The 55,977-nt window shown below is 67.6% G+C and carries 54 protein-coding genes and 1 tRNA gene (2 of these 55 running past the window's edge); 35 read left to right on the top strand and 20 right to left on the bottom strand.

Annotated features, from left to right (window positions below):
* The 8 genes from ACFX59_RS01815 to guaA form a co-directional block, all read left to right on the top strand.
* On the top strand, window positions 1-929 hold the 3' portion of the coding sequence (locus tag ACFX59_RS01815; RefSeq protein ID WP_387429051.1) for a sensor histidine kinase. Its footprint begins 427 nt before the window's first position; only the last 929 of its 1,356 coding nucleotides appear in the window; the start codon falls outside the window, past its left edge; it ends in the stop codon at window positions 927-929.
* A gap of 30 nt (window positions 930-959) precedes the next feature.
* Window positions 960-1,238 carry a hypothetical protein gene (locus ACFX59_RS01810; protein ID WP_387429049.1) on the top strand — a complete coding sequence of 93 codons (279 nt, stop codon included), beginning with the start codon at window positions 960-962 and terminating at the stop codon, window positions 1,236-1,238.
* A gap of 158 nt (window positions 1,239-1,396) precedes the next feature.
* The gene (gene rpsM / locus ACFX59_RS01805) at window positions 1,397-1,765 is read left to right on the top strand and encodes a 30S ribosomal protein S13 (RefSeq protein WP_307100371.1); all 369 of its coding nucleotides are present in this window, start codon (window positions 1,397-1,399) and stop codon (window positions 1,763-1,765) included.
* 106 nt (window positions 1,766-1,871) lie between these two features.
* Window positions 1,872-2,261 carry a 30S ribosomal protein S11 gene (gene rpsK, locus ACFX59_RS01800; RefSeq protein WP_007405180.1) on the top strand — a complete coding sequence of 130 codons (390 nt, stop codon included), beginning with the start codon at window positions 1,872-1,874 and terminating at the stop codon, window positions 2,259-2,261.
* 88 nt (window positions 2,262-2,349) lie between these two features.
* Window positions 2,350-3,414, top strand: coding sequence for a DNA-directed RNA polymerase subunit alpha (locus ACFX59_RS01795; RefSeq protein WP_307100369.1), 1,065 nt, complete (start codon window positions 2,350-2,352; stop codon window positions 3,412-3,414).
* Between the two features lie 246 nt (window positions 3,415-3,660).
* Window positions 3,661-4,083, top strand: a complete 423-nt coding sequence (rplQ, locus tag ACFX59_RS01790; protein ID WP_307100367.1) for a 50S ribosomal protein L17 — start codon at window positions 3,661-3,663, stop codon at window positions 4,081-4,083.
* 146 nt (window positions 4,084-4,229) lie between these two features.
* Entirely contained in the window at window positions 4,230-4,814 is a 585-nt protein-coding gene (locus ACFX59_RS01785) for a hypothetical protein (protein WP_387429044.1), read from the top strand.
* 32 nt (window positions 4,815-4,846) lie between these two features.
* Complete coding sequence (gene guaA, locus ACFX59_RS01780) at window positions 4,847-6,400, top strand: glutamine-hydrolyzing GMP synthase (protein WP_387429041.1); 1,554 nt, start codon at window positions 4,847-4,849, stop codon at window positions 6,398-6,400.
* A 284-nt stretch (window positions 6,401-6,684) separates the two neighbouring features.
* Here guaA and ACFX59_RS01775 read toward each other — a convergent pair whose 3' ends face one another.
* Both ACFX59_RS01775 and ACFX59_RS01770 read right to left on the bottom strand, forming a co-directional pair.
* Complete coding sequence (locus tag ACFX59_RS01775; protein WP_387429038.1) at window positions 6,685-7,593, bottom strand: hypothetical protein; 909 nt, start codon at window positions 7,591-7,593, stop codon at window positions 6,685-6,687.
* Window positions 7,594-7,842: 249 nt separating this feature from the next.
* Window positions 7,843-7,919: transfer RNA gene (locus tag ACFX59_RS01770), tRNA-Arg, on the bottom strand.
* Between the two features lie 83 nt (window positions 7,920-8,002).
* Here ACFX59_RS01770 and ACFX59_RS01765 point away from each other — a divergent pair.
* Entirely contained in the window at window positions 8,003-8,737 is a 735-nt protein-coding gene (locus ACFX59_RS01765) for a queuosine precursor transporter (protein ID WP_387429035.1), read from the top strand.
* 268 nt (window positions 8,738-9,005) lie between these two features.
* Here ACFX59_RS01765 and purQ read toward each other — a convergent pair whose 3' ends face one another.
* The 3 genes from purQ to purC are packed head-to-tail and all read right to left on the bottom strand — an operon-like array spanning window position 9,006 to window position 10,683.
* Entirely contained in the window at window positions 9,006-9,674 is a 669-nt protein-coding gene (purQ, locus tag ACFX59_RS01760) for a phosphoribosylformylglycinamidine synthase subunit PurQ (RefSeq protein ID WP_307100359.1), read from the bottom strand.
* A complete protein-coding gene (gene purS / locus ACFX59_RS01755; protein ID WP_042486357.1) occupies window positions 9,674-9,904 on the bottom strand; it encodes a phosphoribosylformylglycinamidine synthase subunit PurS in 231 nt (76 codons plus the stop codon). The genes purQ and purS overlap by 1 nt, the downstream gene beginning before the upstream one ends.
* A complete protein-coding gene (gene purC, locus ACFX59_RS01750) occupies window positions 9,904-10,683 on the bottom strand; it encodes a phosphoribosylaminoimidazolesuccinocarboxamide synthase (RefSeq protein ID WP_007405170.1) in 780 nt (259 codons plus the stop codon). Before purC ends, purS begins: the two co-directional genes overlap by 1 nt.
* A gap of 299 nt (window positions 10,684-10,982) precedes the next feature.
* Between purC and ACFX59_RS01745 the strand changes: the two genes are divergently transcribed.
* The 3 genes from ACFX59_RS01745 to ACFX59_RS01735 all read left to right on the top strand — a co-directional run bounded on the left by ACFX59_RS01745 (window position 10,983) and on the right by ACFX59_RS01735 (window position 15,554).
* On the top strand, window positions 10,983-11,372 hold the full coding sequence (locus ACFX59_RS01745) for a hypothetical protein (protein ID WP_307100356.1): 390 nt from the start codon (window positions 10,983-10,985) through the stop codon (window positions 11,370-11,372).
* A gap of 141 nt (window positions 11,373-11,513) precedes the next feature.
* Entirely contained in the window at window positions 11,514-13,766 is a 2,253-nt protein-coding gene (gene parC, locus ACFX59_RS01740) for a DNA topoisomerase IV subunit A (RefSeq protein WP_309701336.1), read from the top strand.
* A 189-nt stretch (window positions 13,767-13,955) separates the two neighbouring features.
* Window positions 13,956-15,554 (top strand): putative bifunctional diguanylate cyclase/phosphodiesterase, encoded by a 1,599-nt coding sequence (locus ACFX59_RS01735; protein WP_387429028.1) that lies wholly within the window; start codon window positions 13,956-13,958, stop codon window positions 15,552-15,554.
* On the opposite strand, the gene ACFX59_RS01730 is transcribed toward ACFX59_RS01735, so the two are convergent.
* From ACFX59_RS01730 to ACFX59_RS01715, 4 genes are read right to left on the bottom strand one after another with little or no spacing between them, the layout of a single operon-like run.
* Window positions 15,545-16,705 carry a CCA tRNA nucleotidyltransferase gene (locus tag ACFX59_RS01730; RefSeq protein WP_387429619.1) on the bottom strand — a complete coding sequence of 387 codons (1,161 nt, stop codon included), beginning with the start codon at window positions 16,703-16,705 and terminating at the stop codon, window positions 15,545-15,547. The genes ACFX59_RS01735 and ACFX59_RS01730 overlap by 10 nt on opposite strands.
* Complete coding sequence (locus tag ACFX59_RS01725; RefSeq protein WP_387429025.1) at window positions 16,693-17,286, bottom strand: CoA pyrophosphatase; 594 nt, start codon at window positions 17,284-17,286, stop codon at window positions 16,693-16,695. Before ACFX59_RS01725 ends, ACFX59_RS01730 begins: the two co-directional genes overlap by 13 nt.
* On the bottom strand, window positions 17,283-17,855 hold the full coding sequence (locus ACFX59_RS01720; RefSeq protein WP_387429022.1) for a DUF1285 domain-containing protein: 573 nt from the start codon (window positions 17,853-17,855) through the stop codon (window positions 17,283-17,285). The genes ACFX59_RS01725 and ACFX59_RS01720 overlap by 4 nt, the downstream gene beginning before the upstream one ends.
* A 46-nt stretch (window positions 17,856-17,901) precedes the next feature.
* The gene (locus ACFX59_RS01715) at window positions 17,902-18,414 is read right to left on the bottom strand and encodes a GNAT family N-acetyltransferase (RefSeq protein WP_387429019.1); all 513 of its coding nucleotides are present in this window, start codon (window positions 18,412-18,414) and stop codon (window positions 17,902-17,904) included.
* Window positions 18,415-18,548: 134 nt separating this feature from the next.
* On the opposite strand from ACFX59_RS01715, the gene ACFX59_RS01710 reads away from it, so the two are divergent.
* Together ACFX59_RS01710 and ACFX59_RS01705 are read left to right on the top strand one after the other, a co-directional pair.
* Window positions 18,549-18,917 carry a dihydroneopterin aldolase gene (locus ACFX59_RS01710; RefSeq protein WP_307100345.1) on the top strand — a complete coding sequence of 123 codons (369 nt, stop codon included), beginning with the start codon at window positions 18,549-18,551 and terminating at the stop codon, window positions 18,915-18,917.
* Window positions 18,918-18,924: 7 nt separating this feature from the next.
* Window positions 18,925-19,212, top strand: coding sequence for a Rossmann fold domain-containing protein (locus ACFX59_RS01705; RefSeq protein ID WP_387429016.1), 288 nt, complete (start codon window positions 18,925-18,927; stop codon window positions 19,210-19,212).
* Here ACFX59_RS01705 and ACFX59_RS01700 read toward each other — a convergent pair.
* The gene (locus ACFX59_RS01700; protein WP_387429014.1) at window positions 19,188-20,081 is read right to left on the bottom strand and encodes a hypothetical protein; all 894 of its coding nucleotides are present in this window, start codon (window positions 20,079-20,081) and stop codon (window positions 19,188-19,190) included. The genes ACFX59_RS01705 and ACFX59_RS01700 overlap by 25 nt on opposite strands.
* Window positions 20,082-20,295: 214 nt before the next feature.
* On the opposite strand from ACFX59_RS01700, the gene ACFX59_RS01695 reads away from it, so the two are divergent.
* The 7 genes from ACFX59_RS01695 (at window position 20,296) to ACFX59_RS01665 (ending at window position 26,063) form a co-directional block, all read left to right on the top strand.
* The gene (locus tag ACFX59_RS01695; protein WP_307100339.1) at window positions 20,296-20,976 is read left to right on the top strand and encodes an energy transducer TonB; all 681 of its coding nucleotides are present in this window, start codon (window positions 20,296-20,298) and stop codon (window positions 20,974-20,976) included.
* Window positions 20,977-21,027: 51 nt separating this feature from the next.
* Window positions 21,028-21,819 carry a MotA/TolQ/ExbB proton channel family protein gene (locus tag ACFX59_RS01690; protein ID WP_307100337.1) on the top strand — a complete coding sequence of 264 codons (792 nt, stop codon included), beginning with the start codon at window positions 21,028-21,030 and terminating at the stop codon, window positions 21,817-21,819.
* 102 nt (window positions 21,820-21,921) lie between these two features.
* Window positions 21,922-22,395: a biopolymer transporter ExbD gene (locus ACFX59_RS01685; RefSeq protein WP_307100335.1), complete on the top strand. Its 474-nt coding sequence runs from the start codon at window positions 21,922-21,924 to the stop codon at window positions 22,393-22,395.
* Window positions 22,396-22,429: 34 nt separating this feature from the next.
* Window positions 22,430-22,855, top strand: coding sequence for a biopolymer transporter ExbD (locus ACFX59_RS01680; RefSeq protein ID WP_307100333.1), 426 nt, complete (start codon window positions 22,430-22,432; stop codon window positions 22,853-22,855).
* A 354-nt stretch (window positions 22,856-23,209) separates the two neighbouring features.
* Window positions 23,210-23,560, top strand: a complete 351-nt coding sequence (locus ACFX59_RS01675; RefSeq protein WP_387429010.1) for a tetratricopeptide repeat protein — start codon at window positions 23,210-23,212, stop codon at window positions 23,558-23,560.
* A gap of 872 nt (window positions 23,561-24,432) precedes the next feature.
* Window positions 24,433-25,059 carry an SOS response-associated peptidase gene (locus ACFX59_RS01670; RefSeq protein ID WP_387429008.1) on the top strand — a complete coding sequence of 209 codons (627 nt, stop codon included), beginning with the start codon at window positions 24,433-24,435 and terminating at the stop codon, window positions 25,057-25,059.
* 2 nt (window positions 25,060-25,061) lie between these two features.
* On the top strand, window positions 25,062-26,063 hold the full coding sequence (locus tag ACFX59_RS01665) for an MBL fold metallo-hydrolase (protein ID WP_387429006.1): 1,002 nt from the start codon (window positions 25,062-25,064) through the stop codon (window positions 26,061-26,063).
* A gap of 43 nt (window positions 26,064-26,106) precedes the next feature.
* Here the strand turns inward: ACFX59_RS01665 and ACFX59_RS01660 are convergent, their stop codons facing one another.
* Together ACFX59_RS01660 and ACFX59_RS01655 are read right to left on the bottom strand one after the other, a co-directional pair.
* Window positions 26,107-26,658 (bottom strand): phosphoribosyltransferase, encoded by a 552-nt coding sequence (locus ACFX59_RS01660; RefSeq protein WP_307100324.1) that lies wholly within the window; start codon window positions 26,656-26,658, stop codon window positions 26,107-26,109.
* A 99-nt stretch (window positions 26,659-26,757) separates the two neighbouring features.
* Window positions 26,758-27,771, bottom strand: a complete 1,014-nt coding sequence (locus ACFX59_RS01655) for an adenosine deaminase (protein ID WP_387429003.1) — start codon at window positions 27,769-27,771, stop codon at window positions 26,758-26,760.
* 278 nt (window positions 27,772-28,049) lie between these two features.
* Here ACFX59_RS01655 and ACFX59_RS01650 point away from each other — a divergent pair, with 278 nt between their 5' ends.
* Window positions 28,050-29,414, top strand: coding sequence for a nucleobase:cation symporter-2 family protein (locus tag ACFX59_RS01650; protein ID WP_309696906.1), 1,365 nt, complete (start codon window positions 28,050-28,052; stop codon window positions 29,412-29,414).
* A gap of 26 nt (window positions 29,415-29,440) precedes the next feature.
* Here the strand turns inward: ACFX59_RS01650 and ACFX59_RS01645 are convergent, their stop codons facing one another.
* Together ACFX59_RS01645 and ACFX59_RS01640 are read right to left on the bottom strand one after the other, a co-directional pair.
* Window positions 29,441-30,532, bottom strand: a complete 1,092-nt coding sequence (locus ACFX59_RS01645; protein ID WP_387429000.1) for a purine nucleoside permease — start codon at window positions 30,530-30,532, stop codon at window positions 29,441-29,443.
* 59 nt (window positions 30,533-30,591) lie between these two features.
* A complete protein-coding gene (locus ACFX59_RS01640; protein ID WP_387428997.1) occupies window positions 30,592-33,009 on the bottom strand; it encodes a TonB-dependent siderophore receptor in 2,418 nt (805 codons plus the stop codon).
* A 306-nt stretch (window positions 33,010-33,315) separates the two neighbouring features.
* Here ACFX59_RS01640 and ACFX59_RS01635 point away from each other — a divergent pair, with 306 nt between their 5' ends.
* Window positions 33,316-34,236 carry a LysR family transcriptional regulator gene (locus ACFX59_RS01635; protein ID WP_387428995.1) on the top strand — a complete coding sequence of 307 codons (921 nt, stop codon included), beginning with the start codon at window positions 33,316-33,318 and terminating at the stop codon, window positions 34,234-34,236.
* On the opposite strand, the gene ACFX59_RS01630 is transcribed toward ACFX59_RS01635, so the two are convergent.
* The 6 genes from ACFX59_RS01630 to ACFX59_RS01605 are packed head-to-tail and all read right to left on the bottom strand — an operon-like array spanning window position 34,218 to window position 42,659.
* Window positions 34,218-35,306, bottom strand: a complete 1,089-nt coding sequence (locus ACFX59_RS01630) for a nucleoside hydrolase (protein ID WP_387428992.1) — start codon at window positions 35,304-35,306, stop codon at window positions 34,218-34,220. The two genes, ACFX59_RS01635 and ACFX59_RS01630, sit on opposite strands and share 19 nt — an antisense overlap.
* A 35-nt stretch (window positions 35,307-35,341) precedes the next feature.
* Window positions 35,342-36,631, bottom strand: a complete 1,290-nt coding sequence (gene guaD, locus ACFX59_RS01625) for a guanine deaminase (protein WP_387428990.1) — start codon at window positions 36,629-36,631, stop codon at window positions 35,342-35,344.
* A 2-nt stretch (window positions 36,632-36,633) separates the two neighbouring features.
* Window positions 36,634-37,569, bottom strand: coding sequence for a xanthine dehydrogenase accessory protein XdhC (xdhC, locus tag ACFX59_RS01620; RefSeq protein ID WP_387428987.1), 936 nt, complete (start codon window positions 37,567-37,569; stop codon window positions 36,634-36,636).
* Between the two features lie 11 nt (window positions 37,570-37,580).
* Window positions 37,581-39,893 (bottom strand): xanthine dehydrogenase molybdopterin binding subunit, encoded by a 2,313-nt coding sequence (gene xdhB, locus ACFX59_RS01615; protein ID WP_387428985.1) that lies wholly within the window; start codon window positions 39,891-39,893, stop codon window positions 37,581-37,583.
* A complete protein-coding gene (gene xdhA, locus ACFX59_RS01610) occupies window positions 39,893-41,296 on the bottom strand; it encodes a xanthine dehydrogenase small subunit (RefSeq protein ID WP_387428982.1) in 1,404 nt (467 codons plus the stop codon). The genes xdhB and xdhA overlap by 1 nt, the downstream gene beginning before the upstream one ends.
* A gap of 4 nt (window positions 41,297-41,300) precedes the next feature.
* The gene (locus ACFX59_RS01605; RefSeq protein WP_387428980.1) at window positions 41,301-42,659 is read right to left on the bottom strand and encodes an NCS2 family permease; all 1,359 of its coding nucleotides are present in this window, start codon (window positions 42,657-42,659) and stop codon (window positions 41,301-41,303) included.
* 208 nt (window positions 42,660-42,867) lie between these two features.
* Between ACFX59_RS01605 and ACFX59_RS01600 the strand changes: the two genes are divergently transcribed.
* The 12 genes from ACFX59_RS01600 to uraH all read left to right on the top strand — a co-directional run.
* The gene (locus ACFX59_RS01600) at window positions 42,868-44,415 is read left to right on the top strand and encodes an adenosine deaminase (RefSeq protein ID WP_387428977.1); all 1,548 of its coding nucleotides are present in this window, start codon (window positions 42,868-42,870) and stop codon (window positions 44,413-44,415) included.
* Window positions 44,416-44,589: 174 nt separating this feature from the next.
* Window positions 44,590-46,914 (top strand): TonB-dependent receptor, encoded by a 2,325-nt coding sequence (locus ACFX59_RS01595; RefSeq protein WP_387428974.1) that lies wholly within the window; start codon window positions 44,590-44,592, stop codon window positions 46,912-46,914.
* A 30-nt stretch (window positions 46,915-46,944) separates the two neighbouring features.
* Complete coding sequence (locus ACFX59_RS01590) at window positions 46,945-47,109, top strand: hypothetical protein (RefSeq protein ID WP_261270511.1); 165 nt, start codon at window positions 46,945-46,947, stop codon at window positions 47,107-47,109.
* Window positions 47,106-48,464 carry an AtzE family amidohydrolase gene (locus ACFX59_RS01585; RefSeq protein WP_387428970.1) on the top strand — a complete coding sequence of 453 codons (1,359 nt, stop codon included), beginning with the start codon at window positions 47,106-47,108 and terminating at the stop codon, window positions 48,462-48,464. Before ACFX59_RS01590 ends, ACFX59_RS01585 begins: the two co-directional genes overlap by 4 nt.
* Window positions 48,464-50,044 (top strand): gamma-glutamyltransferase family protein, encoded by a 1,581-nt coding sequence (locus tag ACFX59_RS01580; protein ID WP_387429617.1) that lies wholly within the window; start codon window positions 48,464-48,466, stop codon window positions 50,042-50,044. Before ACFX59_RS01585 ends, ACFX59_RS01580 begins: the two co-directional genes overlap by 1 nt.
* Window positions 50,038-51,294 carry an allantoate amidohydrolase gene (locus ACFX59_RS01575; RefSeq protein WP_387428967.1) on the top strand — a complete coding sequence of 419 codons (1,257 nt, stop codon included), beginning with the start codon at window positions 50,038-50,040 and terminating at the stop codon, window positions 51,292-51,294. Before ACFX59_RS01580 ends, ACFX59_RS01575 begins: the two co-directional genes overlap by 7 nt.
* A 37-nt stretch (window positions 51,295-51,331) precedes the next feature.
* Window positions 51,332-52,513 (top strand): pyridoxal-phosphate-dependent aminotransferase family protein, encoded by a 1,182-nt coding sequence (locus tag ACFX59_RS01570; protein WP_387429614.1) that lies wholly within the window; start codon window positions 51,332-51,334, stop codon window positions 52,511-52,513.
* Window positions 52,510-53,412 (top strand): allantoinase PuuE, encoded by a 903-nt coding sequence (gene puuE / locus ACFX59_RS01565; protein ID WP_387428964.1) that lies wholly within the window; start codon window positions 52,510-52,512, stop codon window positions 53,410-53,412. Before ACFX59_RS01570 ends, puuE begins: the two co-directional genes overlap by 4 nt.
* 8 nt (window positions 53,413-53,420) lie before the next feature.
* Window positions 53,421-53,801, top strand: a complete 381-nt coding sequence (gene hpxZ / locus ACFX59_RS01560) for an oxalurate catabolism protein HpxZ (protein WP_309698226.1) — start codon at window positions 53,421-53,423, stop codon at window positions 53,799-53,801.
* On the top strand, window positions 53,798-54,289 hold the full coding sequence (gene uraD, locus ACFX59_RS01555) for a 2-oxo-4-hydroxy-4-carboxy-5-ureidoimidazoline decarboxylase (protein WP_387428960.1): 492 nt from the start codon (window positions 53,798-53,800) through the stop codon (window positions 54,287-54,289). The genes hpxZ and uraD overlap by 4 nt, the downstream gene beginning before the upstream one ends.
* The gene (locus ACFX59_RS01550; protein WP_387428958.1) at window positions 54,286-55,707 is read left to right on the top strand and encodes an FAD/NAD(P)-binding protein; all 1,422 of its coding nucleotides are present in this window, start codon (window positions 54,286-54,288) and stop codon (window positions 55,705-55,707) included. Before uraD ends, ACFX59_RS01550 begins: the two co-directional genes overlap by 4 nt.
* Window positions 55,704-55,977: the 5' portion of a hydroxyisourate hydrolase gene (gene uraH / locus ACFX59_RS01545; RefSeq protein WP_387428956.1), read on the top strand. 68 nt of this gene lie beyond the right edge of the window; only the first 274 of its 342 coding nucleotides appear in the window; it begins with the start codon at window positions 55,704-55,706; its stop codon lies off the right edge, out of view. The genes ACFX59_RS01550 and uraH overlap by 4 nt, the downstream gene beginning before the upstream one ends.

Raw genomic sequence — 55,977 nt, 5'->3', positions numbered from 1 at the left:
TCGACCTGATCGAGGCGCAGCAGATCGCGATCGAGCGGGCGCTGGCGCTGGCGGTCTTCCTGTCGCTGATGCTGGGGGTCGGCACCGGGCTGGTGCTGGCGCATTATGTCGCGGGGCGGCTCAACACCATCGTCGCGGTGATCGACGCGGCGGGCGAGGGTGACCTTACCCGGCGCGTGTCGCTGGTCCGCGCCGACAGCGACGAGGGCGACGCCTTCGACCGGCTGGCCGAGCGGCTGAACGCGATGCTGGGCAAGATCGAGCAGCTGATGGCCGAGCTGCGCGTCGTCACCGACAGCCTGGCGCATGATCTCCGCTCGCCGCTCGCCCGGTTGCGGACCAAGACCGAGCAGGCGGTGCTGATCGCCGATCCGCACCAGCGCGAGGCGGCGCTGGGTGGGCTGCTGGTCGAAACCGATCTCATCATGCGCATGCTGACCATGGTGATCGAGATCAGCCGGTCCGAATCGGTGACGCGCGACCGGTTCACGCTGGTCGCCCCCGCCGATCTGGTCGAGGAGATTGGCGAGCTGTATGCGCCGGTCGCCGAGGATGCCGGACTGCGTTTCCTGATCGAGGTCGAGGATCGCCCCGCGCCGCTGCCGCTCCACCGCGAGCTGATGAGCCAGGCCCTGTCCAACCTGATCGACAATGCGCTGAAGCATGGCGCATCGGGGGCGCAGGTCACGCTGCGCCTGTCGCGCGGGGTGGAGGGGATCGTGTTTCAGGTCGAGGATCGCGGGCCGGGCATCGCCGCGGCGGACCGGGCGCAGGCGCTCAAGCGGTTCGGGCGACTCGACACCGCGCGCACCACGCCGGGGGCGGGGCTGGGCATGGCGCTGATCGAGGCGGTCGCCCGGCTGCATGGCGGGCGGTTCGAGCTGGCGGACAATGTGCCGGGGCTGATCGCGCGGCTGGTGATTCCGTAACGATGCTTTCCTCCCCTTGCAGGGGAGGCATTGCAGGCACTTGCCCGCTCGCCTCAGCGCTTTACACCCCGCAGCATGGACTTCCTTTCCTTGTTCGGCCTTGCCGCCGTCTCCTTCACCCTGGTCTGCTATGCGAAGGAATCGGGCGCGCATTGGTGGACGCTGGGCTTCGTGTTGGGATGCCTGGCGGGGTCGGCCTATGGCTTTTTGCAAGGGGCCTGGCCGTTCGGCGTGGTCGAGCTGGTCTGGGCCGTCGTGTCCTTTCGTCGATGGTTGGAATTGCGACGGATTCGGGAACCGATCGCTTGACAGTGGGTTTCGCGGGCCCTAACTGACCATCCTTCCACCACCCCCGGTTTCACGACGCGCGATCTGCGTGCGTCGCGCTTCCGCGTGGCGGAACCATCGCGATGAGATGGAGCATGTGCGGCCATGCCATGCTTCGTGGAGCTAGGAGAATAAATTTCATGGCACGTATTGCGGGTGTCAACCTCCCGACCAACAAGCGCGTATTGATCGCGCTGACCTATATCCATGGCATCGGTCCGGCCAAGGCGAAGGAAATCACCGCCAAGCTGAACATCGCCGCCGACCGTCGCGTCCAGGACCTTTCGGACCAGGAAGTGCTCCAGATCCGTGAGACGATCGACTCCGATCACACGGTGGAAGGCGATCTGCGTCGCGAGACCGCGATGAACATCAAGCGCCTGATGGACCTGGCCTGCTATCGCGGCCTGCGTCACCGCAAGGGCCTGCCGGTCCGCGGCCAGCGTACGCACACCAATGCGCGCACCCGCAAGGGCAAGGCGAAGCCGATCGCGGGCAAGAAGAAGTAAGAATTTCGCCCGGGGGGCGAAATTTACTTCTTCTCCGCCGGAGGGCGGCGCGAGGCAGACTGCTTCCCGCTCTCCGCATCTGAGATACAGGTCAGGATAGAATTCAATGGCACGTGAACCGCAGCGCATTCGCCGTCGCGAGCGCAAGAACATCACCGCCGGCGTCGCGCACGTGAACGCCAGCTTTAACAACACCATGATCACCATCACCGACGCGCAGGGCAATGCCATCTCGTGGTCGTCGGCGGGCATGATGGGCTTCAAGGGCTCGCGCAAGTCGACCCCGTATGCGGCGCAGGTCGCGGCGGAAGACGCGGGCAAGAAGGCCGCCGAGCATGGCGTGCGCACCCTGGAAGTCGAAGTGAAGGGCCCGGGTTCGGGCCGCGAGTCGGCGCTGCGCGCGCTGCAGGCGGTCGGTTTCCAGATCACCTCGATCCGCGACGTCACCTCGATCCCGCACAACGGCGTGCGGCCTTCCAAGCGTCGCCGCGTCTGATGCTTCCCATGGCCGGCTGACGAGTCGGCCATGCCTCTCTCCACGGCTGGAACCGTCCCCGTTCCGGCCCATAACTCAGGGGAACCACGTGTCTGTCAACGCAAAGAACTGGCAGGAACTCAAGAAGCCCAACGCGCTCGAGAAAAAGGGTGGCGATGGCAAGCGGAAGGCGACGTTCGTTGCCGAACCGCTGGAGCGTGGCTTCGGCCTGACGCTGGGCAACGCGCTGCGCCGCGTGCTCCTGTCGTCGCTCCAGGGCGCGGCGGTCACCTCGATCAAGATCGAAAACGTGCTGCACGAGTTCTCGTCGCTGGCCGGTGTGCGTGAAGACGTCACCGACATCGTCCTGAACGTGAAGCAGCTCGCGATCCGCATGCAGGGCGAAGGCCCCAAGCGGCTCCAGCTGTCCGCGACCGGCCCCGCCACCGTCAAGGCCGGCGACATCGCCGTGTCGGGCGACATCGAGGTCATGAACAAGGACCTGGTGATCTGCCATCTCGACGAAGGTGCGACGCTCAACATGGAGCTGACCGCCGATATCGGGAAGGGCTATGTCCCCGCCGCGTCCAACCGTCCGGCCGATGCGCCGATCGGTCTGATCCCGGTCGATGCGCTCTACTCGCCGGTTCGCCAGGTGTCGTACAAGGTCGACCCGACCCGCGTCGGTCAGGACCTGGACTATGACAAGCTGACGCTCTCGGTCGAGACCGACGGCACCGTGACCCCGGAAGACGCCGTGGCCTATGCCGCGCGCATCCTTCAGGACCAGCTGGCGCTGTTCGTGCACTTCGACGACTCGGCGCTCACCCGCGCGGCCCCCGTGGGCCAGGCGGCGCTCCCGGTCGCCGGTGGCGAGCCGCAGAGCGACGCGCAGCAGATAAACCGTTACCTTCTCAAGAAGGTCGACGAGCTGGAACTGTCGGTGCGTTCGGCCAACTGCCTCAAGAACGACAACATCATCTATATCGGCGATCTGGTCGGCAAGACCGAGGCCGAGATGCTGCGCACTCCGAATTTCGGCCGCAAGTCGCTGAACGAGATCAAGGAAGTGCTGTCGTCCATGGGTCTGCGCCTGGGCATGGAAATCCCCGGCTGGCCGCCCGAGAATATCGAGGAAATGGCCAAGAAGCTGGAACAGGAGATCATGGGCTGATTTCGCACCGGCGCAAGAAATTGCGCCGGAGACGAAAACAGCCCGGCCGGCGGGTCGCCCACAGGCGACCCGTTCGACGTCAGGATCGCGGCTTCGCCGTGATCCGGTCGGGCCGCTCCACCAGCTTCGCTGGTTCCCTCCCCAAACAAGCTTGGGGAGGATTGGAATAGGCGAAGGTGACGGCCTCAACGGTCACCAGGTCTGGGGTACCGTGACACGGCCCCTTAACGAACGAAGGAACTACCCATGCGTCATCGCGTCGGCGGCCGTAAGCTGCAGCGTACCTCGGCTCATCGTACCGCGCTCTTCCGCAACATGTCGGCCGCGCTCATCAAGCACGAGCAGATCACCACCACCGTCGCCAAGGCGAAGGAACTGCGTCCCTATGTCGAAAAGCTGGTGACGCTGGCCAAGAAGGGCGGTCTCTCGAACCGTCGTCTGGCCCATGCCCGCCTGCTCGACGATGCGCAGCTGGTGAAGCTGTTCGACGTTCTGGCGTCGCGCTATGCCGACCGCAACGGTGGCTATACCCGCATCATCAAGGCCGGCATCCGCGCGTCGGACGCCTCGCCGATGGCGATCATCGAGTTCGTCGACCGCGACGTCTCGGCGAAGGGCCAGGATTCGGGTCCGGTCATGACCGAGGAAGATTTCGACGAAGCCGCGTAATTTCCGCGCGTCTTTCGAGACACCTTCGAGAGAGGGCCGTGCCAGCGATGGCGCGGCCCTTTTTCGTATCCGCCATTTCACGCATATTCAGCCTAGCGAAAGCCGGGACGTATAACGTTACGGGTACGAATCGAGGGAGGCTGGAAATGCGTCGCATGGCGATCGGGTGGATTCTGGCGGGTCTGGCGCTTCCCCTGCCGCTCGCGGCGCAGAACGGGGCGCCTTCGCCCACCACGTCGACGCAGGTCGTGCCGGTCGCGCCGTTCATTCCCAGCGACCGCGAACGGCAATGGCAGACCCCGCAACAGCGCAAGCAGGCAGACGCCGTCGCCGGGGGCTTCGTCGCGGGCGCGCTGCTCACGACGGCGGTGGCGCTGACCGCGGGCAAGAATCTGACGCCCCATAGCGATTCGGGTGCGATCGATGTCTCCCGTCCGGTTCGTGCCGCCGAGGCGCCATCGCCCTATCGCGCGGAAACCGACGACGAGGCGGCGGTCCATGCCTGCGCCAAGGCGGCGGAAGGCGAGGGGCGGCGCAGCTTCGCGCTGGCGCAGGTCGGCCAGGTTCGCTCGGCCCATCCGCTGGGCAATGGCTATGACGTGCAGGGCGATGTGTTGCTGCGCACCAGTTACCGCGAGGCGGGCGAGAGCCGCGCCTTCCGCTGCCGCGTCGATGCGCAGGCGGTGCGGATGATCGCGATCGACGGGATTCAAACCCTCCCGACCCGGTAGCATTTTCCAAAAGACATCGCTATCGGACCGCCATGGAGCACCCCGACAGCATCCTCATCGTCGATTTCGGCAGCCAGGTCACCCAGCTTATCGCGCGCCGCGTGCGTGAGGCGGGGGTCTACAGCGAGATCGTTCCCTTCCAATCGGCCGAAGCGGCGTTCGCGCGGATCAAGCCCGCCGCGGTCATCCTGTCCGGCGGCCCGGCCTCCGTGGTGGACGAGAACTCCCCGCGCATCCCGCAGGCGATCCTCGACAGCGGCCTGCCGATGCTCGGCATCTGCTATGGCCAGCAGGCGCTGACCCAGCAGCTGGGCGGCAAGGTCGAGAAGGGCGACAGCGGCGAGTTCGGCGAGGCGTTCATCACCGTCGAGGGCGATTGCGCGCTGTTCGACGGTGTGTGGAACATGGGCGAGCGGCACCAGGTGTGGATGAGCCATGGCGACAAGGTCACGGCGCTGGCGCCGGGCTTCCGCGTCGTCGCGACCAGCCCCGGCGCGCCCTATGCGATCATCGCCAATGACGAACGCCGCATCTTCGCGATGCAGTTCCACCCCGAAGTCGTCCACACCCCCGACGGCGCCAAGCTGATCGGCAATTTCGTCCGTCACGTCGCCGGGCTTTCGGGCGACTGGACGATGGCCGAGTTCCGCGCCTCCAAGATCGCCGAGATCCGCGAGCAGGTGGGCAGCGGCCGGGTGATCTGCGGCCTGTCGGGCGGGGTCGACTCGTCGGTCGCCGCGCTGCTGATCCACGAGGCGATCGGCGACCAGCTGACCTGCGTCTTCGTCGATGGCGGCATCCTGCGCCAGGGCGAGGCCGAGCAGGTCGTCAGCCTGTTCCGGGGCCATTACAACATCCCGCTCGTCCATGTGGATGCGCAGGACCTGTTCATGAACGGCCTGGCGGGTGTCACCGACCCCGAGGCCAAGCGCAAGTTCATCGGCAAGACCTTCATCGACGTGTTCGAGGCGGAGGCCAAGAAAATCGGCGGCGCCGAATTCCTCGCGCAGGGCACGCTCTACCCCGACGTGATCGAGAGCGTCAGCTTCACCGGCGGCCCGTCGGTCACGATCAAGAGCCACCACAATGTCGGCGGCCTGCCCGAGCGGATGAACATGAAGCTGGTCGAGCCGCTTCGCGAACTGTTCAAGGACGAGGTCCGCGTGCTGGGCCGCGAATTGGGGCTGCCCGACGTGTTCGTCGGCCGCCACCCATTCCCCGGACCGGGCCTCGCCATCCGCATCCCCGGCGAGGTGACGCGCGAGCGTTGCGACATCCTGCGCAAGGCGGATGCGATCTATCTCGAGGAAATCCGCAACGCCGGGTTATACGACGCCATCTGGCAGGCCTTTGCGGTCCTGCTGCCGGTGCGGTCGGTCGGCGTGATGGGCGACGGGCGGACCTACGATTCGGTGCTGGCGCTGCGCGCGGTGACCTCGGTCGACGGCATGACCGCGCAGGCGTTCGACTTCCCCGGCGACTTCCTGCCGCGCGTGACGACCCGGATCATCAACGAGGTCAAGGGCATCAACCGCGTCGTCTATGACTATACCAGCAAGCCCCCCGGCACGATCGAGTGGGAGTGACACGGCCCCGCGACCCTGCCGGACAGGGTCGCGGCAATGCCGACCGACACGTCATGCAGCGCCTCGGCGAAAGCCGGGGCGTTTTGCTGTCTGCGATGGGGAGTGGCGCGCCCGAGGTGAAAGCGATGGGCGCTCAGATTATTGGGAAATTTCGCTCAAACGAGTTTTTGGATAACTGCAACGCGCCCTAATTATTGTCTTTAAGGGCCCACTCCAACGATCCCTAAACCAACTGTTCGTTGATCAACAAAGCAATGTGGTTGTTGGAATGCTTCGGCAAGAGATTATCGGATTGGCGCCACATTCCGATACCGCTCCACGAGATAGATCGCACGTTGGACGCTGGACCGAGTGGCTTTCAGCCCGCGCTTCTTCATCTCCCTGACAAGCCGATCAACAAATGTATGGGGAGCTGGAGCAGGACCGGTCGGTCGGACGCGGTGTGTTTCATAATCGCGAGCCTCTATGAACTCGGCCTCGGAGAAGCCAAGCCGTTCCGCCATCTCGTCGAGTTCGCTAATTTCGATGCGCTTCCGGCGCACCTCCGGATCTTCGATTTGCCAGCTGGTGACGATCGATGGCGACATGAAGCCATCTGGATTTGAGAAGCGACCTTCGTCGTCTTCGGCCCATTCGACGAATAAGTCTTTGATCATCTTAACGTCAAAATGGTAGGATAATCGTGCCTTCAACATATCGACCACTTTGGCGCAGGCAGTGAGAAGCACATGGTCGAGCGCTGCTCTGGGACCGGGGTCGCGATCCTTGAGACTGTAGAGGCAATGCTCAACCCCATGGATGAAGAAAAGCTCGTTTGAAGGGCGCGTATGATAGCCCATACCCCGTGATTCCGCTCGCCGCCAAACAACGAAATCGCAACCCTCGACATCGCCAGACTGCCCCCAATGATCCACGTCGCGTGGGAACCACTCCGCCTTAAAATTACCTTTGTTTGTAATCTCGAGGACAATATCGATCTGCGGCTTAGCTGGAACTTCTGTATGATAGCCGCGGCCACGTTTCAGCAGCTTTGGCAAATCATAGGTCCAGTAGGCCAGCATTTCGGCGAGAGCTTCCTCATCAAGCGGATCTGAGAGATCGCGCAGCACGTCGCGCTGATAAGGGATCGGTGGCTCGTCTTTGACACCTGCTCGCTCAAGCGCTCGCTCTATAAAGGCGACGCATTCGGTCACGCCCTTGTGTCGATAAAAGCCATCCAAGGAGATTGGCTGAGAAACTCGAGTGGGCGACCGGCGGCTTTTAGGCATATCCTCAGGCTGGGGCAGTTAACGACATTCAGTCAAGACCATTCAATCAGTCACCAATACGCCCATGGTTAGGTTTGACCGCGGATCACGTGTTTAATGAACTAAAGCCGCTCTTCCGCGCTCAGCCCAAGTTCCGTCATCTGGGTGCCCAGCGCTTTCCTGCTGGCTTAAAAATGGCGCGCCCGGAGGGATTCGAACCCCCGACCGAGGAGGTAGAAGCTCCTTGCTCTATCCAACTGAGCTACGGACGCGCGGATGGCGGTGTCCCTAGCGTGGTTTGACCGCTAAGGGAATGGCGATAAACAACGGTCCGTACGGCTTTGAGGGGATCGTAATGAGCGGGGAACGGATGGTCGCGGGCCGCGATCTGGAGCGGTCGGCCTTTCGCTGGTTCGACTTCGTCATGGCGGCGTTCGTCACCATCCTGCTGCTGTCCAACGTCATCGGCGCGGGCAAGGTGGCGGTCATCACCCTGCCGCTGGTCGGGCAGTGGCCGTTCGGGGCGGGCATCCTGTTCTTTCCGCTCAGCTATGTCATCGGTGACGTGCTGACCGAGGTTTACGGCTATGCCCGTGCGCGGCGGGTGATCTGGGCAGGGACGGCGGCGGTGCTGTTCATGGCGTTCATGAGCTGGATCGTCGTCGCGCTGCCCCCGGCGCCCAGCTGGACCAACCAGGCCGCTTATGAGGTGATCTTCGGCCAGGTGCCGCGCATCGTGCTGGCCAGCGTCTGCGCCTTCTGGGCGGGCGAGTTCGTCAATGCCTATGTCATGGCGCGGATGAAGCTGTGGACCGGCGGGCGGCACCTCTGGTCGCGGACGATCGGCTCGACGTTGGTGGGGCAGGGGGTGGACAGCCTGATCTTCTATCCGCTGGCCTTCTGGGGCGCGCAGGGGTGGACCACGCATCTGGTGGTCGTCGTGCTGTTCACCCAATGGGCGCTGAAAGTGGGCTGGGAGGTGCTGCTGACCCCATTGACCTATCTGATCGTCGGCGGGCTGAAGCGGGCCGAAGGGGTGGATGTGTTCGACGAGGGGACCGACTTCACGCCGTTCCGGGCGCGGGTTTGATTTGGGTTCACGCGAAGACGCGAAGACGCGAAGGTGATGTAGCTGGCGATAGCCGCCAATCTCTGCCATCGACATGCGTTAGAAGGGATAACGCCCGCAACGAGGCCAGACACCTCCGCGTCTCCGCGCCTCCGCGCGAACCCAATATTCTTCGCGCCATCGCGGCTTCGCGCGAACAAAAAAGGGAAGCGAGTCGCCTCGCTCCCCCCTTTGTCAGATGTAGTCCCGTGGCCTTCGACTTCGCTCAGGCTGAACGGGGGAGAGGCGGTTAGGCCCCCACCATCTCCAGCAGGCCCTCGAACAGGCGTCGGCCATGGTCGCCGCCATGGGCGGCTTCGATGCGGCGCTCGGGGTGGGGCATCATGCCCAGCACGTTGCGCTTCTCGTTCAGCACGCCCGCAATCGACCGCGCCGAGCCGTTGACGTCCTCGGCATAGCGGAAGGCCACGCGGCCTTCCCCTTCGAGGCGGTCGAGCGTGTCGGCATCGGCGAAGTAATTGCCGTCATGATGCGCGACCGGGATACGGATCGTCTCGCCCTGCTGGTACAGCCGGGTGAAGGCGCTGTCGGTGTTAGCCACCTCCAGATCGACGTCGCGGCAGACGAAGTTGAGCGAGCGGTTGCGCATCAGCGCGCCCGGCAGCAGCCCGGTTTCGGCCAGCACCTGGAAGCCGTTGCACACGCCGAAGACCGGCGTGCCCTTGTTCGCCGACTCCACGACCGCGCGCATGATCGGCGAGCGGGCCGCGATCGCGCCGCAGCGCAGGTAATCGCCGTAAGAGAAGCCGCCCGGCACGCCGATCAGCCCCAGCCCCTCGGGCAGTTCGCTGTCGCCATGCCAGACCATGGCCGGCTTCACGCCCGTCACCGCCTCCAGCGCGACGGCGAGGTCGCGGTCGCAGTTCGAGCCCGGAAAGACGATTACGGCGGTCTTCATCAGGCGCGCTCCACCCGGTAATTCTCGATCACGGTGTTGGCGAGCAGCTGGCGGCACATCTCGTCGATCTGCGCGTCGGTCGTCGCGTCGGCGACTTCCAGCTCGATCAGCTTGCCCGCGCGGACGTCGTTCACGCCCGCAAAGCCCAGGCTTTCCAGCGCGTGGTGGATCGCCTTGCCCTGCGGGTCGAGCACGCCGGGCTTCAGGGTGACGAAAATCTTCAGCTTCATTACTTGCCCCGGCTCTTGCGGTGTTCTTCGAGGTCGAGGACGGCGGTGTCGCCCCCCTCGGGCAGCAGGCCCAGACGGCGCGCCACTTCCTGATAGGCTTCCACCTCGCCGCCCAGGTCGCGACGGAAGCGATCCTTGTCCAGCTTTTCGTTGGTGGTCATGTCCCACAGGCGGCAGCCATCGGGGCTGATCTCGTCGGCCAGGATGATGCGACCGAAGTCATTGTCCCAGATGCGGCCGAATTCCAGCTTGAAGTCGACCAGGCGGATGCCGATCGCGGCGAACATGCCCGACAGGAAGTCGTTCACGCGGATCGCCAGGTCGGCGATGTCGTGCATCTCTTCCTGGCTGGCCCAGCCGAAGCAGGCGATATGCTCATCGGTGACCATCGGGTCGCCCAGCGCATCGTCCTTGTAATAATATTCGATGATCGTGCGGGGCAGCTTCACGCCCTCTTCGATGCCCAGGCGCTTGGACAGCGAGCCCGCCGCGACGTTGCGCACCACGACCTCGATCGGCACGATCTCGACCTGGCGGATCAGCTGCTCGCGCATGTTCAGGCGGCGGATGAAGTGGGTCGGCACGCCGATATGGTCGAGCATGGTGAAGACATGCTCGGAGATACGGTTGTTGAGCACGCCCTTGCCGTTGATCGTGCCCTTCTTCTGGGCATTGAACGCGGTGGCGTCGTCCTTGAAATACTGGATCAGCGTGCCGGGCTCGGGGCCCTCGTACAGGATCTTGGCCTTGCCTTCGTAGATTTGGCGGCGGCGAGCCATGCGGCGGTCCCCTGAAATGAGTACAGCCCCGGTGCCCCACATGCTGAGGCCCGAGGCGGGATGGCGCGGCCTATAATCGAAGGTGCGGGCGGGCGCAATGGAGGCGTGTGGCCTTGCGGTGCGGACAGGCTCCTTCCGTCGCCCAAGCAACGAAACGCGTATGGAAGATGAAGATCGCGTAATGTCCCGGCCATGATGGACGTAATTTTCACGAAATATGAAAAAATGGTAAGGTGAAAAGTATAGGAAACCGATCGTCCAAGTCATGGGTTCTGTCGATGCTTGCAAAGGAGGAAGTCATGAACAAGCTGATGATCGGTGTTGTTGGTGGGGCTCTGATGCTGACGGCGGGTGCTGCCGTGGCGCGGCCGATGCACATGGCTCAGGCGCCGCTGGTCTATGAGCAGGCGCGTGTTCCGCTGGCCAATGGCATGGAGGCCATCGCGGTGGTCAAGAACGGCAGGACGGAGCGGACCGTCGCCTGTCGCGATACCGCCGATGTCCTCGCCACCTTCCGCCCCGAGGCCATCGCCTTCGCGCCCGGCCATAATGCCAAGGGCAAGGCCGTGACCGACGAGGAGGTCGCCGGGGTCGAGACCTTCACCCCCGTCGCGTTCCAGAACTGCACCGTCGCGGCGGGCAACCACTTCACCCAAGACGTCAACCAGGCGCAGGCGAACCACGCCTGACCGGGATGGCCGCAAGGCAGGGCGGGCGCGGCGCTCCCAACGTGCCCGCCTTGCCCCGGCGATCCTGTCCTCGGCGATTTGTTCTCTTTTTGATCCGCCCGATTGCCCCTGCGCGCATCGCTTGCTAGAAGCGACGCTCCCATGGCGATCGATCTCCGCGACAATCCCCCCGTCGGCATCCTGGATGCCCCCTTCGACAGCGCGCTGTCCGAACGGTATCTGGTCTATGCGCTGTCCACGATCACGGCGCGCTCGCTGCCCGATGTGCGCGATGGCCTGAAGCCGGTGCATCGCCGGTTGCTCTGGGCGATGCGGCTGCTCAAGCTCGACCCGGCGGCGGGCTACAAGAAATGCGCGCGCGTCGTCGGCGACGTGATCGGTAAATATCATCCGCATGGCGACCAGTCGGTCTATGACGCGATGGTCCGTCTCGCGCAGGATTTCGCGCTTCGCTATCCGCTGGTCGACGGGCAGGGCAATTTCGGCAATATCGACGGCGATAACGCCGCCGCCTATCGTTATACCGAGGCGCGGCTGACCCAGGTCGCGATCGACCTGATGGATGGGCTGGACGAGGATGCCGTCGCCTATCGCCCGACCTATAATGGCGAGGAGCAGGAGCCCGAGCTGTTTCCCGGCCTGTTCCCCAATCTGCTGGCGAATGGCGCGAGCGGGATCGCGGTCGGCATGGCGACCAGCATCCCCCCGCACAACGCCGCCGAGCTGCTGGAAGCCGCGATCCTGCTGGTCGATCGGCCCGATGCCGATGACGATGCGATCCTGGCGCTGGTCAAGGGGCCCGATTTCCCGACCGGCGGCATCGTCGTCGATGCGCCCGCGATCCTGCGCGAAAGCTACACCACCGGGCGGGGCGGCTTCCGCGTCCGCGCGCGCTGGGAGATCGAGCGCGAGAAGGGCGGCGGCTGGCAGATCGTCGTCAGCGAAATCCCCTACGGTGTCGCCAAGGGCAAGCTGATCGAACAGATCGCGACGCTCATCAACGACAAGAAGCTGCCGATCCTGGCCGATGTCCGCGACGAATCGGATGCGCAGGTCCGCATCGTGCTGGAGCCGCGCGCGCGCACCGTCGATCCGCAGGTGCTGATGGACGGGCTGTTCCGTTTCTCCGACCTGGAGACGCGGATCAGCCTGAACCTCAACGTGCTGGACAAGGACCGCACCCCGCGCGTCATGTCCCTGCGCGAGGCGCTGGCGGCCTGGGTCGAGCATCAGTTCGTGGTGCTGCGGCGCCGTTCCGAACATCGGCTCGGCAAGATCGCCGACCGGATCGAGCTGCTCGACGGCTATCTGGTCGCCTATCTCAACCTCGACCGGGTGATCGAGATCATCCGCACCGAGGACGAGCCCAAGGCGGTGATGATCGCCGAATTCCGCCTGACCGACCGTCAGGCTGAGGCGATCCTCAATATGCGCCTCCGTTCGCTGCGGCGGCTGGAGGAGTTCGAGATTCGCGGCGAGCGCGACAAGCTCGACAAGGAACGCGAGCAGCTCACCCTGCTGCTCGGCTCCGAACAGCGCCAGCGGACGCGGATGAAGAAGGATCTGGGCCGGATTCGCGACCGCTATGGTCCCGAAACCGCGCTGGGCGCGCGCCGCACGCTGATCGAGGAAGCCGCGCCGACCCGCGACATCCCGCTGGAGGCGATGATCGAGCGCGAGCCGATCACCGTCATCCTGTCGCAGCGCGGCTGGATTCGCGCGATGAAGGGGCATGTCGACCTGGCCTCGGCGGATACTGCCAAGTTCAAGGAAGGCGACGGCCCCGCCTTCGCCTTCCACGCGCAGACCACCGACAAGCTGTTGCTGGCGGCGGCGAACGGGCGGTTCTTCACCCTGGCCGCCGACAAGCTGCCCGGCGGACGCGGTTTCGGCGAGCCGGTGCGTGCGATGATCGACCTGGACGGATCGATCGGCATCGTCGGCTTCCTGCCCGCCGCGCGCGCGGCCAAGCTGCTGGTCGCGGCCTCAGACGGGCGCGGCTTCGTCGTGCCGACCGCCGACACCATCGCCGAGACTCGAAAAGGCAAGACGGTGCTGACGCCGCGCGCCGGGGCGGCGCTGAAGGTCGTGCGTCCGGTGGGGGCGGACGACGATTATGTCGCGGCGATCGGCGACAATCGCAAATTGCTGGTCTTCCCGCTGACCGAGTTCGTTGAACTGTCGCGCGGCACCGGCGTCCAGCTGCAACGCTATCGCGACGGCGGCCTGTCCGATGCGACGACCTTCGTCTTCAAGGACGGGTTGAGCTGGCCGATGGGCGGCGAGACGGGGCGCGTGCGGACCGAGGCCGATCTGTCCGCCTGGCGGACCGCGCGCGGGGCGGCGGGGCGGATGCCGCCGACCGGCTTCCCCCGCGATAATCGTTTCGATTGACCGCGCCCGATCGACCGGGTGTTTCCGATTATGGCGGACTGAACCGTTTACGGCATCGATTTCGCTGAAATTTTAGGGGGTTTTAACGATCGGCCGATAAATGGTCGGTAGATGGCTTCGACCGCTTATCCAATCCCACGACCCTTGCCGCGCCCAATCGCGACTCTGACGTCGTGCGCGGTCGAGATCATGGCGATCCCGGCGGCGGAAATCGCGATGCGCGCGGATGGGCCCGGCATCGTCACGGTCAACGCCCCCTATCGCCGTGCCGGTCTGACCGAGGCGCGGTCCGATGCGCTGATCATGGCCGAGGTGACGAAGCGAATCGGCGATCTCCAGAGCCTGGGCGGCAAGTCGATCGAATTCCCGCTGGCGCTCGGCGAGGCCATCGACTGCCGGTATTTCCAGGTCACGCTCGCCCGCTCGGCGGAGGAACGCGCGGACCAATATGTCCTCATGCTGGTCGACCAGACCGCCCAGCATCATACCGAGCGCAGCCTGCGGCGCGAGATGACGACCGACAGCCTGACCGGCCTGCCCAATCGTCAGGGATTCGGCGACCTGATCGAGGCGATGATGGCGACCGGCCATTCGCATGCGGTGCTGGTCATCGATCTGAACCGTTTCGGTCGGCTGAACGCCTGTATGGGCTCGCTGGTCGGGGACGAGCTGCTGATCACCGTCGCACGCCGGTTGAAGGGCGCGCTGCGGTCGCGCGACTCGATCGGGCGGATCGGCGGCAATGAATTCGGCATCCTGATGATGATCGACGAGAGCGAGGACGAAGCGCATGTCCTGGCCGACCGGATCGACCGCGCGCTGCGCTCGCCCTTCCGGCTGACCGATTACGAGGTGAATGTCGAGGCGTCGGTGGGCATCGCCTTCAACGCCGACGACGATGGCGACGGCGATGCCGAGGAGCTGATCCGCCACGCCCAGTTCGCGGTGAAACGCGCCAAGGCGGCGGGCCGGACCGAGGTCTATCACCCCCAGGCCTTCACCATCGCGCGCGCCCAGTTCGCGATGGAGACCTCGCTGCGTCGCGCGATCGAGCGCGAGGAACTGCATCTCGCCTATCAGCCGATCTGCGATCTCTCAACGGGCCGCATGGTTTCGTTCGAGGCGCTGGCGCGCTGGCGCGATGCCGAGGGGTGCGACCATTCCCCGGTCGACTTCATCCCGGTCGCCGAGGAATCGGGGCTGATCGTGCCGCTCGGCCGCTGGGCGGTGCAGCAGGCGACGATGCAGCTGGCCGAGTGGGACCGCATCGCGGGCGGCTCGTGCGGGATGCGGATGTCGGTCAACGTCTCGGCGATCCAGCTTCAGCGCGATGCCATCCCGGCCGTGATCGACGGCGCGCTGGGCAAGGCTGGGATCGCGGGCGACCGGCTGACGCTGGAGCTGACCGAAAGCGCGATCGTCGGCGATCCCGACGGCGTGACCATGATCATGGAGGGGCTGAAGGAACTCGGCACGACGGTGGCGATGGACGATTTCGGCACCGGCTATTCCAATCTCGCCTATCTCCAGAAACTGCCCATCGACATTCTCAAGATCGACCGCAGCTTCGTGAACGGCATGCTGGCCGACCGCGACAAGATCGCCATCGTCCGCGCGATCATGGGTCTGGCCCAGGCGCTGGGCATGAAGACCACCGCCGAGGGGATCGAGACGATCGAACTCGGCCAGACGCTGGCCGCGCTGGGCTGCACCTATGGCCAGGGCTATCTCTACGCCAAGCCGCTCGATCCCGAGGCGGCCTGGGCGATGATCGCGGCTCAGGCCTGAGCCACCGCCGCGTCGGCCAGCTCGGCGACCCGGCCCGCGTCCGGAAAGCCCTCCGCGATCCACCGGGTCTCCACCTGACGCAGCAGCCGCGCGACATCGGGGCCCTTGCGCACGCCGCGCTCGACCAGCGCCCCGCCGGTCAGCGGCAGGGCAGGGGGCGTCCAGTCGCGGATCGCCGCCACCGATTCGCCCGCCAGCAACAGTCGGTCGACCGCGCCGGTCGTGCCCACCCGGTATGCCAGCGCATGGGGCCCTTCATCGCCCGGCCCGGCGGTCGCGGCGATCAGGCGCTTGCGGTCCAGGTTGGACAGCTTCAACCGCGCGCCCACCGGCTCGGCGGCCTCGGGGGGCAGCAGCGCGGCGAGACGGCGGATCGGGTCTGGGGCGATCCCCGCCGCCGCTTCCGCTTGGGCGAGGCGGGCCAGCCGGTCGGCCCCGGCGCGGTCGATCTCGGGGATGACCGCGCGGAAGATGCCCTGTTCGACCATCAGCGCGACCACCGGCACCGCGCGCGCCGCCACCAGCAGCTTCAGCAATTCGGCCGCGATCCGCTCGCGCGATAGTGCCATCAGGTCGTTGGCGCGCTGCGTACAGGCGTCCAGCCCGGCCTGGTCGATCGCCTGGCCGAAGCGCGCATGAAAGCGGAAGAAGCGCAGGATGCGGAGATGATCCTCGGCGATACGCTGCAACGGATCGCCGATGAAGCGGACCCGCCCCGCCTTCAGATCGTCCAGCCCGCCGAAATAGTCGAACAGCTCGGACGTCACCGGATCGGCATAGAGCGCGTTCATCGTGAAGTCGCGCCGCGCCGCATCCTCGCGCCAGTCGTCGGTGAAGGCGACGACGGCGTGGCGGCCATCGGTCGACACGTCGCGGCGCAGCGTCGTGACCTCGACCGGGCCATCGGGCAGGACGGCGGTGATCGTGCCATGCGCGATGCCGGTCGGCACCGGCTTGAACCCCGCCTCGCGCACGCGCGCGATGACCGTCTCGGGCGACAGCGGGGTGGCGAGGTCGATGTCCGCCACCGCCTGGCCCAGCAGCGAATCGCGCACCGCGCCGCCGACGAACCGCGCCTCCAGCCGCTCGGCCAGCGCGATCAGGTCGGTTCGGTCGGTCCAGGGGGCGGTGGCAGGCGTCATGCCGCCCATTGCAGCCGCCGCGACAGGTTGACGATCATCGCGGCTGTCGCGCCCCAGATGCGCCGGTCGTTCCATAAAATCTCGTAAAAATGACGGGTTTGCCCGCGCCAGGGTGCGCTGACCCGGCGGTGATGGGCGGGATCGAGGACATAGGCGAGCGGCACCTCGAACAGGTTCGCCACCTCCGCCTCGGATGGATACAGGGTCAGGTCGGGCGGGATGACACCCAGCACCGGCGTCACCTCGAACCCGGTGACGGTGCGATAGCGGTCAGCGAGCCCGACCACCGTCACCGCGTGCGGCGACAGGCCGATTTCCTCCTCCGCCTCGCGCAGCGCGGTGGCGACCAGATCGACATCGCCCGGATCGGCGCGGCCGCCCGGAAAGGCGATCTGCCCGGCATGGTTGCGCAGATGCTCGGTCCGCTGGGTCAGGACCAGGCCCGGCTCGGTGCGATCGGTGACGGGCACCAGCACCGCTGCGGCGGTGGGTGTCGCGGCGGTTTCGGGCAGAATGTCTCCGTCGCCGGTCAACAGGTCGGCAACGGGTATCCGCGCCATCGCCTGTGCCAGCCTTTCGGCCAGCGTCATGCGTCGGTCGCGGGCGCGATGGGGAAGAAGGCGCCGTCGCTCCACAGCCCCGGCGGCGTGTCGCCCGCCGCCAGCGCCCGTTCGGCCAGTTCGTAATAGACCGGCCGCGCGATCAGCGCCTCCAGTCCGTCGCGGACATGCAGATAGGGGCGGGGGCCATCCTCGCCCTCGGCGAAGCGCAGGCCATGCGCGGGGCCCGCCGCGACAAGGTCCCCGGTGTTGAGCTGGAAGGTCAGCCGCGCGTCGGGGCCCTCACCCTGCGCCTTGAGCGTTACTGCGACGAAGGGCGCATCCTCGACCGCGATGTCGAGCTTTTCGACCGGCGTGACCAGGACGTGGCGGCCATCGGCTTCGCGGCGCAGGATGGTCGAGAACAGCCGGACCATGGCGGGGCGGCCGATCGGGCTGCCCTGATGATACCAGGTGCCGTCGCGGGCGATCCGCATCTCGCTGTCGCCGCAATGGGTGGGATTCCATTGCGAGACGGGGGGCAGCTTCTGCGCCTCCATCGCGCGCACGATCTCGGCGAGGCTGAGCGAGGACAGGTCGGGGGGCGGCGCCATGGGCATGATCGGTCTGAGTTAGGGACGCAGGGGGCGCAGGTAAAGCCCGGCCTCAGCCCGCGGCGCTCAGCATGCCGGGACAAGCCGGCACATCGGGGCCGCGCGCCAGCAGCCGGTGCCGCTCGACCGGGCCGGGCAATCGCCAGTCCGTCGTCCGGTCGGCGGTGAAGCCGAAGAAGCGGCCATAATATTCCGGGTCGCCGATCAGCATCATCGCGCGGTCCAGTCCCTGTTCGGCGGCGGCGGCGAGCATGTGCGTCAGCAGGCGGCGTCCCAGGCCGTCCCGCTGATGATCGGGGGCGACCGCGACCGGGCCGACCATCACCATGGGATGCACCCCGCCCGCATCGTCGGCGAGCGCGACCGGCCAGCACTGGATCGAACCCAGCAGCGCGCCGTCCTCGTCCAGCGCGGCAAAGCAGAGCGAGGCGATCGCCGCGACGGTCCCGCGCACCTTATAGGCGGTCCGCGCCTGGCGCCCGGGCGGAAAGGCGCGGTCGAGCAGCGCCTCCACGGCGGCGGGATCGACCCTGTCGAGCGGAACAAGGGCAGTCGTCTCGGTCACAACGGGTGGGGTCCGATCGCGGCAGAAGGAGAGGGGAGAATGCGCGCGCCCTTAATCCGCTCCTCGGCGGATGCAAAGCCCCGCGGCTCCGCGCCGCCACTTCCCTTGCGCGCGGGCTCTGCTAGAGCCCTGGCATGGAAGACCGTCTCCAGCTCGAAGTCCACGACCTCGAAGTCCAGGTGCTGACCGGCATCTACTCCGAGGAAACGCATCTGCCGCAACCGCTGCGCATCTCGCTGACCGTCGATCTCGACTGTCCCGCCCATTATGCGCCCGACACGCCGCTGGGCGAGTCGAAGAATTATCTCGACCTGAAACATGCCGCGACGCAGTTGCCCGAAGGCGTGCATTTCACGCTGATCGAGGGGGTTGCGGACCATATCTGCGACACGCTGTTCCTTCAGGACAAGCGGGTTCGGCGCGTGAAGGTGAAGATCGTGAAGCTGGCCATCGCCGAGGATGGCGAGGCGATCGGCATCACGCTGGTCCGCCACCGTCGCTGATCGGGGCATGGTCGCGCGGCGAATCGACGTGGCGCCGGGGGAGGATGTCGCGGCGCTCGTCGCGGCGAATCCCGGCTGCGACCTGATCCTGGTGCTGCGCCCCGGTCGCGATCCCGTGGCGCAGGCGATGGCGGAGGCGGCGATCGGGCCGCTCGCGGTCGCCGCCGCTCCCGATGCGCGGATCAATGCCGTGATCTGCCGCGATACCGCGTCCGATCAGGCGGTCGCGGCGGCGGTCGCCTATCTCGCCGCCGCGCACGCCGTCACGGGTCAGTTGCTGACGCTGGGCAACTGACGCTCACGGACGCAGGGGCCGAGCTTCTGGATGACGAAGCGGTAATCCTCCTGCGCCGCCTGGGCATCCTGCGGCGAGAGCGACGCGGTGCTGCGATCGGGCAGCGATTCGGGCAGCGCGCAGGCCAGCCGGTACCAGAGCAGCGTATCGCGCGCGGGCGGGGCCGCCGATTCGTCGACGATCTCGCTCAGCGCCACGGCATAGCGGCGTTCCTCGCCCGGACGCCGCAGGACCGACAATGAGACCGGGCGATTCTTGGCGGTGGTGAGGAAAATCTGCGTCTCGCCCTCGCCGGGCAGGCTGCCCGCCACGTAAAAGGCATTGCCGACGCCGGTGATGACCGGCGGCGCGTCCGGCGACAGCGCATCGCGCGCGATGGTCCGGCTGCGCTGCTCGGTATCGGGCGTCCAAGGGAGTTGTGCATCGGGCGCGACCAGCTGGAGCTGGTCGGGGGCATTGGGCACCCGCCGTGCATAGATCAGCACGCGCATCTTCTTCAGCCGCGGCGCGCGACCCCGCGCATCCGTCGCCGCATCATAGAGATAGCCGACGCGCGCCGGCAGGCCGCCCGATCCGCGGATCAGCGTGCCGACATCGGCCTCGACATAGAAACGCTGCCGACCGGGAGCGACGCCGGCGGCCTCTGCGCCCTTGATCGCGGCCGCCGACCGGATCGTCACGTCGGCGATCACCGGGGCGGACAGGACCAGGTCGGCGAGGTCGGCATAGCCGGGGCCTGTTTGCGCTACCATCGGATCGCCCGCGCGCACCGACGGCGCGGTCGCCACTTGCGCCCCGACCGGGCCTGCAAACGATAGCATCGCGGCCGCGATGGTGGTAGCATGGAGGGCGTGGGAGAGGGGTTTCATCGCTTCGCGCTACTCCTTCGTGTATTAACGGTACAGAAATAATTTTGTCATGGCGTGCTTGTACGTTTATTACGTCCGACAAACTGATTGCACCGCGCCAGCCGTGACGATAGGGTCCGAGGCTCTGCCGCATGCGTGAGCGCATGGCAGGAGTTTCCCACGTCCCCACGCTACGGCGAGGCGAAACTGGCAGACTGAGGAGTTTCGTTGCTGAATGGCCTATACTGACCAGAAGATGTCCGGGGGCAAGGTGGTCGCGATCGTTATCGTCGTGCTCATCCATGCTGCCCTGGGCTACGCCTTCGTCACGGGACTGGCATACCAGTACGTGAAGAAGGCGACCGAAAAGCTCGACACGTTCAACGTGGAGGAGCCGCCGCCCCCGCCACCGCCGGATGAACCGCCGCCCCCGCCGCCGGAGCAGCCCAACCTGCCTCCGCCGCCGACCACGGTGGTGACGCCGCCGCCGATCGTCAACGTGCCCTCGCCGGCGCCGACGATCTCGACGACGAGCATCATCCCGCTCAGCCAGCCGACCGCACCGCCGGCTCCGCCTGCGCCGCCGGCTCCGCCCGCGCCGCCGCCTGCGCCGACGGTCTCGAAGGCTGCCGGTCTGCGCGGTAACCCGGGCCAGTATTTCGGTCCCGACGCCTATCCGCCCTCGGCCCAGCGCGAAGGCGCGGAAGGCCGCGTGTCGGCCAAGCTGTCGATCGGCACCGATGGGCGCGTCACCGACTGCACGATCCTGTCGGGCAGCGGCAACCGGGCCCTTGACGATGCCACCTGCCGCATCTCCAAGGCGCGCGTGCGTTTCACGCCCGCTCAGGACGCGGCCGGCAACCCCGTCGCATCGTCGTACACGCTTAACATCCGTTGGCAGCTGCCACAGGAATAACGGCTAAAAGCCGATCACACCCAACGCTTTAGTCAGAGGACCTAACCAATCATGCTCACCACCATCCTCGCCGCGGGCGGCGCTGCGGCCGGTGCCGAAAATCCGTACGGCCTCGGCCAGGCTCTGAAAGAGGGCGGCCTCATCTCGCAGTCGGTGTTCACCATCCTCTGCCTGATGTCGATCGTGTCGTTCTACATCCTGTTCTCGAAGCTGTTCGAGCAGCAGAAGATCATCAACCAGGCGAAGCGCGTTCGTCAGGGCTTCTGGTCGTCGAACTCGCTGCGCGAAGGTTCGGCCAAGCTCGAGAAGAACTCGGCCTACAAGCAGATCGTCGACGACGGTCTGGCCGCGCAGGACCAGCATTCGAAGCTGACCGATCCGGTCGAAGCGCATGACTGGCTGCACGGCTCGCTGGCGCGTTCGGAAGCCGCGATCAACTCGAAGCTGGGCGGCGGTCTCGCCTTCCTGGCGACCGTCGGTGCGACCGCGCCGTTCATCGGTCTGTTCGGTACGGTTATCGGCATCTACCGCGCGCTCATCAAGATCGGCTCGTCGGGCCAGGCGTCGATCGACGCGGTCGCCGGTCCGGTCGGTGAAGCGCTCATCATGACCGCGCTGGGTCTCGTCGTCGCCGTTCCGGCGGTGCTCGCCTTCAACTGGCTGCAGCGTCGTAACAAGGGCATTGCGGAAGACCTGTCGTCGTTCTCGAACGACGTGCTGGGCTTCCTGGCCTCGAACGGTGCGGTTCGTCCGGCCGTTGCCGGTGCCAAGCCGACCGCCGTCAAGGCGACCCCGGCGACGACCACGGCCGGTCAGGCCGGTGGCGTTCAGACGCGCGCCTGAGCCTAAGGGGGCGGGGACCGGCCGTTCGCGGCACGGCCCCGCCACCCCCCGTCGACCCGGCTCCGGGACGGCGAAAGAATGCATGGATAGGATAGCTCTCTCATGGCGATGAGCGTTGGCGGGGACTCCGCCGAGAAACCGATGTCGGAGATCAACACGACGCCCCTCGTGGACGTCATGCTGGTTCTCCTCATCATCTTCCTGATCGCGGTTCCGGTCGTGATTCAGACCGTTCCGCTCAAGCTGCCGAGCGTCCGCTTCGATCCGACGACGACGAAGCCGGAAAACGTCTCGCTTTCGGTGACCAGCGAAAATGGTCAGTGCAAGGTGTATTGGGGCCTCAGCCCCGTGACCTCGACCGAGCTGCGTGACAAGGCGGTTCAGAAGCTGAAGGCCGAGATCGAGCGGCTCGGGCCGAACATCACGCCCGATCAGCTGCCCGAGGCGCATATTCGCGGCGACGTGAATACGCCGTATCGGTGCATTGGCGGCACCATCTACACGATGCAGCAGGCCGGTTTCGCCCGTGTCGGCTTCATCTCCGAGCCGCCCCCCGGCGGCAACCCCCGCGCCTGATCGGCCGGGCGGACAGAATAGGAGTTAGCACGCCATGGCAATGAGCGCCGGATCCGATGATGGCGAGCCGATGATGGACATGAACACGACGCCGTTGATCGACGTCATGCTCGTGCTCCTCATCATGTTCATCATCACCATCCCGATCCAGACTCACGCGGTGAAGGTCGACCTGCCGGTCAACTCGAAGAACAACACGCCCGTCGTGAACAGCGAGAAGAACAAGGTCGGCATCGACGCCGCCGGTACGGTGACCTGGAACGGCACGCCGGTCGACGAGGTGACGCTGCGTCAGTATCTCGACCAGACGGCCGCCATGAACCCCGAGCCGGAACTGCACTTCCAGCCGGCCCCCGACGCCAAATATGTCAAGGTCGACGAGATCCTGGCAGTGATCAAGCGTTCGGCGGTCAGCAAGCTCGGCTTCATCGGCAACGAGCAGTATCGCAACGACTTCTGATCGACGCGATTCCGTTCGTGACGGACCAGGGCGGCCTCTTCGGAGGCCGCCTTTTTTTATGCCGGGGGACAGGGGGGAGAGGCGGGGCGTGAGCGCGGCCGATCACGGAGAGCGTCGCGCTGATGCCGGACACCGGAGGGGGAACGGACCCCATGATCACACTGGGCTATCCTGCGGTGATCGGCCTTAGGCGAAGGCGGCCATCACCTGTTTTCTTCCGGAAGAACTCTCGAAGCCACGGCGGAAATCCGGTTTCGCGCGGCCGTTGGTAACACCCTCGACCCTTGCGGTGGTTTCACAAAAATGACAACATGCCGTCATAAAAGTGAAACATGGAGAAGGGCGATGCGTGGCATGTCTTGGGCTCTGATCGTCGCGGCGGCGGGTATGGCAGCCCCGGCCATCGCCCAGGATCGCTGGCCGCAACGGACGGGCTATCACGAGATCGCAGCCGGGAAGCTGGTAGCAGCGGAGCGGACCCTGCTCCAGGAACGACGCACCAGCCCCGACAGCCCGGAACTGATGCTCAACCTCGCCGCGGTCTATGCCCAAACCGGACGCGCGTCCGAGGCGCGATCGCTCTATGCGGCGGTCTTGCAGGAAAAGCCGATTGCCATGGACATGCCTTCGGGCGCGGTGATTTCCTCGCACCGCGTCGCGGAAACGGGCCTTCGCCAACTGAACCGAACATTCGCTTCGCGCTGAACCGACAAAGGGCAGGTCAGGTTCGAATCTGCCTTGATGTCGTGCGCCCGGAAAGATGATCGTGGGAGGCTCGAGGGCCATGCCTGAACCCGGCCGTCGACCTCATTCGGGCCCAACGGGGCGGGGCTACATCTCCGCTAGTGGGGTTTGACGCGCCCTGTTGTCCCGCGCCCGGATATATCCCGCGGCGATGTCTAAGGCCGATCGCCATTCAGCGATGCCTTTTCCTTCCCTCGCCCCTCGCAGAGGGGAGAGGGTTGCGGAGACTTGGTCTTTGCAAAAGCAAAGGCTTAGTCGGAGCTGGGTGAGGGGTGGGCGCTCGCTCTGCGAGCGCGCGAGCCTTTGGGCTCGCTCAACCCCTCCCCAAGCTGCGCTAGCCAGCAGGCTGGCAAGCTTCGCTAACCCTCTCCCCTGTCCAGGGGAGAGGGAAGAGGAAGCAGTCCTGAATGTCGATTGGCCTTACTATTGCTGGATAGGCGGCGTCCGCCATCATCCCCGCGATTTGCACCGTCGTCCTGCCCTTGGCGGGGTTCCTTCGCCAGAGGCGGCCCGTTGCCTAAGGGGGCCCACCCCGGCAGAGGCCGGGGTGCAGTCAGGCGATGATTAGAGCAAATCACAATCCCCGAACGGGATCGCCGCTCTCGCTGAATGCTCCTGAGGAACTTTCGTCGGGGAATACCGGCAGCGAAGTAACAGGCCGATGGCCCGACGAAGAATGTCCCAGCCAACAAACTGTAGCCGGGGCTCGCGATCCGGTCTTTCGACAGGGGAGCGCGCCGTAGGTTGTCATAAGGCTCGCGTCCGCGCGCGACGGAGGGTGGTCGGCGCGGAAGGGGCTTGTCTGCTGCCACCGACCGTGATCGAACAGCGGAATGTGCAATCTTTACAGCATCGAGGTGGACCCCCGAACCTATTTCGACGCGCTGGGCGCGGCGGTGGACGCGGCCAATGGGCTGGCGGTGGAGAAGGATTACGCCGCTCCCGGCAAGCCCGCTTATGTCGTCCGTCTGGACAAGGGCCAGCGGGTGCTGAGCACGATGCGCTGGGGTTTCCCGACCCGCAAGCCGCGCAAGCGGCCCGCGCGCGAGGGGGAGTTGCCCTTTCTCAACGACTGGTGGACCAATGCCCGCAACATGCAGAGCGGCATGTGGAAGCCCTGGATGGCGAAGGCCGAACATCGTTGTCTCGTGCCCTTCACCCGTTTCTCCGAACCCAAGGCGGCTGCCGATCGCCATGGGCCGGGCGACACCAACTGGTGGTTCACCGTCGAGGATCAGGCGGTGCCGTGCTTCGCCGGGCTGTGGAAGGTCGACCGGGATCATGACCGGGTCTATGCCTTTTGCACGACCGAGCCCAATCCGCTGGTCGCGCCCAGGCATCCCAAGGCGATGCCGGTCATCCTGTCGGCCGAAGATCAGGAGCGCTGGCTGACCGCGCCGGTCGAGGAGGCGCTGGCCATGCTGTCCGCCTATCCCTCGCAATTGATGCGGGTCGCCTGACCATGGCCCGCAACCGCTATTATGACGGTCCGCCGAGCGACCATTTCGACGGCACGCGCTTCTTCAATCCGGGCCAGGCCAGCACCGATCGCGGACTCCGCGCGATCCTGCGCTGGAAGCTGGCGGGTGCTGCCGCCAAATGGCCGGTGACGGTGCCGGTCACGCCAGCGATGCCACGGCCGCGCCTCGATGGCCTGTCCGTCACCATGGTCGGCCATGCCGCGATGCTGGTCCAGGCGGCGGGGGTGAACATCCTCACCGATCCGGTCTGGTCCGAGCGTGCCAGCCCCTTTCGTCGCGTGGGGCCCAAGCGTGTCACCGCGCCGGGAATCCCGTTCGAGTCTCTGCCGCCGATCGATGTCGTGCTGCTGAGCCATGCCCATTACGACCATCTCGACGTCGCGACGCTGCGTCGCCTTCACGCCGTACACGATCCGCTGATGGCGATGCCGCTGGGCAATGATGCGGTCGTCCGCGCCGCGGTGCCGGGCGCGCGGTGCGTGACCGGCGACTGGTGGGATCGGATCGACCTGGGCAACGGCGTCGCGACGACGCTGACGCCCGCCAACCACTGGTCCAATCGCTGGCCGAGCGACACGCGGATGACATTGTGGAGCGGCCATTATCTGGAGACGCGCGCGGGCACGATCTGGTTCGTCGGCGACACCGGCTATGGCGACGGGGCCATCTTCCGCCAGGTGGGCGAGCGGCTGGGCGCGCCCGACGTCGCTCTCATCCCGATCGGCGCCTATGAACCCCGATGGTTCATGGCAGCGCAGCATGTCGACCCGGCCGACGCGGTGCGGATCTTCACCGATGTCGGCGCTGGGCGGGCGCTCGGCATCCATTGGGGAACGTTCCAGCTCACCGACGAAGCCCGCGACGCGCCGGTCGAGGAACTGGCGGTGGCCCTCGACGCCGCGCGCATCCCACGCGATCGCTTCGTCGCGGCCGAGCCCGGCGGCGTCTATCATTTCGGCCGGGCCCTGGGGACACCGCGCTGAACCAACATGAGCCCCTTGCCGGAAGGGGAGGGGCAATCTCGCGTCAGCGCAGGATGATGTCGGCGCCGTGCTTGTGCTCGCGAATCTCCGCCTCGGTCAGCCCATTGATCTCGTGCGGGAAGATCAGCCAATCATTGGTCTGGTGGACGAAGAAATCGGGCTTCAGGTCGGTGACGTTGCGCGAAGGTTTGTAATAGACGGTCGCGACCTTCACCTCGTCCGGGATGTTGTTCCGGCACCGCTCCTTCAGTTCCTTCAGGACCGCGCGGATCGAGCGCCCCGAATCGAACACGTCGTCGATCAGCAGCAGCCGATCCTCGGGGTTGAGCACATCGACCAGATAGCCGAGGCCATAGATGCGGACCTGCGGGTCCTGCTGGTCGATTCCCGTGTAGGAGGTGGTGCGGATCGCGATGTGATCGCTCTGGACGCCGCGATATTCGAGCAGTTCCTGGACGGCGATGCCCACCGGCGCGCCGCCGCGCCAGATGCCGACGATATGGGTCGGGCGAAATCCGGAATCGAACACCAGATTGGCCAGGCGGAACGAGTCCTCGAGCAGGCGATCGGCGGACAGATAGACTTTGGTGACCACGAAACTTCCATCATCCTTGTTGGGCCGACCGGGTCTATTCCTGCCCGAAGTCGGCGCTCGTCTTCTACCCCCTGGCGTCGCCAGGGCAACCGTCGTCGCTTATCCGGAACGCTGCGCGAAAGTGTCGAGCCGCGCGAGATGCGCCGCGATCGCGGCATCGTCCAGAAACGATCCGAGGAAACTGTTGCGCGCCAGCGTCACCAGATCGGCGCGGGACAGGGCTCGGGCTCGGGCGACCGCCCTGTAATTGTCGCCGACATAGCCGCCGAAATAGGCGGGATCGTCCGAATTGATCGTCGCCCGCAGGCCCAGGCGTAGCATCCGGTCGATGGGATGGTCCGCCATGTCCTTGACCACGCACAGCTTGTGGTTGGACAGCGGGCAGACGGTCAGCGTCATCGCCTCCCGCGCGAGGCGGGCGGTCAATAGCGGGTCCTCCAGCGCGCGATTGCCATGGTCGAGCCGATCGATTCCGAGCAGATCGAGCGCCTCATGGACATAGGCGGGTGGCCCTTCCTCCCCGGCATGCGCGACGCGCTTGAGGCCCGCATCCCCGGCGGCGGCGAACACGCGGGCGAATTTGGATGGCGGATGGCCGACCTCGGACGAATCGAGCCCGACGCCATCGATGCGGTCGAGCCATTTCCCGGCCTGGTCGAATGTCGCGAAGGCGGCGTCCTCGTCCAGATGGCGCAGGAAGCACAGGATCAGCTTGGACGTCAGGCCATGGCGTTCCTTCGCCGCGGCCATTCCGGCCAGCAGCCCCTCCATCACCACGTCGAACGGGATGCCCCGATCGGTATGCGTCTGCGGATCGAAGAAGATTTCGGCATGGACCACGCCATCGGCCGCCGCCCGGTCGAAATAGGCGACCGCCAGATCGTGAAAATCCTCCGCCATCCGCAGCACGTCGGCGCCCGCATAATAGATGTCGAGGAAATCCTGCAGATTGGAAAAGGCATAGGCCGCCCGAACCTCCTCCACCGAGCGGAACGGGATGGAAACCCGGTTACGGCGGGCAAGGTCGAACATCAACTCGGGTTCGAGGCTGCCCTCGATATGCAGATGCAGTTCGGCCTTGGGCAGCGCGGTGATGAAGTCGTCGTCGGTCATGCGGGCAGGCTCCATCGGCCGGGATTGGCGGGCGCGGGCGTCATCATGCGCAATCGTGCACACAGGCGATAGCCCGGATGCGCGATTTCCGATGCCGTTCGCGAGGGAACGGCATGGCGGGCCGGGAGCGATGCCTTTTCTCGATCGCTCCGTTCCAGAATCGGCGCTGGTGGCGGCCGCTTCGATATCGATACGATGACCGTCATCACCTCATCGACAGACGGAGATCCAAGCCCATGCAATCGGCGACACGGAAGTTGCCCCTGGCAGGCCAGGACATGTCCGATCCGTCCGTCGCGCCCGCGATCGACCGGGCCGGGGACGGCGTCGACGCGGTGCTGCCCGCGCGGCGGCTGGTTCCGCTGGCCTGTCAGCATGTGCTGGTCATGTATGCCGGGGCGGTGGCGGTGCCGCTGGTCGTCGGCCGTGCGCTGGGCCTGCCCCCTGCGGAGTTGGGCATGCTGATCAGCGCCGATCTGGTCGCCTGCGGGTTCGCCACGCTGATCCAGACGCTGGGCCTGCCGCTGGTGGGAATCCGCCTGCCGATCGTGATGGGCGTGACCTTCGCCTCGATCAGCCCGATGCTGGCGATGATCGCCACCGGCAAGGCCGATGGCACGCCGCCCGCCATGGTCTTGCAGGGCATTTACGGCGCGGTGATCGTCGCCGGGCTGTTCGGTTTCCTGATCGCGCCGTTCGTCGGCCGGGTGTCGCGGCTGTTCCCGCCCGCCGTGACCGGAACGGTGATCCTGTCGATCGGGCTCAGCCTGATGCGGGTCGGCATCAACTGGACGGCGGGCGGGCAGCCGACCGATCCCGGATATGGCGCACCGGCGCATCTGCTGCTGGCGCTGCTGACGCTGGCCATCGTGCTGTGCCTGATGCGCTTCGGTCGCGGGTTGTTGCGAAGCGGTGCAGTGCTGGCGGGGACGGTGGTCGGTACGATCATCGCGGGTGCGACCGGCCAGGTCGATCTGACCCAGGTTCGCGAGGCGCCGTGGTTCGCGCTGGTGCGCCCCTTCCAGTTCGGCTTGCCGACCTTCGACCTGCCCGCGTCGATCGCGATGTGCCTGGTCATGATGACGGTGATGATCGAATCCTTCGGCATGTTCATGGCGGCGGGGCAGATGGTCGGTCGGCCGATCGACCGGCGCCAGATGGTGCGGGGCCTGCGCGGCGATGCCGCCGGTACGCTGCTGGGCGGCATCTTCAACACCTTTCCCTATACCTCGTTCGCGCAGAATATCGGTTTGCTGAGCATCACCGGCGTCCGCTCGCGCTTCGTATGCGCGGGGGCGGGGGTGATCCTGTTGACGCTGGGCGTCTGTCCGAAGCTGGCGGCGCTGGTCGCGGCGGTGCCCTTGCCGGTGCTGGGCGGGGCGGCGCTGGTCATGTTCGGGATGATCGCCGCGACGGGCATCCGCATCCTGGGATCGGTCGAGCTGACCTTCGAGCGGCTGGTGACGATCGCGGTGTCGATCGCCGTCGGGCTGATCCCGGTCCTGTCCGACCGCTTCTTCCAGGCGATGCCGACCGCGCTCGCCCCGCTGCTGCATTCGGGGATCGTGCTGGCATCGATCAGCGCGGTCGGGCTGAACGCCTTTTTCGGCAACCGGACGAGCGGCGACGACGCGGTGGCCTGACCGCGCCGCGCCAGGGCGGCGGCGCATCACCGCGGCGGGGTCGTGGCGTAGCGATCCCAATGGGACAGCAATTCCTCCACCACCCGGTTGCCGACCCGGTAGAGGCTCTCGACCGACGCGTTCAGCCCGGCATAGCCTTCGTTCTCGCGCAGCAGATAGTCGGCGGCCGTCACCCCCGGCGGCGGCATGGTATAGTTGCTGCCCGCGCGCAGCACGAGGACGCGGTCCTTGTCGACCCGGCCGATCTTCGAGAGATAGGCGATCGCCTGGAGCGTGCCGGTTTCCTCCATCGCGCTGGTGACGAAATTGCCCTTGCCCTGGGTGAAGTACCGGGTGTGATCATTGGCCCAGCGATTGAGCAGCGCGCCGTGCCAGAAGGTCATCGCGGAAAACTGGTCGCCGATCAGGACGAAGGGCGGCTTTCGCGCATTGGGATGGTCGGTATAGCGGGCCCGTTCGCGCGCGATCCCCGGATCGTCGGGCAGCGGCACGTCGCGCGTCAGCCGATAGGCCCATTCGGTCAGGCCGGGGTTCAGCGCGAACACCTCCCCGCCATTGGGCCGGGCCGGGGCGGGATCGTTGGGCCCCTTGCGGTCGATCGGGAAATAGCCGCTCTTCCAGTCGGCGGGTATCTCGCGCGCGTCGATCTCATGCGCCAGATCGCCGTCGACGCTATAGCGCGCCCAGGCCGCCGAGCCGATCGAGGCGTCCTCGGGATCGATCCCGGCGATCCCGGCAACCAGCCAATAGGCGCGTGACAGGTCCAGCCGCGTGTCGAGGCCCAGCGCGGTGATCGCGGCGGCCGATCGGACCGAGCCGACGCCGGTGACGACCCCCAATATCTGCGTGTCTGGGTTGTAATAAAGGTCGTGATAGCCGTGCGGGAAGGGGATGCGCTGGCGCAGATCGCGCCGCGTCTTCCACAGCTGGAACTCGCCCGCGACATCGCCTTCGTCCTTGCCGATCTCGAACATGGTGACGACGACCATCCGCACGGGCAGGGGGCGGGGGCAGGGGGCGGCGATGGCGCAAAGCGACGGCGGCGTGGCGGGTTGCGCAGCGGGTTGTGGGGCGGGGGCCATGGCGGCGAGCAGCAGCCCGGTGACGAGAGGGTTCATGATCGATACTCCGGCGGGACGGGGATGCGAACGGGCGGCTCGCATCCCCGTCCGCACATTCAGAATTTATAGACGGCGGAGGCCAGGAAGCTGCGCGGACGCTCGGGCAGGACGATGGTGCTGCCGAACAATTCGGTGAAGTTGGCGCGGAAATAGCGCGCATTGGTCGCGTTCTTGACGACTAGGCGGAACAGCCAGGGGCCGGTCTGATACGAGGTCGACAGATCGACCAGCGTGTAGCCGGGCAGCCGCACCGCCTGCGACTGGCCCGAAAAGACCGAGTCGACCTTCACCACGCTGCCACTGACCGACAGGCCGTTGTCGAAGCCATAGGTCGCGGTGGCGGAATAGAGGTTGGCGGGAATGCCTGCGCGCCGCGCCTGATTGCGGTTGGTGATCGGCACCAGGCCGATCGGCTGGCCACCCAGATACAGCGTCGGGTTGGTGACGTTGACCAGATCCTCGATGCCGAAGAAGCTGAAGAGCGAACCCGCTTGCAGGCCGGTCAGGTTGACGACCTCGGTATGGGTATAGGCACCGGTAACGAGCAGGTGGCGATCCACTGCCCAGCGGGCTTCGGCCTCGACCCCCTTGGTCTCGACCGCCTGGTTGACGGTGATCGACTGGATGTTGAAGTCGGTCCGGTTCTGTTTGTAGACCGAGAGCGCCGCATAGAGCCGCTCGTTCAGCCAGCTTCCCTTGATGCCGCCTTCGTACAGGCGGGAGGTCGACATGAAGCCCGATGCCACCGCCTCGGGCAGCACCTCGGCGCCCTGGCCGACGACGATGGTCGCCTGCTGCGACGCGGTCGCATAGGGGATCAGGCCGAAGGGCAGCTTGTACGACGCGCTGGCGGTCCACGACCAGCCATCGTCGCTGCCCTTGGCCGAGGTCCGGGTCGGCACCCGGTCCATGACGGTCGGATCATAGCGCGACGCGGCGTCCACCTTGTCGTACCGCCCGCCCAGCAGCAGATCGAGCCCGAAGTCGAAATCCAGGTCGACCAGCGCGGCCAGGCCAAAGTCGGTGGTGTGGCCGAAGACCCGGTCGGTATAGCCGCAATTGCACTCGTTCGCGAGCAGGCGGTTCGACGCGGGCGTATAGCTTTGCGTCAGGTCGACCCGGCTGAAATATTCGTAATCGAAATCATCGCCATAATCGAAGTTGACATAGCGTACCGATGGCGAGAACTGGCCGGAGAATTTGCCGATATCCGTCTTGATCGACTTGGCGATGACGATCTTGTCCTCGATCACATAGGATTTGACGCGCTGCGAGAAGCCGTAATCATTGTTGTTGATGTTCTGGGTGTGGTCGAAGAACAGCTGGTTCTTGACGGTCAGGTCGCTCGGCCCATCGAAGGTGATGTCGTAATAGAGCGTGGTCTGCTTGTTCTCCAGCTTGTCGTTCGGCCCGGTCAGCACGTTGCGGCGGCTGAGCGTCGTCGTGCCGGTGTTGACCAGGTTCAGCTGCGGATAGGTCTGGGTGAAACAGGCATTGGTGAAGCCGGTGGCGAACGCGCTGAACGTGCTGTTGGGGCAGGTGTAATTGCCGAAGATCGACAGGCCGCCGGGGATGGATGCGTTGATCTCGCCCTGGGAGATCTGGCCATCGCCATTGGTGTCGAGCGGCTTGGCGGTGCCGGTGATATAGGTGCCGTTGTCGACCAGCTTCTGCGTCAGGCGGTTCCAGCCGCCATTCTGCTGGCCCTTGAAATTCTGATACTGGCCGCCGAACTCGATCTTGATCCGGTCGGTCAGCTGATGGTCGAACGCGCCTTGCAGGATCGTCTGCCGGGTCGACATGTTGCGGTAATAGCTGCCCGAATCCTCGACCTCGGCATAGAGGCTATAGCCCAGATCGGCGCCCGCCAGATGCAGCGGCCCGCGCACCTCGGCGCGCAGGTTGTTCCGGTCCCAGCTGCCGCCCGTATAGCTCACCTCGCCGGTCGGACCGCTCAGCAGCGCGCCGCCCGCGACCCGCGCCGATTTGGGCACGAAGTTCAGATAGCCACCCGTCTTGGACGGGCCGTAGATGGGCGAGGCGGGGCCGCGGACGATGTCGATCCGGTCGGCCGCCGCGATCGGCGTCGGATAATTGCCCGCATTGTCGAGCCGGCGGACGCCGCGAAAATAGGTCTCGCCCGGCGTGCCGCGAATGTCGAGCGCGCCGCCCACTCCGAAGAAGGAGTTGGTGAAGGTGCCGGGCGATTGCGCGACCAGATCATAGATGTCGGTGATGCCGAACCGCTCGATCTGCTCGTCGCTGATCGTCGAGGCGGAGCGCGGCGTTTCGACCAGCGTCTTGTCGAACCCGAAGACCGAGCCGACATCCTTGACCGGCAGCGCGTCGAGCGATCCGGTGACGACGATCTCCGCTCCGTCCTGCGCGGCGGGCTGGGGCGGGGTGGCCGTCGTCGCCTGCTGGGCGAGGGCGGGCGTGGTCATCGCGGTGCCGCACAGCAGCGACAGGAGCAAAGCGATCCCGGTGCGGCGCCCTCGCCCAGGCGCGCGCGAAATGGTCGATAGCGAGCAAGCAAGCGTCATCAGTGTCAGCCCCCCATGTGACGCCCGGCCCATTCCCCTGGACCGGTCCGTCGCTGTTTGTCCCTGATCTCTCCCCCGTGATCGCGGCGGCGTCTGGCCATCGTCGTCACGCCGGTCCGTATTGCGCGGCAATCGCACGGTGGCCGCGTCATGATACCGAACCGGCAGTTGACCTACGGGGCGGGATCGTTGCATTCAAACGCAATGATGACGACGATCCGTTGCATAAATTAGAGCATGCCCGCCCTATCGCGCTTCATCCGATATTTCATGGCGGTCGGGCGGCTGGGCTCGATCCGGCGCGCCGCCGATGAGCTGGCCGTGTCGGCCTCGGCGATCGACCGGCAGATACTGAATGCCGAGGCGCGGCTGGGGGTGCAGCTGTTCGAACGGCTGTCCACCGGCCTGCGGCTGACGGCGGCGGGCGAGGTGATGATGGCGGCGGGCGGACGCTGGCAGAAGCAGCTCGGGGACACGCTGGCCCAGATCGAGGACCTGCGCGGGCTGAAGCGCGGCCATGTCGACATCGCGGTCATCGACGCGCTGTCCAAGGGCTATATGCCCGCCGCGATCCATGCGATCCAGCAAAGCCATCCCGGCATCACCATGGGGGTGCATGTGCTGGGCAACGAGCAGGTGCGGCGCGCGATCGCCGCCAATGACGTCGATTTCGGCATCCTGTTCGACCCGCAATCCTATCAGGATCTGACGGTCCGCGCCTTTGTCGACGTGGTGCTGGGCATCGTCTCGCCGCCGGGGCATCGGCTGGCGGGGCAGCCGGAGATTCGCTTTTCCGATTGCGACGGCGAATCGGTGATCCTCCCGGCCGCGCCGCTGGCCGTGCACCAGCAGGTCGCGGTGCTGGAGGCGACGTCGGGCGTCACGCTCCACCGTCGGGTGACGTCGGACAATATCCAGATGATCGCCTCGCTGATCGAGCAGGGCGACAGCGTCGGCATCCTGACCTCGCTGGACGTATCGACCGAGGTGCGCACCGGATCGCTGGCGTTCACGCGCATCGCGGACAAGGTGCTGCGCCCGATGACGCTGGCCCTGTGCACCGCGACCGCGCGCACGCCCTCCTATGCCGCCGCGATGGTGCTGCGCGAGATCGAGGCGGGCTTCACCCAGTTCGCCTATCAGCCCCCCGCAGCCTGAGGCCGGGTCGGACGGGCCAGCAACCGCAGCATCAGCGCCTCCAGCCGGGCGGGATCGACGGCGCGGATCACCTCCGCGCGCTGTTCGCCGATCCCCGGCTGATAGCCCGGGCTCCACGACAGCATATCGCCGTAACCCGGCCCGAACTGCGTATCGTAATCGACAAAGGCGGTGTCGCGCGTGGTGACGATCCTCGGGTCGAGCCAGACCGCGGCGGCGATCTCGTCCCACATCGGAAAGCCGGGTTCGAGCGACCCGATCCAGCCTGCCATGGCGGGCGGCGACACCGCGCGCAGCCGCGCGATCAGCGCGGGCGTCAGTTCGGTCGCGGTGGACGGGTCGGCGGGGACGACGGTGATGTGCCGCCACGGGCTGCGCGACACGATGCTCGCCGCCTCGGGATCGAAGCGCGCGTTGAACTCGCGGCGCGGCGAATGGACGAATTCGCGCGCGAACTGGCTGGCCGACACGCCGTCCCGCATCTGGCGGGGATTGAGGCTGCCGCCCATATAGACCAGCTCCTTGGCCAGACCGGCAAAGGCGGGGTCGAGCCGCTGCGCCAGCGCCAGATTGGTCAGCGGCCCCATCGCGATGATCGTCACCTGTCCGGGATGCTCGTGCACCATGCGCAGCAGGAAATTGGCGGCGATCTCGGGCGAGGGGCGCGTGGTCGGATTGCCGCCGGGCAACGCGACCGGATCGTCGGCGCGGTGATAGGGCGGGGTGCTCTGTTTCGTCGGCTCGACCCATTGGCGCATCCAGGCGCCCTTCCAGGTCAGCTTGCCGTACAGCGCCTCCCAGCGTTCGGTCAGCACCTCCGAATTGACCAGCGGATAGGTCGCACCCTGCGCGACGGGCACGCTCCGGCCCATCCGCTCGACGCCCTTGAGCGCCAGGGCGGTGGCGCGGTTGACCCAGACATTGCCCGTGACGGTGGTGATGCCCAGCACCTCGACGTCCGGCGCGTCGAGCAGCATGACATGGCCCAGCCCGAAGCCTTCGTCATCGATGACGACCAGGCGGCGGTTCTCCTGCGCCTGCGCGGGCATCGTCGCCGCGAGCAGTGCCATTAAACATCCAAGAAGCTGCAACCCCAGCTTGCGCATCAGCCGATCCCCCGATCCCAGGCGCATTCGCCCATCACATAGGTGCGCCGCACGGTGCGGTCGTCGCCCAGCACCTGCATCGCGAACAGCCGCGCGGCCAGGTCCGCGCCGGCGGTCCGCCGCGCAAGCAGCGGCGTGGCGGCTTCGTCCAGCACGACGAAATCGGCCTCCTGTCCGGGCAGTAGCGCCCCGACCCGGTCGCCGATGTTGAGCAGCGCCGCGCTGCCCGCCGTGGCCAGATAGAGCGCGCGGAACGGATCGAGCCGCAACTCGCGCGCGAGCGCCGCCTGATAGGCGACCCCGGCGGTGTGGAGCATCGAAAAGGACGTACCCGCGCCGATATCGCTGCCCAGGCCCAGCCGCAGCCGGTGCGCGTCCGCCTGTCCGAAATCGAAGAAGCCCGACCCCAGGAAGAGATTGGAGGTCGGGCAGACCGCGATCCCCGCCCCGGCCTCGGCGAGCCGCGCGCAGCTCCGGTCGGTCAGGTGGATGCCATGCGCGAACACCGATCGCGGGCCGACCAGTCCGAACCGGTCATAGACGTCGAGATAGTCGTGCGCGTGCGGGAAACGGTTCGCGACGGCGGCGCATTCGTGGCGGTTCTCGGCCAGATGGGTGTGCAGCAGCACATCGGGGTTCGCGTCGAGCAGCGCGGCGGCCTGTACGAGCTGTTCGTCGGACGAGGTCAGCACGAAACGCGGCGTGACCGCATAGCCCAGCCGCCCGCGCCCGCGCCATCGCTTGATCAGCGCCTCGCTATCCGCACGGGCGCTCTCGGGCGTGTCGCGCAGGCCGTCGGGCCCCAGGTCCATCAGCACCTTGCCCGACAGGATGCGCATTCGCCGGTCGAGCGCCGCCTGGAACAGCGCGTCGACCGATCCGGGGTGGACGGTCGGGAAGACCAGCGCGCTGGTCGTGCCGTGGCGGAGCAGCTCGGTCAGGAAGGCATCGGCGACGGCGGCGGCATGGGCGGGATCGGCAAAGGCTTTTTCGGCCGGGAAGATATGGCGTTCCAGCCAGTCGAGCAGCTGTTCGCCATGCGAGGCGATGCGGTCCATCTGCGGATAATGGACATGCGCATCGACAAAGCCGGGGACGACGATGCCGGGCAGCCGCTCGACGGCGACGCCCTCGAACTGCGGCGCCAGCGTCGCATAATCGCCGCGCGCCACGACCAGTCCGTCCTCGACCGCGAGCAGCCCGTCGGGCTCATGCCGGATCGCGGTCGGATCGTCGCGGGGATCGGCACCGATCGACAAAAGTTCGGCGCGGAAAAGGCGAAGGGTCATGGTCACTCGGCAATAGCGGGGTGGGGGGCGGGCTCACGGCCCAGCGCGAGAAGCTGGGCCAGGACCGACAGCGCGATCACATCGGGTTCCTTGCCGGTAATCGCCGCCAGTCCGATGGGGCAGGTCAGCCGGGCGCGGGCTTCGTCCGGCACGTCGTCGCGGGTCAGCCGGGCGAGGAAGCGGGCGCGCTTGGTCGCCGATCCGATCAGCCCGACAAAGGCCAGCGGCGGACGCGTCAAGGCGGCGCGGGTCAGCCGGTAATCGAGCCCATGGTCGTGGGTCAGGATCAGCACCGCCGCCTCGGCGGGGGCGTCGGCCAGACAGGCGGGCAGGCGATCCTCGTCGACGATCGTCACGCCCTCCAACTCCTGCATCGTCGCGCGGCTGTCGAACCAGGCGAGCCGCAGCGGCAGGCCGATCACCTGACGCGCAATGGCCTGGCCGACATGACCCGCACCGAACAGATAGAGCGGCCGATGCCACTGGCCGAGCCGCTCGGCCCAGCATGCGCCCGCGCCGGGGCGTTCGCCGCGCGCGGACAGGGCGACGATTGCCGCCGCCGGATCGACGGTGCGCGTGATGCCGGACGGGTGCAGCAGGGTGGTCAGCGTCGCGCCGAGGGTCGCCGTTTTGATCCAGCCCAACGCATCGGGGTCGATCTGCTCGATCAACAGCCGGACGCGCCCGCCGCAGCATTGGCCGAGCAGCGGCCCGAGCGGATAATCCTGTATCCGCCAGGTGCCGGGTGGGTGGGCCAGGATCGCACGGGCCTGTTCGATCGCCTGATGCTCCAGCGCGCCGCCGCCGATCGTGTCGAACGCGGCGGCGTCCGTCACGACCATCCGCGTGCCCGCTCCGCGCGGTGCGGACCCCTCGGTCGCCAGCACCGTGATCAGCGCGATGCGCTCGCCGGGTGTGGCGGCGCGCAGCTTGGTCATCCACAGGGCGTTCATGCGCGGTGGGCGGCGATCGCGCGCAGGATCGCCTCGGGCGTGGCGGGCGCGTTCAGCGGCGGAAAGCCGCGCCGTTCGGGCGCGGTGGCGGCCACCGCCTCGCCCAGCGCGGACAGCACGCACTGGGCCAGCATGAACGGCGGCTCGCCGACCGCCTTCGAGCGGTTGATCGTCGGCTCGACATTCTCCCCGTCCCACAGCGCGACCCGGAAACGGTGCGGGCGGTCGGCGGCGGTCGGGATCTTGTAGGTGGCGGGCGAATGGGTCAGCAACCGGCCATCCTCGGCGAAGACCAGTTCCTCGGTGGTCAGCCAGCCCTGGCCCTGGAGGAACCCGCCCTCGATCTGGCCGAGGTCGATCGCCGGATTGAGCGACCGGCCGACATCGTGGAGGATATCGACCGCCAGGACGCGGTGTTCGCCGGTCAGCGTGTCCACCACCACCTCCGCGCATGCCGCGCCATAGGCGAAATAGTAAAAGGGGCGCCCGCGATGCGCCGCACGGTCATAGGCGATGTCCGGCGTCGCGTAGAATCCGGTCGAGGATAGCGACACCCGCGCCAGATGCGCCTTGCGGCACAGCGTGTCGAAGGGGATCGTCTCCGCCCCCGCAACGACCCCGGCCGGGGTGAAGCGCACCGCCTCCACCGCACAGCCGCCGATCGACGCCGCCACGCCCGCCAGCCGCTCGCGAATGGCGCGCGCCGCCTCGAACGCCGCCATGCCGTTCAGATCGGCCCCCGACGAAGCGGCGGTGGCGGAGGTGTTGGGCACCTTGTCGGTGCGCGTCGCGGTGATGCGCACCTTTGTCACCGGCACAGCGAAGACGTCCGCCACGACCTGCGCGACCTTGATGTACAGGCCCTGGCCCATTTCGGTGCCGCCATGGTTCAACTGGATGCTGCCATCGGCATAGACATGCACCAGCGCGCCCGCCTGGTTGAGATGAGTGGTGGTGAAGCTGATCCCGAACTTCACCGGGGTCAGCGCGATACCTTTCTTGAGGATGGTGTGGCGGGCGTTGAATTCGCGGATAGCGGCGCGGCGCGCGTCATAGTCGCTGTCGTCGCGCAACCGGGCGATCAGCGCGGGCGCGATATTGTCGGCGATCGTCATGCCATAGGGCGTCACGTCGCGCCCCGGCCCGTAGAGATTGGCGATGCGCACCGCGAGCGGATCGCGGCCGAGCGCGGCGGCGACGGCATCGATCACCCGCTCGATCGCCAGCATGCCTTGCGGCCCGCCGAAACCGCGAAAGGCGGTGGCGGAGACGGTATGGGTCTTCAGCCGTTCTGAGACGATCTCGATCGCGGGCAGCCAATAGCAATTGTCCGCATGGAACATGGCGCGGTCGTTGATCGCGGGGGACAGATCGACCGTCGCCCCGCACCGCGATGCCAGCCGCAGCACCAGTCCGACGATCCGGCCGTTGTCGTCGAAGCCGACATCATAGGCGATCTCGAAATCGTGGCGCTTGCCGGTCAGCACCATGTCGTCGTCGCGGTCGCAGCAGAATTTGGCGGGGCGACCCGTCTTGGCGGCGACCAGAGCGGCGGCGGCGGCGAAGGGGGCCGCCTGCGTCTCCTTGCCGCCGAACGCACCGCCCATGCGACGTACCTCGACCGTGACGTCCGCCGACGTCACGCCCAGCAGGTCGGCGACCAGATGCTGGACCTCGCTGGGATGCTGGGTCGAGCTGGTGATGTGAATCTGCCCGTCCTCGCCGGGACGCGCGAGCGCGACCTGCCCCTCCAGATAGAAATGGTCCTGCCCGCCCATCGCGAACCCGCCGGACCGGCGATGCGGGGCGGTGTCGAGCGCGGCGGCGGCATCGCCGCGCGCCATGCGCTGGGTCGGCTCGATCAGCGAGGCGGCGGCGCGGGCGTCGGCGATCGACAGCAGCGCGGAGCGGGGGGCATAGTCGATCCGTCCCAGCCGCGCCGCCCGCCGCGCCGCGCCCCGGCTGGTCGCCGCGACGAGGAAGACCGGCTGGCCGCGATACAGGACTTCCCCGTCCGCAAGCAGCCGGTCGTCATGCGCGACCGGGCTGACGTCATTATGCCCCGGAATGTCGGCCGCGGTGAAGACCGCCACGACGCCCGGTGCGGCGCGCACGGCCGACAGGTCGAGCGCGACGATTTCGGCATGCGTCTCGCTCGACTGGCCGAAGGCGAGGTGGAGCAGGTCGGCGGGCTCGGGCTCGTCATCGACATAGCGCGCCGCGCCGGTGACATGCAGGACCGCGCTGTCATGCGGCAGCGAGGGCTTGAGGATCGGCTCGGCGGCATAGGGCGCGGTGGGATCGGCCATCAGACCGCCTCCCGGACCGAAACCGGCTCGCCCTGTTCGCGGTGCCACAGCCGCCACAGCAGATTGCCCGCCGCTTCGTGGCGATAGGCCGCGCTGCCGCGCACATCGGTCAGCGGCGCGAAATCCTCGCGCAGCGCGGCGACGGCGCGGGCGATCGTCGCTGGCGAAAAGGATGCGCCGGTCAGCGCCACTTCGCACGCCGGGGCACGGCGCGGCGTCGCCGCCATTCCGCCGAACGCGACCCGCGCCTCGGCGATGACGCCGTCGCGCAGCGTCAGCGCGAAGGCGCCGCACACCGCGGATATGTCGCTGTCGAAGCGGCGCGACAGCTTGGCGATATGGATGATCGCATCGGGGGCGGGGCGGGGGATATGGATGCGCTCGACAAACTCGCCGGGCGCCCGGTCCTGGCGGCCATAGCCGAGGAAATAATCTTCAAGCGCCAGCGTCCGACGCCGATCGCCGCGACGCAGCGTCAGCGACGCGCCCAGGGCGATCAGCGCGGGCGGCCCGTCGCCGATCGGCGAGCCATTGGCGATGTTGCCGCCGATCGTGCCCGCATTGCGGACCTGCAACCCGCCGATCCGCCGCACCAGCTCGCCCAGATCGGGATGCAGCCGCCCGAGCGCGTCATGCGCCTCGGCATAGCGCACCGCCGCGCCCAGCGTGACCCCGGCGGTGTCCTCCATGATGGTGCGCAGTTCGGGCACGTCGCCGATGAAGACCGGCGTGTCGATGTCGCGCAGTCCCTTCGTCACCCACAACCCGACATCGGTCGCCCCGGCGATCAGCCGCGCATCGGGATGGTCGAGCAGCAGCGCGGCGAGGTCGTCGGCCGATCGCGGTGCGAACCAGTTCGTTTCTGTCGGCTCTGGGGCCGTCCGAAGGTCGCGCAGCGCAGTGGCCAGTCGTGCATCGTCGCGGTCGATCCGGGGCGCGTCCTCGGCGGCGGCGAGGATCGGGCCATAGCCGGTGCACCGGCACAGATTCCCTGCGATCACGTCGGCAACCGACAGCGCGTGCCCCGCCGCGCCCACCGCGCGGCCATAGAGCGACATGACGAAACCCGGCGTACAGAAGCCGCATTGCGAACTGCCGTTGCGCGCCATGCACGACTGGAGCGGGGTCAGCGTCTCGCCGCGCGACAGGCTTTCGACGGTCAGCACCGCCTTGCCGTCGATCATCGGCAGGAACAGGATGCAGGCATTGACCGCGCGCCACGCGATGCCCTCTCCGTCCGGCTCGCCGACCAAGACGGTGCAGGCGCCGCAATCCCCCTCGGCGCAACCCTCCTTGGTGCCGGTGCGGCGCAGGCGATAGCGGAGATGGTCGAGCAGCGTCGCGGTCGGCTCCGCGTCGGCGACCTCCACCACCGCATCGTCGAGAAGGAAGCGGATCGTCATCGCCTCACGCCGCTCCCATCCAGACGAAGCGCGCGACGAACAGGGCGGCGAGCAGGAACAGGAACCAGTCGGCCCGCGTCGCCTGTCCGCGCGCCGCCTTCAATATGGCATGCGCGGTGATGCCGAAGGCCAGGCCATTGGCGATCGAGAAGGTCAGCGGGATCATCGCGACGGTCAGGAAAGCCGGGATCGCCGCCAGCGGATCGTCCCATTTCACCTCGGCCAGCGGCAATAGCATCAGCCCGCCGACGACGATCAGCGCGGGCGCGGTGGCGGCCAGCGGCACCAGCTGCGCATAGGGCGCGACGAACATCATCAGCAGGAACAACAGGCCGGTGACGATGGCGGTCAGCCCGGTGCGCCCGCCCGCCTGCACCCCCGCCGCGCTCTCGACATAGCTGGTGACGGTGCTGGTGCCCGCCACCGCGCCGACCATGGTCGCCACCGCATCGGTCAGGAGGATGCGGTTCAGGCCGGGAATACGACCCGCCGCGTCGATCAACCCGGCGCGTTTGGTCACCGCGACCAGCGTGCCGATATTGTCGAACAGGTCGACGAACAGGAACACGAACAATATCTCGAACAGGCCCAGCCCGTGCCGCCCGCCCGCCCCGAACACGCCGGGCAGGTCGATGCGGAACGCGGTCTCGGTCAGCATGGTCAGGCTATAGGGTTCGGGCTTCACCGTGACCTGGCCGGTCATCCAGGCGACGGCGGTGGTGACGACGATCCCGATCAGCATCGCGCCGCGCACGTTCCAGATGCTCAGCATCGCGATCAGCAACAGCCCCAGCAGCGCGAGCGCCGCGCCCGGCTGGGTCAACGGGCCCAGCGTTACCAGCGTCGCGGGGCTGGCGACGACGATCCCGGCATTCCTCAGCCCGATGAAGCCGATGAACAGCCCGATCCCGCCCGCCACCGCCGCGAACAGATGCGACGGAATGACCGAGACGATCAGCTGTCGCACCCCGGTCAGCGTCAGGATCAGGAAGCAGACGCCCGAGATCAGCACGCAACCCAGCGCGACCGGCCAGGGGATGCCCATCTGCTGGACGACGGTGAAACTGAAATAGGCGTTCAGGCCCATGCCCGGCGCCAGCGCCAGCGGCACATTGGCGACCATCCCCATCAGGATCGAGGCGAAGGCGGCGGCGAAGCAGGTGGCGGCGGCGACCGCCGCGACCGGCATCCCCGCCTGTCCCAGGATCGCGGGGTTCACCAGCACGATATAAGCCATGGTCAGGAACGTGGTGGTTCCCGCCAGCACCTCCGTCCGCAGCGAGGTGCCGCGCTCGCGCAACAGGAAACGGCGTTCCAGCGCGGTCGATGCCGGTCCTTCCGTCACTGCTGCTCGATCTGTCATTGCGTCCCCCGAAATCCGCCTCACGGGCGTCATGCCACTCAGTGCCCGACCGATCTACATCAATGAACGGGATAGATCGTTGCAAAAATGAGCGCACCCCTTGGTACGCCTCGCGCGCGGTTTAAGGCAACGCGACGTGCCGGATATTGCGATGGGCGGAGCGGAATCCGCTCCCTAGACAGGCTGGCATCATCAAGGGGGATAGCGAATGAACGCCCGTTGCAATGACGGTCGCAGGGGCAGGCGCGGGCGCGCCGGTGCGACCTGCGCGATGCTGGTGCTGGCGGCGGCGATGCTCGGCGGGGCGGCCGCACCGACATCGCCCGAGGCACGGACCGCCGCCTATCTGGACAGTATCGCGGACAGCCCGCCACGGCTGCGCATGTTCCTTCAGACCATGCCCAAGGGCGGCGACCTGCACAATCATGCGGGCGGCGCGGTCTATGCCGAGGATATGTTGCAATGGGCGGCGGCGGAGGGACTGTGCCTGTCGACCGATCCCGTCGGCGTGGCGCCCGCACCCTGCGACGCGCCCGGCCGGGTCGCGGCGGCCGATCTGGTCCGCGACTATCCGCGCTACGCCGCCTTTGTCGACGCTTTTTCCACGCGAGGCTTCGAAGCCGGGACCGGCGATCCGCGCATATCCGGCTATGACCGATTCTTTGCGACCTTCGGGGCCTTCGGGCCGATCGCCGCACGGCATGGCGGCAAGGTGCTCGCCCTGGCGCGCGAGCAGGCCGCCGCCGACGGCGTGTCCTATGCCGAGTTGAGCACCGGTTCGGCCGCGACGCAGCCCTTGCTGGCCAAGGTCGGGGAAGGCGATGTGGGCGATCTGGCCGCGCTCTATGCCAGGATCGCGCCGGAACTGCCCCGCGCGGTGCAGGCGACGCGGGCGGAATATGACGCCTATGAGGCGGAGATGGCATCGATCGACGGTTGCGCCACGGCCAACCCGAAGCCCTCCTGCGCGACGGAAATCCGGTATCAATATGCCGCCATCCGCACCCGGCCGCCGGTGCAGGTCTTCGCCGAACTCGCGCTGGGATTTGCGCTGGCGCAGGGCGACCCGCGCTTCGTGGCGGTCAATATCGTCGCGCCCGAACATGATCCGGTCGCGCTGCGCGACTATGCGCTGCACATGCGGATGCTGCGCTTCCTGAAGGCGCGCTATCCCGCCGTTCCGCTGTCGCTGCACGCGGGCGAACTGACCTTGGGGCTGGTCCCCCCGCGCGACCTGGCCTTTCATATCCGGGACGCGGTGGAGGTCGCGGGCGCGCGCCGGATCGGCCATGGTGTCGACATTTCCTATGAAACCGATGCCCGCGCCTTGCTCGCCCGCATGGCCCGCGACCGGGTGGCGGTGGAGATCAACCTGACCAGCAACGCGGTGATCCTGGGCGTGAAGGGGCGCGACCATCCGCTGTCGCTCTATCGTCAGGCGGGCGTGCCGGTGGTCCTGTCGACCGATGACGAGGGCGTCTCGCGCAGCGACATGACCAACGAATATCTTCGCGGAGTGACCGAGCAGAAGCTGCGCTACCCCGATCTCAAGCAGATGGCGCGCGACTCGCTGCACTATTCCTTCCTGCCGGGAGACAGCCTGTGGCGCGACCGCGCGGGCGGGGCCCGTGTCGCGGCCTGCGATCGCCTCGATACCCCCGCGTGCCGCGCTTTTACCGCGACCCATGCCAAGGCGCGGCTGGAGGCACGGCTCGAACGCGATTTCGACAGGTTCGAGCGGCAGAGCTTCGACTGACCATGCCGAAAGGGTGAGCGAAAAATGCGCGCGCTCGAGGCGGAATATTGCGCTTCTGCCGCCCCATTTGTCGACGCTAACACAGCCCTCGAAAGCGGGCGGCGCCGCGCGACATCATCCGGCGGATGGATGAAGAACGGCGCCCGGCCCATGCGGAATCAGGTGCGGGGGCAAATGATGAACTGGACGAAATGGTCGCTGCTGCTGTCCTGCGCGACGCTGCTGACCGATCCGTGCGCTGCGCAGGTCGCGACGCCGGCGGATGCGGCGCAGGAGGAATATCTGCCCGACATCGTCGTCACCGCCGAAAAGCGCGAGGCGGGGTTGCAGCAGGTGCCGCAGGCGATCACCGCGCTGACCGGCGATGCGCTGGTCGCGAACAACATCAACACCTTCCAGGATCTGAGCGCGCTGGCCCCCGGCCTGACCGTCGGCAATGCCGAGGGGGAGCGCACCACGCTGTCCATTCGCGGCGTCGGGCAGGAGGCGAACCAGAATGACGTCGCCGCGCCGTCCGTCTCCTATCACCAGGACGGCGTCTATATCGTGTCGCCCTTCGCGCTGGGCGGCAACTTCCTGGATGTGGGGCGGGTCGAGGTGTTGCGCGGGCCGCAGGGGACGCTGTTCGGCCAGAACTCGACCGGCGGCGCGATCAATCTGGTCACGGTCGCGCCCGCGCTCGACCGGACCGAGGGCTATGTCGATGCGGCCTATGGATCGTTCGACTATCGCAACCTGCGATCGGCGGTGAACTTGCCCATCGGATCGACGATGGCGGTGCGCGCGACGGGAAGCTGGCTGAAGCAGGACGGCACCACGACGAACATCCGGCTGGGGCAGAAGCTGGACCAGCGCAACGACGCGGCCTGGCGGTTCCAGCTGCTGTGGAAACCCGCCGACAATTTCCATATCGACCTGACCGCGCAGCAATTCCGCAGCGACACCAACGGGCCCGCGCGCTTCGGTCTGCTCGATCCGACCCCGCGCCGCGACGCGGACGGCCACCGGCAACTGGCGCAGGACTCGCCGTCGCACCTGTTCCTGCGCTCGCAACTGTACAGCCTGGTCGCGACCTGGGACCTGCCGGGCTTCACCGTCAAATATCTGGGCAGCCACCAGCGCGAGGATGTCCGCAAATATCGCGACAACGACTTTTCCGACGTGGCGCTGGTGGGGCCGCTGGCCGTCGAGCGCAGCTTCTATGAGCGGCAGGACCAGGCGCATCGCTCCTATACCTCCGAGCTGAACCTCGTGTCGCGCACGCCTTTGTTCGGCAGCGTCGACTGGGTGCTCGGCGCCTTCTGGTTCCAGCAGAAGATCGAGGCGCATTCGTTCGAGCGGGTGGATCGCAACCGCAACGGGGTGCTCGATCCGTTCAACGCGGTCGCCAATAACGGCCTGCCGCCCGCCGGGGACATCGGTTTCCAGAGCGATTTCTTTCCCGAGCGCCGCTCCTTCTCCTTTTACGGACAGGCGACCTGGCATGCGACCGACCGGCTGCGGATGACCGGCGGGCTGCGCTATACCGACGACCGGGCGACCAACCGCAACTATAACTTCTTCACCCTGTCGACCGGCCGACCGACCGCGCTCATTACGTCGCAGGGGACGGCGGTGACGGGGCGCGCGGCGGTGGAGTTCGACCTGGGCCGCAATCGCATGGCCTATGCCTCCTATACGCGCGGGTTCAAGCCGGGCGGCAACAACCTGACCTATGGCATTGCCGATGTGGCCGAGGATCTGGTGTTCCGCACCTTCCGCCCGGAACGCATCGACGCCTATGAGCTGGGGTTGAAGGCCGACTTCCTCGACGGACGGCTGCGCACCAATCTGGCCGGGTTCGGCTATGACTATGTCGACCTGCAATATATGACCAGCGACCCGCGCAATCGGTCGAGCGGCGTCGCCAATATCCCGCGCAGCCGCATCCTGGGGGCGGAGGCGGAAGTGACCTTCGCGCCCAGCCGCGACCTGCGGTTCAACACCGGCCTGACCCTGCTCGACAGCAAGGTCAGCGGCCATGCCCGCGCGCTGGACAGCGTGAATGCGACGGCGGCGGAGCGGAATCTGGTCGTCAACCAGCGGCTCAGCATCTTCGCGCCTGCCGTGACGCTGGCCCGTGCGGCGGTCATCGGCGATTTGTACGGCAACCAACTCGCCAAGACGCCCGCGTTCAGCGCCACGGCGGGCGTGAACTGGGACCATCAGTTCGGCGACGGGCTGCGCGGCTATGCCTCCGGCTTGTTCATCCGGCGCGGCGCGATGCAGGCGCGCGTGTTCAACAATCCCGCGATCGACCGAATCCCCGGTTACAATCAGGTCAACCTGACCGGCGGCGTCCGGTTCGGCGGCGGCTGGGACATCAGCCTGAGCGCGCAGAACCTGTTCGACACCGACGGCATCAGCACGCGCTTCACCGACGTGTTCGGCGTCAACGCCACCTTCGACCAGCTGATCCCGCCGCGCACCGTCATCGGCCGCGTGCGGTACAGCTTCTGACCGCGCGCCGAGCGATGGGGAGACGATAGCATGACGCAGCCGACGGAAGCCGAACGCAACGCCGCTATCCTTCAGGCCGAACGCCTGGGGCTGGTCCTTCCGGCAGCGGCGCTGGACGGCGTCGTCGCCAACCAGCAATTGCTGGCGCGGCATCATGCCGTCGTGCGCGAAGCTCTGGCGGAGGACGCGGAATGAGCGCGGTGCCCGAAACCGCCTGCGCCATCGCCGCCCAGGTTCGCGAGGGGCGGCTATCGGCCCGGCAGGTCGCGATCGACACGCTCGACCGCATCGCGCGGCACGATGGCCTGAACGCAGCCACCCGGTTGCTGCGGGAGAGGGCGCTGGCCGATGCGGCGCGGGTCGACGCGGCGGTCACCGCCGGACGCGATCCCGGCCCGCTCGCAGGCGTGCCCTTTGCGGTCAAGGACCTGTTCGACGTCGCCGGGGAGACGACGACGGCGGGTGCCCGGCAACGCGCGCAGGCCCCGGCGGCGGCCCGCGATGCCGAGGTCGTCGCGCGGCTGTGCGCGGCGGGGGCGGTGCTGGTCGCGACGGCCAATATGGACGAGTTCGCCTATGGCTTCTCCACCGAGAACGCCCATTACGGCACCACCCGCAACCCGCACGATCCCGATCGGCTGGCGGGTGGCTCGTCGGGCGGGTCGGCGGCGCTGGTCGGTGCGGGGCTGGTCCCGCTGGCGCTGGGATCGGATACCAACGGATCGATCCGCGTGCCCGCCAGCCTGTGCGGGATATTCGGGTTGCGGCCGAGCTTCGGCGCGCTGTCGGTCGAGGGCGTCTATCCCTTTGTCGAGCGGCTCGACACGGTCGGATGCTTCGCCCGCTCGTCCGAGGATATGGCGCTCGCCCATGCGGTGATGCTTGGCGAGGCGGTGTCGCCGTCAGAGGCCGGGCCGGTGCGTGTCGCGGCGCTGGGCGGATGGTTCGCCGGGCGGGCCGATGCCGCCGTCCTTGCCGGGATCGATCGGATCGCCGCGCATCTGGAGGCGGGGCCGCCGGTCGTGCTGTGCTATGCTGCCGCCGCGCGGTCGGCCGGTTTTCTGCTGACCGGGGCCGAGGGTGGCCATCGCCATTTGCCCGCGCTGCGCCGCGACGCGATGGCGTTCGATCCGGCAACGCGCGACCGGCTGATCGCGGGGGCGCTTCAGCCGGTCGCAGCCGTCCGCGATGCCGAGGCGGTCGCCGCGCGCTTCGTGGCCGAGGTCGCCGACGCGCTGGCCGGGCATGACCTGCTCTTGGCCCCCGCGACGCCGATGCCTGCGCCCCGGATCGATGCGACGACGATCGTCATTGACGGCCAGACCCTGTCCGCACGCGCCGATCTGGGCCTGCACACCCAGCCGCTGAGCCTGGCGGGGGTGCCGATCCTCTCGGTGCCGCTGGCCCAGGCCGAGGGGGTGCTGCCGATCGGCGTGCAGTTGATCGCCGCGCCGGGGCGTGAGGCGCTGTTGTTCGACACGGCGGCGGCGCTGGTCGCGGCGGGGCTGGTGGCCTGTCCGCCCGTTCCTCTTCTGGCGGAGGCGGCATGATGCGCGCGACCCCCCGTTGCTTGCGCGGCATGGTCAGCGCCCCGCACCATCTGGCGGCGCAGGCCGGACGCGACGTGCTGGCCGAGGGCGGCAGCGCGGTCGAGGCGGCGGTGGCGACCGCCGCCTGCCTGGCCGTGGTCTATCCGCACATGACCGGGATCGGCGGCGACGGCTTCTGGCTGGTCGCCGAGCCGGACGGCCGGACCTGGGCGATCGACGGCTGCGGTGCGGCGGCGCTGGCGGCGGACCGCACGCTATACCGCGACCATGCGACCATTCCGTGGCGCGGGGCCCTGGCGGCGAACACGGTGGCAGGGACCGTCGCGGGGTGGCAGGCGGCCTTGGCGCAGAGCGGCGCGACCCTGCCGCTCGACCGGCTGCTGCGCGATGCCATCCATCACGCCCGGAGTGGCGTGGTCGTCACGGCGGGCGGAGCGCAGGTCGCCGCCGCCGCGTCGCCCGCACTACGCGATCTACCCGGCGCCTATGCATCCGTCTTCGAGCCCGAAGGCCGTCCGCTGGTCGAGGGGGATCTGCTCCGCCAGCCCGCGCTGGCGGCGACGCTGGAACGGTTGGCGGGGGAAGGGCTGGACGGCTTTTATCGCGGCGCGCTGGCACAGCTAATCGCCGACGACCTCGCCCAGCTCGGCAGTCCGCTTGCGGCGGCCGACCTCGCCGCCTTCGACGCGCGCAATGTCACGCCGCTGGAGGTGGCGATCACCGGCGCGCGCCTGTTCAACCTGCCGCCGCCGACGCAGGGGGTGGCGTCGCTGCTGATCCTGGCGCTGTTCGACCGGCTGCGGGCGGCCGAGGCCGACGGATTCGACCATGTCCACCGGCTGGTCGAGGCGACGAAGCAGGCGTTCCGCTGGCGCGACGCGCATGTCGGCGACCCGGCGACGATGACCCAGGATGCGCAGGCGTTGCTGCGCGATGCCGCCGCGCTGGACCGCATGGCCGGGGCGATCGACCCCGACCGCGCCGCGCCATGGCCGCATCCCCCGGCGCTGGGCGACACGACCTGGTTCGGCGCGGCCGACGCGCGCGGCCAGGTCGTCAGCTGTATCCAGAGCACCTATTTCGAGTTCGGATCGGGCATCGTCCTGCCCCGGACCGGCATCGTGTGGCAGAATCGGGGATGCTCCTTCGCGCTCGACGGTGACGGCCCCAACCGGTTGCGACCCGGAGCGCGGCCGTTCCACACGCTGAACCCGGCGCTGGCGCGCTTCGACGATGGCCGGGTCATGGCTTATGGCACGATGGGCGGCGAGGGACAGCCGCAGACCCAGGCGGCGATCTTCACCCGCCACGCGCTGTTTGGCCAGCCTTTGCAGGCGGCGGTGGACGCCCCGCGCTGGCTGCTCGGGCGGACCTGGGGCGACCAGAGCACGACGCTGAAGATCGAGGCGGGGTTCGACCCGGCCTTGTACGACCGACTGGCGGCGGCGGGCCATGCGGTCGAACACGTGCCCGGCCGGTCGTCGATGATGGGCCATGCCGGGGCGATCCTGCGCCATCCCGGTGGGATGATCGAGGGCGCGGCCGATCCGCGCAGCGACGGGATGGTGGCGACATGGTGACGACGACCGCATCCGGCGCGCGCGCGGTGGCGCGCTGTCTCGAACTGTCGCGGGCGCCCTATAGCGACCGGGCGGACCGGCTGTTTCGCGGCTGGCTGACCCCCGCCTATCGCGCGACGATCGAACGCGTCGGGGCGTGGATGGAGGCGGCGGGCATGACGGTCCGCCATGACGCCGCCGTCAACCTGATCGGCCGCTATGAGGGCGCCCGCCCGGACGCGCCCGCGCTGGTGATCGGCAGCCATCTCGACAGCGTGCGCGATGCGGGGGCCTATGACGGGCCGCTGGGCGTGATGCTGGGCATCGAATGCGTCGCCGCACTTCATGCCGAGGGGCGCAGGCTGCCCTTTGCGATCGAGGTGATCGGCTTTGGCGACGAAGAGGGATCGCGCTTTCCCGCCGCGATGCTGGGCAGCCGCGCGGTGGCGGGCACGCTGACGCCGGGCGCAGCCGACATGGCCGATGCGGCGGGGATCAGCGTCGATACCGCACTGCGTGAGTTCGGCAGCCAGGCCGCCGCGCTCGCCACGGCACGTCGCGCGCCGGGCACGATGATCGCCTATCTCGAGGCGCATATCGAACAGGGTCCGGTGCTGGAGGCCGAGGGGCTGGCGCTGGGCGTCGTGACCGGCATCGCAGCGCAACTCCGCCTCGAGGTGACGGTAAACGGCGTCGCGGGCCATGCCGGAACCGTCACCATGCCCTTGCGCCGCGACGCGCTGGCCGCCGCCGCGCGCATGGTGTCGGCGGTCGAGGACATCGCGGTCGCCGCCGCGTCCGATCTGGTCGCGACGGTCGGCCGGATCGAGGTTGCGCCGGGGGCGGCGAACGTAATTGCGGGCGAGGTGCGCTTCACCGTCGACATTCGCGCAGGCGCGACCGACCGCCGCGACCGCGCCGCCGCCGCGATCGGCGCGGCGATGGAGGCCATCGCGCGCGATCGGGGCGTGACCCTCACCGTCGCGACGGTCCACGACCTGCCGCCATGCCCGTGCGATCCGGGGCTGATGGATTTGCTCGACACGGCGGTCGTCGCCACCGGGCAGGGCTCGCGTCGGCTGATGTCAGGCGCGGGGCATGACGCGATGGCGATGGTCGCGCTGGGGCCGATCGCGATGCTGTTCCTGCGCTGTGCCGGGGGGATCAGCCACAACCCGGCCGAGCATGTCGACCCGGCCGATGCCGATGCCGCCTTTGCCGCGATGCGCGGCTTTATCGACCGATTGGGAGAAGATTATCGTGACGCCTGACCTTTTCGGCGAGATCGATCCGCCGCAGCGGCTGCTGATGGGGCCGGGGCCGGTCAATGCCCATCCGCGCGTGCTGCGCGCGATGAGTGCGGACCTGCTCGGCCAGTTCGATCCGGAAATGACCGGTTATATGAACCAGGTCATGGCGCTGTACCGGCCGGTGTTCGGGACCGAGAATTACTGGACCTTCCTGATCGACGGCACCGCGCGTGCGGCGATCGAGGCGTCTTTGGTCTCGCTGCTCGCGCCGGGGGACCGGCTGCTGATCGTCGATTTCGGCCGCTTCGGGCTGTTGTTGCAGGAGATTGGCGAGCGGATCGGCGCGCAGGTCGAGCGGCTGTCGGTCCCCTGGGGGCAGACCGTGCCGCTCGACGCCATCGCGGACGCGATCGAGCGGACCGCGCCGATGGTCGTCGCCTGCGTCCATGGCGACACCTCGACCACCATGGCGCAGCCGCTCGACGGGGTGGGGGCTCTGGCACAAGCGGCGGGCGCGTATCTCTATGTCGATGCGACCGCGACGATCGGCGGGATGGAGATCGCCACCGACCGCTGGGGGGCGGACATCGTCACCGGCGGCTTGCAGAAATGCCTGGGGGGTCCGTCTGGATCGGCCCCGATCACCGTCTCGCCCCGCGCCGCCGAGCGCATCCTGGGGCGTCGTCATGTCGAAAAGGGCATTCGCCGCGACGATCTGGTCGATGCGGGCGGGGTGCGGATCGGCACCAACTATTTCGACCTCGCCATGATCATGGACTATTGGTCGGAGAAGCGGCTGAACCACCATACCGAGGCGACGACGATGCTCTACGGCGCGCGCGAATGCGCCCGCGTGGCGCTGGGCGAGGGGCTGGAGGCGCGGTTCGCGCGCCATGCGGCGGCGGGCCGGGCGGTGGTGGCCGGGGCCCGTGCGCTGGGGCTGGAGGTGTTCGGCGACGATCGCTTCCGCATGACCAACGTGACCGGCATCGTCATCCCGCCCGGCGTCGACGGCGAGCGGGTGCGCGCCCGGATGCGCGAGGATTTCGAGATCGAGATCGGCACCGCCTTCGGCCCGCTCCAGGGCAAGGTCTGGCGGATCGGCGCGATGGGCTACAATGCCATGAAGCATAAGGTGCTGCTGACGCTCGCCGCGCTGGAGGCGGTGTTGCGGGCAGAGGGGATGACATTGCCCGCCGGCGCCGGGGTCGATGCCGCACTCGAAAGCTATGCCGTATGACCGCGCCGCGCGATCTGGTGGGCTATGGCGCGTCGCCGCCCGATCCCCGCTGGCCCGGCGGCGCGCGCGTCGCGGTGCAGTTCGTCGTCAATGTCGAGGAAGGCGCGGAGAACAGCGTCCTGAACGGCGATGCGGGGTCGGAGGCGTTCCTGTCGGAGATGGTCGGCGCGGCCAGCCATCCCGCCCGCGCCATGGCGATGGAAAGCCTGTACGAATATGGCGCGCGCGCCGGTTTCTGGCGGCTGCACCGACTGTTCGCCGAGCGACAGGTGCCGGTGACGGCCTTCGCCGTCGCCACCGCCATGGCCGCCAATCCGGCGGCGGTCGATGCGATGCTGGCGGCCGACTGGGAGATCGCCAGCCACGGCTATCGCTGGATCGACTATCAATATGTCCCGCCCGAGGTGGAGCGCGCGCACATCGCCGAGGCGATCGCGCTGCACACCCGGCTGACCGGCACGCGCCCGCTGGGCTGGTATCAGGGGCGCACCTCGCCCGCGACCGCCGCTCTGGTCGCCGCGGAGGGCGGGTTCGTCTATGACGCCGACAGCTATGCCGACGACCTGCCCTATTGGGATCGTCGCCATGCCGAGGCGAATGGCGGGCGGGCGCAGCTGATCGTGCCCTATACGCTCGACGCCAATGACATGAAGTTCGTCGCCTATAACGGCTTTGCCGATGGCGAGCCCTTTTTCCGCTATCTGCGCGACACGTTCGAGCAGTTGCGGGCCGAGGGCGGGCGGATGATGTCGGTGGGCTTGCACGGGCGCATCGTCGGACGGCCCGGCCGCGCGGCGGCGCTGGCCCGCTTCGTCGATCATGTGATCGCCAGCGGCGACGCGTGGATCGCGCGCCGCATCGATATCGCGCGACACTGGCAACAGGTGCACCCGGCATGACGCCCGAGATGATGATCGACGATCCGCAAGTGGTGGCCGAGGTCATGGCCGCCTTCACCGCTTATGAAGCCGCACTGATGGCCGATGACGTGCCCGCGATGGACCGGCTGTTCCACGATCATCCGACCACGATCCGCTATGGCGTGGGCGAGGTGCTGTACGGCGCGGAGGCCATCCGCGCCTTTCGCAAGGGACGCGGCGGTTCGCCGCAGCGTCGGCTCGGAACGGTCGCCATCCATAGCTTCGGCCGCGACCATGCCACCGCCAACGCCGAATTCTTCCGCGAAGGCGATGCCCGGCGCGGGCGGCAGAGCCAGACCTGGGTGCGCTTTCCCGATGGCTGGAAGGTCGTCGCCGCGCATGTCTCGATCGAGGGGGCGGGATCATGACCGATAGCGATTTCAATGCCATGTCGAGCGAGGCCTTCGTCGCGCGCTATGCGAGCGTGGTCGAGCATTCGCCCTGGGTGGTGGAGCGCGCGGCGGCGCGGCGGCCCTTTGCCGATCTGGCGGAGGGGATCGTGGCGGTGCTCGCCGACGCCACGCCCGACGAGCGGCTGTCGGTGATCCGCGCCCATCCCGAACTGGCGGGGCGCGCCGCGATCGCGGGCACGCTGACCGAGGAGTCGCGCAGCGAGCAGGCCTCGGCCGGGCTGGACCGCATGACCCGGGAAGAGTTTGAGCGCTTCCATGCGCTGAACGCCGCCTATGGCGAGCGGTTCGGCTTTCCCTTCGTCATCTGTGTCCGGCGGACCGACCGGGCGGGCATATTGCGCGCCATGGCCGAGCGGCTGGCCAACGACCGCGAGGCCGAGGTCGAAACCGCGCTGGCCGAGATCGGCCATATCGTCCGCCTGCGACTGGAGACCCTGGCATGACCCAACCCATCGGCCTGGCCGCGCTGGCCCAGCAGGTCGCGACCGATCTCGAACGCCTGGCGCATGGCGGCCCCGCCTGGACGGTGCCGCAGCCCATGGCGGAGGGCCATGTCCATGACGTCATCATCGTCGGCGGCGGGCAGAGCGGGCTGGGCGCGGCGTTCGGGTTGTTGCGCGAGCGCGTGTCGGACATCCTGGTCCTCGACGAAAATCCGGCGGGTTATGAGGGGCCGTGGGACACCTATGCGCGGATGATGACGCTGCGCACGCCCAAGCACCTGACCGCGATCGACCTGGGGATCCCCTCGCTGACCTTCCGCGCCTTTTGGGAGGCGCAGCATGGGGCGGAAGGATGGGACGCGTTGGACAAGATCCCGCGCCGCGACTGGATGGCCTATCTGCGCTGGTATCGCGCCGTCCTGAACCTGCCGGTGCGCAACGAGGCGCGGGTGACGCTGATCGAGCCGCTGGGCGGGCGGTTTCGCGTCCACCTCGCCGACGGTGCGCCGCTGCTCGCGCGCAAGGTCGTGCTGGCGACCGGCATCCAGGGGGGCGGCAACTGGCACGTGCCCGAACTGGTGCGCGATCGGCTGCCCGCGACCCGCTATGCCCATACCTCGGCGGCGATCGATTATGCGGGGCTGGCCGGAAAGCGCATCGCGCTGCTGGGGGCGGGGGCTTCGGCGTTCGACAATGCCCATGCCGCGCTGTCCGCCGGGGTGGCCGAGGCGCATGTCTTCGTCCGCCGCCCGGAACTGCCGCGCGTCAATCCGATCCGGCATATGGAGCGCAGCGGGATCATCGGCCGCTTCCCCGCGCTGGACGATGCCGCCAAATACCGGATGATGGTCGCCTTCTTCGACCGCAGCCAGCCGCCGACCAACGACACGTTTGACCGCGCGTCGGCGCTGCCCGGCTTTCACCTGCATCTCGGCACGCCGTGGCTGGACGTGGCGGACACCGGCGATGCGGTCGCGGTCACCACCCCGCGCGGGACCGAGACGTTCGACTTCCTCGTCCTGTCGACCGGGCTGGTCACCGATCCGGCGCTGCGCCCCGAACTGGCGCTGGTCGCCGACGGCATCGCGCGCTGGTCCGACCGCTATCGCCCGGCGGAGGCGTCGCATCCGCTGATCGATGCGCATCCCTATCTGGGGCCGCAATTCCAGCTATTGCCGCGCACGCCCGACGATGCGGCGGCGCTGCACGGGCTGTTCGCCTTCAACTATTCGGGACTCATCAGCCTCGGCCTGTCGGCCTCCGCGCTGTCGGGACTGCGCCACGCCTTGCCCCGGCTGGTGGCGGGGGTGGCCGACCAGCTGTTCCTCGACGACCGCGATGCGATGATCGCCGCCTATCTCGACTATGACGAGCCCGAATTCATCGGGGCATGGCCGCGCACGGGGGCGGTGGCATGAGTGCGACCCTGTCCACCCATGTTCTCGACACCGCGCATGGCCGGCCGGCGGCGGGCATCGCCGTCACGCTGCTCGACGGCGACGGAATGCGGTTGTTCGATGGCGTGACCAATGCCGATGGGCGCTGTCCCGCGCTGGCCGCCGTGCCGGTTTCGCCGGGACGCCATGCATTGTGCTTCGCGGTCGCCGACTATTTCCGCGCCGCCGGAGTGGAACTGCCCGATCCGCCCTTTCTCGACCGGGTGACGATCGATTTCGGCATCGCGCCGG

It is taken from the genome of Sphingomonas sp. NCPPB 2930 (assembly GCF_042867205.1).
Lineage (GTDB): Bacteria > Pseudomonadota > Alphaproteobacteria > Sphingomonadales > Sphingomonadaceae > Sphingomonas.
Note: the sequence above shows the minus strand (reverse complement) of the source record. Positions and strands in the feature narration are given on the sequence as shown.

Bases quoted from the DNA above. Each gene is read 5' to 3' on its own strand.
- hpxZ (WP_309698226.1), top strand. From the start codon at position 53,421: ATGATGATCGACGATCCGCAAGTGGTGGCCGAGGTCATGGCCGCCTTC.
- uraD (WP_387428960.1), top strand. From the start codon at position 53,798: ATGACCGATAGCGATTTCAATGCCATGTCGAGCGAGGCCTTCGTCGCG.
- parC (WP_309701336.1), top strand. From the start codon at position 11,514: ATGGCGATCGATCTCCGCGACAATCCCCCCGTCGGCATCCTGGATGCC.
- ACFX59_RS01725 (WP_387429025.1), bottom strand. From the start codon at position 17,286: ATGACGCTGGCCGAAAGGCTGGCACAGGCGATGGCGCGGATACCCGTT.
- ACFX59_RS01580 (WP_387429617.1), top strand. From the start codon at position 48,464: ATGCGCGCGACCCCCCGTTGCTTGCGCGGCATGGTCAGCGCCCCGCAC.
- purS (WP_042486357.1), bottom strand. From the start codon at position 9,904: ATGAAGCTGAAGATTTTCGTCACCCTGAAGCCCGGCGTGCTCGACCCG.
- ACFX59_RS01730 (WP_387429619.1), bottom strand. From the start codon at position 16,705: ATGGGCGGCATGACGCCTGCCACCGCCCCCTGGACCGACCGAACCGAC.
- ACFX59_RS01585 (WP_387428970.1), top strand. From the start codon at position 47,106: ATGAGCGCGGTGCCCGAAACCGCCTGCGCCATCGCCGCCCAGGTTCGC.
- ACFX59_RS01670 (WP_387429008.1), top strand. From the start codon at position 24,433: ATGTGCAATCTTTACAGCATCGAGGTGGACCCCCGAACCTATTTCGAC.
- ACFX59_RS01700 (WP_387429014.1), bottom strand. From the start codon at position 20,081: ATGAAACCCCTCTCCCACGCCCTCCATGCTACCACCATCGCGGCCGCG.
- purC (WP_007405170.1), bottom strand. From the start codon at position 10,683: ATGGCTCGCCGCCGCCAAATCTACGAAGGCAAGGCCAAGATCCTGTAC.
- ACFX59_RS01685 (WP_307100335.1), top strand. From the start codon at position 21,922: ATGGCGATGAGCGTTGGCGGGGACTCCGCCGAGAAACCGATGTCGGAG.
- ACFX59_RS01765 (WP_387429035.1), top strand. From the start codon at position 8,003: ATGAGCGGGGAACGGATGGTCGCGGGCCGCGATCTGGAGCGGTCGGCC.
- ACFX59_RS01635 (WP_387428995.1), top strand. From the start codon at position 33,316: ATGCCCGCCCTATCGCGCTTCATCCGATATTTCATGGCGGTCGGGCGG.
- ACFX59_RS01590 (WP_261270511.1), top strand. From the start codon at position 46,945: ATGACGCAGCCGACGGAAGCCGAACGCAACGCCGCTATCCTTCAGGCC.
- ACFX59_RS01710 (WP_307100345.1), top strand. From the start codon at position 18,549: ATGGAAGACCGTCTCCAGCTCGAAGTCCACGACCTCGAAGTCCAGGTG.
- ACFX59_RS01645 (WP_387429000.1), bottom strand. From the start codon at position 30,532: ATGAACCCTCTCGTCACCGGGCTGCTGCTCGCCGCCATGGCCCCCGCC.
- xdhA (WP_387428982.1), bottom strand. From the start codon at position 41,296: ATGACGATCCGCTTCCTTCTCGACGATGCGGTGGTGGAGGTCGCCGAC.
- rpsK (WP_007405180.1), top strand. From the start codon at position 1,872: ATGGCACGTGAACCGCAGCGCATTCGCCGTCGCGAGCGCAAGAACATC.
- ACFX59_RS01695 (WP_307100339.1), top strand. From the start codon at position 20,296: ATGGCCTATACTGACCAGAAGATGTCCGGGGGCAAGGTGGTCGCGATC.
- ACFX59_RS01575 (WP_387428967.1), top strand. From the start codon at position 50,038: ATGGTGACGACGACCGCATCCGGCGCGCGCGCGGTGGCGCGCTGTCTC.
- ACFX59_RS01595 (WP_387428974.1), top strand. From the start codon at position 44,590: ATGATGAACTGGACGAAATGGTCGCTGCTGCTGTCCTGCGCGACGCTG.
- ACFX59_RS01665 (WP_387429006.1), top strand. From the start codon at position 25,062: ATGGCCCGCAACCGCTATTATGACGGTCCGCCGAGCGACCATTTCGAC.
- ACFX59_RS01735 (WP_387429028.1), top strand. From the start codon at position 13,956: ATGGCGATCCCGGCGGCGGAAATCGCGATGCGCGCGGATGGGCCCGGC.
- xdhC (WP_387428987.1), bottom strand. From the start codon at position 37,569: ATGACCAAGCTGCGCGCCGCCACACCCGGCGAGCGCATCGCGCTGATC.
- ACFX59_RS01690 (WP_307100337.1), top strand. From the start codon at position 21,028: ATGCTCACCACCATCCTCGCCGCGGGCGGCGCTGCGGCCGGTGCCGAA.
- ACFX59_RS01600 (WP_387428977.1), top strand. From the start codon at position 42,868: ATGAACGCCCGTTGCAATGACGGTCGCAGGGGCAGGCGCGGGCGCGCC.
- ACFX59_RS01675 (WP_387429010.1), top strand. From the start codon at position 23,210: ATGTCTTGGGCTCTGATCGTCGCGGCGGCGGGTATGGCAGCCCCGGCC.
- ACFX59_RS01680 (WP_307100333.1), top strand. From the start codon at position 22,430: ATGGCAATGAGCGCCGGATCCGATGATGGCGAGCCGATGATGGACATG.
- ACFX59_RS01785 (WP_387429044.1), top strand. From the start codon at position 4,230: ATGCGTCGCATGGCGATCGGGTGGATTCTGGCGGGTCTGGCGCTTCCC.
- guaA (WP_387429041.1), top strand. From the start codon at position 4,847: ATGGAGCACCCCGACAGCATCCTCATCGTCGATTTCGGCAGCCAGGTC.
- ACFX59_RS01605 (WP_387428980.1), bottom strand. From the start codon at position 42,659: ATGACAGATCGAGCAGCAGTGACGGAAGGACCGGCATCGACCGCGCTG.
- ACFX59_RS01720 (WP_387429022.1), bottom strand. From the start codon at position 17,855: ATGCCCATGGCGCCGCCCCCCGACCTGTCCTCGCTCAGCCTCGCCGAG.
- xdhB (WP_387428985.1), bottom strand. From the start codon at position 39,893: ATGGCCGATCCCACCGCGCCCTATGCCGCCGAGCCGATCCTCAAGCCC.
- ACFX59_RS01630 (WP_387428992.1), bottom strand. From the start codon at position 35,306: ATGGCACTGCTCGCGGCGACGATGCCCGCGCAGGCGCAGGAGAACCGC.
- puuE (WP_387428964.1), top strand. From the start codon at position 52,510: ATGACCGCGCCGCGCGATCTGGTGGGCTATGGCGCGTCGCCGCCCGAT.
- ACFX59_RS01570 (WP_387429614.1), top strand. From the start codon at position 51,332: ATGGGGCCGGGGCCGGTCAATGCCCATCCGCGCGTGCTGCGCGCGATG.
- rpsM (WP_307100371.1), top strand. From the start codon at position 1,397: ATGGCACGTATTGCGGGTGTCAACCTCCCGACCAACAAGCGCGTATTG.
- ACFX59_RS01705 (WP_387429016.1), top strand. From the start codon at position 18,925: ATGGTCGCGCGGCGAATCGACGTGGCGCCGGGGGAGGATGTCGCGGCG.
- ACFX59_RS01550 (WP_387428958.1), top strand. From the start codon at position 54,286: ATGACCCAACCCATCGGCCTGGCCGCGCTGGCCCAGCAGGTCGCGACC.
- ACFX59_RS01650 (WP_309696906.1), top strand. From the start codon at position 28,050: ATGTCCGATCCGTCCGTCGCGCCCGCGATCGACCGGGCCGGGGACGGC.
- ACFX59_RS01655 (WP_387429003.1), bottom strand. From the start codon at position 27,771: ATGACCGACGACGACTTCATCACCGCGCTGCCCAAGGCCGAACTGCAT.
- ACFX59_RS01745 (WP_307100356.1), top strand. From the start codon at position 10,983: ATGAACAAGCTGATGATCGGTGTTGTTGGTGGGGCTCTGATGCTGACG.
- guaD (WP_387428990.1), bottom strand. From the start codon at position 36,631: ATGACCCTTCGCCTTTTCCGCGCCGAACTTTTGTCGATCGGTGCCGAT.
- purQ (WP_307100359.1), bottom strand. From the start codon at position 9,674: ATGAAGACCGCCGTAATCGTCTTTCCGGGCTCGAACTGCGACCGCGAC.
- rplQ (WP_307100367.1), top strand. From the start codon at position 3,661: ATGCGTCATCGCGTCGGCGGCCGTAAGCTGCAGCGTACCTCGGCTCAT.